The sequence below is a fragment of the Micromonospora sp. NPDC049645 genome (assembly GCF_040675155.1).
Lineage (GTDB): Bacteria > Actinomycetota > Actinomycetes > Mycobacteriales > Micromonosporaceae > Micromonospora.
This window is the reverse complement of sequence record NZ_JBFAOI010000002.1, coordinates 517,455-572,752: the sequence shown is the minus strand read 5'-3', so window position 1 is coordinate 572,752 and position 55,298 is coordinate 517,455. Positions and strand designations below refer to the sequence as shown.

At 71.0% G+C, this 55,298-nt stretch carries 58 protein-coding genes (2 of these 58 cut by a window edge); 22 read left to right on the top strand and 36 right to left on the bottom strand.

Features of this window, described 5'->3' with window-relative positions; translation table 11 throughout:
• From AB0J33_RS08040 to AB0J33_RS08015, 6 genes are all read right to left on the bottom strand, one after another.
• Positions 1-288 carry the 5' portion of a gluconokinase gene (locus AB0J33_RS08040; protein WP_363611155.1) on the bottom strand. The gene continues 267 nt to the left of window position 1, outside the view, so the window shows 288 of its 555 coding nt (coding positions 1-288); the start codon lies at positions 286-288; its stop codon lies beyond the left edge, outside the window.
• On the bottom strand, positions 278-1,507 hold the full coding sequence (gene manD, locus AB0J33_RS08035) for a D-mannonate dehydratase ManD (RefSeq protein ID WP_363611153.1): 1,230 nt from the start codon (positions 1,505-1,507) through the stop codon (positions 278-280). Before manD ends, AB0J33_RS08040 begins: the two co-directional genes overlap by 11 nt.
• A 36-nt stretch (positions 1,508-1,543) precedes the next feature.
• Positions 1,544-2,692 (bottom strand): galactonate dehydratase, encoded by a 1,149-nt coding sequence (dgoD, locus tag AB0J33_RS08030; RefSeq protein ID WP_363611151.1) that lies wholly within the window; start codon positions 2,690-2,692, stop codon positions 1,544-1,546.
• A gap of 7 nt (positions 2,693-2,699) precedes the next feature.
• Positions 2,700-3,515, bottom strand: coding sequence for a carbohydrate ABC transporter permease (locus AB0J33_RS08025; protein WP_363611149.1), 816 nt, complete (start codon positions 3,513-3,515; stop codon positions 2,700-2,702).
• Complete coding sequence (locus tag AB0J33_RS08020; RefSeq protein ID WP_363611147.1) at positions 3,512-4,465, bottom strand: sugar ABC transporter permease; 954 nt, start codon at positions 4,463-4,465, stop codon at positions 3,512-3,514. Before AB0J33_RS08020 ends, AB0J33_RS08025 begins: the two co-directional genes overlap by 4 nt.
• A 75-nt stretch (positions 4,466-4,540) precedes the next feature.
• Positions 4,541-5,827 (bottom strand): sugar ABC transporter substrate-binding protein, encoded by a 1,287-nt coding sequence (locus AB0J33_RS08015; RefSeq protein WP_363611145.1) that lies wholly within the window; start codon positions 5,825-5,827, stop codon positions 4,541-4,543.
• Between the two features lie 135 nt (positions 5,828-5,962).
• Here AB0J33_RS08015 and AB0J33_RS08010 point away from each other — a divergent pair, with 135 nt between their 5' ends.
• Both AB0J33_RS08010 and AB0J33_RS08005 read left to right on the top strand, forming a co-directional pair.
• Entirely contained in the window at positions 5,963-6,742 is a 780-nt protein-coding gene (locus tag AB0J33_RS08010) for an FCD domain-containing protein (RefSeq protein WP_363611143.1), read from the top strand.
• Positions 6,743-6,803: 61 nt separating this feature from the next.
• Complete coding sequence (locus AB0J33_RS08005) at positions 6,804-7,394, top strand: GNAT family protein (RefSeq protein WP_363611141.1); 591 nt, start codon at positions 6,804-6,806, stop codon at positions 7,392-7,394.
• A 77-nt stretch (positions 7,395-7,471) separates the two neighbouring features.
• Here the strand turns inward: AB0J33_RS08005 and AB0J33_RS08000 are convergent, their stop codons facing one another.
• Entirely contained in the window at positions 7,472-8,470 is a 999-nt protein-coding gene (locus AB0J33_RS08000) for an RNA polymerase subunit sigma-70 (protein ID WP_363611139.1), read from the bottom strand.
• A 130-nt stretch (positions 8,471-8,600) separates the two neighbouring features.
• On the opposite strand from AB0J33_RS08000, the gene AB0J33_RS07995 reads away from it, so the two are divergent.
• Entirely contained in the window at positions 8,601-8,993 is a 393-nt protein-coding gene (locus AB0J33_RS07995) for a DUF4259 domain-containing protein (RefSeq protein WP_363611137.1), read from the top strand.
• A 25-nt stretch (positions 8,994-9,018) separates the two neighbouring features.
• Here AB0J33_RS07995 and AB0J33_RS07990 read toward each other — a convergent pair whose 3' ends face one another.
• The gene (locus AB0J33_RS07990) at positions 9,019-10,380 is read right to left on the bottom strand and encodes a carbohydrate-binding domain-containing protein (protein ID WP_363611135.1); all 1,362 of its coding nucleotides are present in this window, start codon (positions 10,378-10,380) and stop codon (positions 9,019-9,021) included.
• 248 nt (positions 10,381-10,628) lie between these two features.
• Between AB0J33_RS07990 and AB0J33_RS07985 the strand changes: the two genes are divergently transcribed.
• The gene (locus AB0J33_RS07985; RefSeq protein WP_363611133.1) at positions 10,629-11,582 is read left to right on the top strand and encodes a cyclase family protein; all 954 of its coding nucleotides are present in this window, start codon (positions 10,629-10,631) and stop codon (positions 11,580-11,582) included.
• A 71-nt stretch (positions 11,583-11,653) separates the two neighbouring features.
• On the opposite strand, the gene AB0J33_RS07980 is transcribed toward AB0J33_RS07985, so the two are convergent.
• From AB0J33_RS07980 to AB0J33_RS07930, 11 genes are all read right to left on the bottom strand, one after another.
• Positions 11,654-12,565, bottom strand: coding sequence for a hypothetical protein (locus AB0J33_RS07980; protein WP_363611131.1), 912 nt, complete (start codon positions 12,563-12,565; stop codon positions 11,654-11,656).
• A gap of 12 nt (positions 12,566-12,577) precedes the next feature.
• Entirely contained in the window at positions 12,578-13,366 is a 789-nt protein-coding gene (locus tag AB0J33_RS07975) for an SDR family oxidoreductase (RefSeq protein ID WP_363611129.1), read from the bottom strand.
• Positions 13,367-13,450: 84 nt separating this feature from the next.
• On the bottom strand, positions 13,451-14,755 hold the full coding sequence (locus AB0J33_RS07970; RefSeq protein WP_363611127.1) for an enolase C-terminal domain-like protein: 1,305 nt from the start codon (positions 14,753-14,755) through the stop codon (positions 13,451-13,453).
• Complete coding sequence (locus tag AB0J33_RS07965) at positions 14,755-15,594, bottom strand: fumarylacetoacetate hydrolase family protein (protein ID WP_363611125.1); 840 nt, start codon at positions 15,592-15,594, stop codon at positions 14,755-14,757. Before AB0J33_RS07965 ends, AB0J33_RS07970 begins: the two co-directional genes overlap by 1 nt.
• Positions 15,591-16,433: an amidohydrolase family protein gene (locus AB0J33_RS07960; protein WP_363611123.1), complete on the bottom strand. Its 843-nt coding sequence runs from the start codon at positions 16,431-16,433 to the stop codon at positions 15,591-15,593. The genes AB0J33_RS07965 and AB0J33_RS07960 overlap by 4 nt, the downstream gene beginning before the upstream one ends.
• Positions 16,430-17,407, bottom strand: a complete 978-nt coding sequence (locus AB0J33_RS07955; protein WP_363611121.1) for an aldo/keto reductase — start codon at positions 17,405-17,407, stop codon at positions 16,430-16,432. Before AB0J33_RS07955 ends, AB0J33_RS07960 begins: the two co-directional genes overlap by 4 nt.
• Positions 17,404-18,936, bottom strand: a complete 1,533-nt coding sequence (locus AB0J33_RS07950; RefSeq protein ID WP_363611119.1) for a sugar ABC transporter ATP-binding protein — start codon at positions 18,934-18,936, stop codon at positions 17,404-17,406. Before AB0J33_RS07950 ends, AB0J33_RS07955 begins: the two co-directional genes overlap by 4 nt.
• A complete protein-coding gene (locus AB0J33_RS07945; RefSeq protein ID WP_363611117.1) occupies positions 18,933-19,883 on the bottom strand; it encodes an ABC transporter permease in 951 nt (316 codons plus the stop codon). Before AB0J33_RS07945 ends, AB0J33_RS07950 begins: the two co-directional genes overlap by 4 nt.
• Positions 19,880-20,953, bottom strand: a complete 1,074-nt coding sequence (locus AB0J33_RS07940) for an ABC transporter permease (protein ID WP_363611115.1) — start codon at positions 20,951-20,953, stop codon at positions 19,880-19,882. The genes AB0J33_RS07945 and AB0J33_RS07940 overlap by 4 nt, the downstream gene beginning before the upstream one ends.
• On the bottom strand, positions 20,950-22,038 hold the full coding sequence (locus AB0J33_RS07935) for a mandelate racemase/muconate lactonizing enzyme family protein (RefSeq protein WP_363611113.1): 1,089 nt from the start codon (positions 22,036-22,038) through the stop codon (positions 20,950-20,952). Before AB0J33_RS07935 ends, AB0J33_RS07940 begins: the two co-directional genes overlap by 4 nt.
• A complete protein-coding gene (locus AB0J33_RS07930) occupies positions 22,038-23,087 on the bottom strand; it encodes a sugar ABC transporter substrate-binding protein (protein WP_363611111.1) in 1,050 nt (349 codons plus the stop codon). The genes AB0J33_RS07935 and AB0J33_RS07930 overlap by 1 nt, the downstream gene beginning before the upstream one ends.
• A 123-nt stretch (positions 23,088-23,210) precedes the next feature.
• Between AB0J33_RS07930 and AB0J33_RS07925 the strand changes: the two genes are divergently transcribed.
• Genes AB0J33_RS07925 through AB0J33_RS07910 form a run of 4 tightly spaced genes read left to right on the top strand, consistent with a single transcriptional unit; the run spans position 23,211 to position 26,710 of the window.
• Positions 23,211-23,930 carry a GntR family transcriptional regulator gene (locus AB0J33_RS07925; RefSeq protein ID WP_363611109.1) on the top strand — a complete coding sequence of 240 codons (720 nt, stop codon included), beginning with the start codon at positions 23,211-23,213 and terminating at the stop codon, positions 23,928-23,930.
• A gap of 28 nt (positions 23,931-23,958) precedes the next feature.
• Complete coding sequence (locus AB0J33_RS07920) at positions 23,959-24,669, top strand: (Fe-S)-binding protein (protein WP_363611107.1); 711 nt, start codon at positions 23,959-23,961, stop codon at positions 24,667-24,669.
• Positions 24,666-26,111, top strand: coding sequence for a LutB/LldF family L-lactate oxidation iron-sulfur protein (locus AB0J33_RS07915; RefSeq protein ID WP_363611105.1), 1,446 nt, complete (start codon positions 24,666-24,668; stop codon positions 26,109-26,111). Before AB0J33_RS07920 ends, AB0J33_RS07915 begins: the two co-directional genes overlap by 4 nt.
• On the top strand, positions 26,108-26,710 hold the full coding sequence (locus AB0J33_RS07910) for an LUD domain-containing protein (protein WP_363611103.1): 603 nt from the start codon (positions 26,108-26,110) through the stop codon (positions 26,708-26,710). The genes AB0J33_RS07915 and AB0J33_RS07910 overlap by 4 nt, the downstream gene beginning before the upstream one ends.
• Here AB0J33_RS07910 and AB0J33_RS07905 read toward each other — a convergent pair.
• Both AB0J33_RS07905 and AB0J33_RS07900 read right to left on the bottom strand, forming a co-directional pair.
• Positions 26,699-27,199, bottom strand: coding sequence for a signal peptidase II (locus tag AB0J33_RS07905; RefSeq protein WP_363611101.1), 501 nt, complete (start codon positions 27,197-27,199; stop codon positions 26,699-26,701). The genes AB0J33_RS07910 and AB0J33_RS07905 overlap by 12 nt on opposite strands.
• Before the next feature lie 36 nt (positions 27,200-27,235).
• Positions 27,236-27,919 carry a hypothetical protein gene (locus tag AB0J33_RS07900; RefSeq protein ID WP_363611099.1) on the bottom strand — a complete coding sequence of 228 codons (684 nt, stop codon included), beginning with the start codon at positions 27,917-27,919 and terminating at the stop codon, positions 27,236-27,238.
• Between the two features lie 994 nt (positions 27,920-28,913).
• On the opposite strand from AB0J33_RS07900, the gene AB0J33_RS07895 reads away from it, so the two are divergent.
• Positions 28,914-29,210, top strand: coding sequence for a hypothetical protein (locus AB0J33_RS07895; protein WP_363611097.1), 297 nt, complete (start codon positions 28,914-28,916; stop codon positions 29,208-29,210).
• Here the strand turns inward: AB0J33_RS07895 and AB0J33_RS07890 are convergent.
• The 5 genes from AB0J33_RS07890 to AB0J33_RS07870 form a co-directional block, all read right to left on the bottom strand.
• Complete coding sequence (locus AB0J33_RS07890; protein WP_363611095.1) at positions 29,203-29,343, bottom strand: AtzH-like domain-containing protein; 141 nt, start codon at positions 29,341-29,343, stop codon at positions 29,203-29,205. The genes AB0J33_RS07895 and AB0J33_RS07890 overlap by 8 nt on opposite strands.
• A gap of 357 nt (positions 29,344-29,700) precedes the next feature.
• Positions 29,701-30,744: a hypothetical protein gene (locus AB0J33_RS07885; RefSeq protein ID WP_363611093.1), complete on the bottom strand. Its 1,044-nt coding sequence runs from the start codon at positions 30,742-30,744 to the stop codon at positions 29,701-29,703.
• Entirely contained in the window at positions 30,741-31,079 is a 339-nt protein-coding gene (locus tag AB0J33_RS07880; protein WP_363611091.1) for a PadR family transcriptional regulator, read from the bottom strand. Before AB0J33_RS07880 ends, AB0J33_RS07885 begins: the two co-directional genes overlap by 4 nt.
• A 324-nt stretch (positions 31,080-31,403) precedes the next feature.
• Positions 31,404-32,297, bottom strand: a complete 894-nt coding sequence (locus AB0J33_RS07875; protein WP_363611089.1) for a DUF1963 domain-containing protein — start codon at positions 32,295-32,297, stop codon at positions 31,404-31,406.
• Positions 32,298-32,501: 204 nt separating this feature from the next.
• Positions 32,502-35,480: a BTAD domain-containing putative transcriptional regulator gene (locus AB0J33_RS07870; protein ID WP_363611087.1), complete on the bottom strand. Its 2,979-nt coding sequence runs from the start codon at positions 35,478-35,480 to the stop codon at positions 32,502-32,504.
• A gap of 109 nt (positions 35,481-35,589) precedes the next feature.
• On the opposite strand from AB0J33_RS07870, the gene AB0J33_RS07865 reads away from it, so the two are divergent.
• Genes AB0J33_RS07865 through AB0J33_RS07855 form a run of 3 tightly spaced genes read left to right on the top strand, consistent with a single transcriptional unit; the run spans position 35,590 to position 37,739 of the window.
• Positions 35,590-36,228 (top strand): hypothetical protein, encoded by a 639-nt coding sequence (locus AB0J33_RS07865; RefSeq protein ID WP_363611085.1) that lies wholly within the window; start codon positions 35,590-35,592, stop codon positions 36,226-36,228.
• A gap of 6 nt (positions 36,229-36,234) precedes the next feature.
• Positions 36,235-36,753 (top strand): SdpA family antimicrobial peptide system protein, encoded by a 519-nt coding sequence (locus AB0J33_RS07860; RefSeq protein WP_363611083.1) that lies wholly within the window; start codon positions 36,235-36,237, stop codon positions 36,751-36,753.
• A complete protein-coding gene (locus AB0J33_RS07855; protein ID WP_363611081.1) occupies positions 36,687-37,739 on the top strand; it encodes a sporulation-delaying protein SdpB family protein in 1,053 nt (350 codons plus the stop codon). The genes AB0J33_RS07860 and AB0J33_RS07855 overlap by 67 nt, the downstream gene beginning before the upstream one ends.
• Before the next feature lie 28 nt (positions 37,740-37,767).
• Here the strand turns inward: AB0J33_RS07855 and AB0J33_RS07850 are convergent, their stop codons facing one another.
• Complete coding sequence (locus AB0J33_RS07850) at positions 37,768-38,754, bottom strand: zinc-dependent alcohol dehydrogenase family protein (RefSeq protein ID WP_363611079.1); 987 nt, start codon at positions 38,752-38,754, stop codon at positions 37,768-37,770.
• Between the two features lie 160 nt (positions 38,755-38,914).
• Here AB0J33_RS07850 and AB0J33_RS07845 point away from each other — a divergent pair, with 160 nt between their 5' ends.
• The 3 genes from AB0J33_RS07845 to AB0J33_RS07835 are packed head-to-tail and all read left to right on the top strand — an operon-like array spanning position 38,915 to position 41,255.
• A complete protein-coding gene (locus tag AB0J33_RS07845) occupies positions 38,915-39,505 on the top strand; it encodes a copper chaperone PCu(A)C (RefSeq protein ID WP_363611077.1) in 591 nt (196 codons plus the stop codon).
• Positions 39,502-40,719, top strand: coding sequence for a Dyp-type peroxidase (locus tag AB0J33_RS07840; RefSeq protein WP_363611075.1), 1,218 nt, complete (start codon positions 39,502-39,504; stop codon positions 40,717-40,719). The genes AB0J33_RS07845 and AB0J33_RS07840 overlap by 4 nt, the downstream gene beginning before the upstream one ends.
• Positions 40,716-41,255: a copper resistance CopC family protein gene (locus tag AB0J33_RS07835; RefSeq protein ID WP_363611073.1), complete on the top strand. Its 540-nt coding sequence runs from the start codon at positions 40,716-40,718 to the stop codon at positions 41,253-41,255. Before AB0J33_RS07840 ends, AB0J33_RS07835 begins: the two co-directional genes overlap by 4 nt.
• Positions 41,256-41,313: 58 nt before the next feature.
• On the opposite strand, the gene AB0J33_RS07830 is transcribed toward AB0J33_RS07835, so the two are convergent.
• Positions 41,314-42,447, bottom strand: coding sequence for an oxalate decarboxylase family bicupin (locus AB0J33_RS07830; RefSeq protein ID WP_363611071.1), 1,134 nt, complete (start codon positions 42,445-42,447; stop codon positions 41,314-41,316).
• A 13-nt stretch (positions 42,448-42,460) separates the two neighbouring features.
• On the bottom strand, positions 42,461-42,721 hold the full coding sequence (locus tag AB0J33_RS07825) for a hypothetical protein (protein ID WP_363611070.1): 261 nt from the start codon (positions 42,719-42,721) through the stop codon (positions 42,461-42,463).
• 198 nt (positions 42,722-42,919) lie between these two features.
• Between AB0J33_RS07825 and AB0J33_RS07820 the strand changes: the two genes are divergently transcribed.
• Entirely contained in the window at positions 42,920-44,500 is a 1,581-nt protein-coding gene (locus AB0J33_RS07820) for a helix-turn-helix transcriptional regulator (protein WP_363611068.1), read from the top strand.
• 7 nt (positions 44,501-44,507) lie between these two features.
• Positions 44,508-44,672, top strand: a complete 165-nt coding sequence (locus AB0J33_RS07815; protein WP_363611066.1) for a hypothetical protein — start codon at positions 44,508-44,510, stop codon at positions 44,670-44,672.
• Positions 44,673-44,675: 3 nt separating this feature from the next.
• Here the strand turns inward: AB0J33_RS07815 and AB0J33_RS07810 are convergent, their stop codons facing one another.
• Positions 44,676-45,686, bottom strand: coding sequence for an aldo/keto reductase (locus AB0J33_RS07810; protein WP_363611064.1), 1,011 nt, complete (start codon positions 45,684-45,686; stop codon positions 44,676-44,678).
• 116 nt (positions 45,687-45,802) lie between these two features.
• Here AB0J33_RS07810 and AB0J33_RS07805 point away from each other — a divergent pair, with 116 nt between their 5' ends.
• A complete protein-coding gene (locus tag AB0J33_RS07805) occupies positions 45,803-46,411 on the top strand; it encodes a TetR/AcrR family transcriptional regulator (RefSeq protein WP_363611062.1) in 609 nt (202 codons plus the stop codon).
• 75 nt (positions 46,412-46,486) lie between these two features.
• Here AB0J33_RS07805 and AB0J33_RS07800 read toward each other — a convergent pair whose 3' ends face one another.
• The 3 genes from AB0J33_RS07800 to AB0J33_RS07790 all read right to left on the bottom strand — a co-directional run bounded on the left by AB0J33_RS07800 (position 46,487) and on the right by AB0J33_RS07790 (position 49,000).
• Positions 46,487-47,116, bottom strand: a complete 630-nt coding sequence (locus AB0J33_RS07800) for a VOC family protein (RefSeq protein ID WP_363611060.1) — start codon at positions 47,114-47,116, stop codon at positions 46,487-46,489.
• A gap of 64 nt (positions 47,117-47,180) precedes the next feature.
• Entirely contained in the window at positions 47,181-48,371 is a 1,191-nt protein-coding gene (locus AB0J33_RS07795; protein WP_363611058.1) for an MFS transporter, read from the bottom strand.
• A 161-nt stretch (positions 48,372-48,532) separates the two neighbouring features.
• The gene (locus AB0J33_RS07790) at positions 48,533-49,000 is read right to left on the bottom strand and encodes a MarR family transcriptional regulator (protein WP_363611056.1); all 468 of its coding nucleotides are present in this window, start codon (positions 48,998-49,000) and stop codon (positions 48,533-48,535) included.
• A gap of 98 nt (positions 49,001-49,098) precedes the next feature.
• Between AB0J33_RS07790 and AB0J33_RS07785 the strand changes: the two genes are divergently transcribed.
• Positions 49,099-49,944 (top strand): NAD(P)H-binding protein, encoded by an 846-nt coding sequence (locus tag AB0J33_RS07785; RefSeq protein ID WP_363611054.1) that lies wholly within the window; start codon positions 49,099-49,101, stop codon positions 49,942-49,944.
• Positions 49,945-50,007: 63 nt separating this feature from the next.
• Here AB0J33_RS07785 and AB0J33_RS07780 read toward each other — a convergent pair whose 3' ends face one another.
• Positions 50,008-51,021, bottom strand: a complete 1,014-nt coding sequence (locus tag AB0J33_RS07780; protein ID WP_363611052.1) for a helix-turn-helix domain-containing protein — start codon at positions 51,019-51,021, stop codon at positions 50,008-50,010.
• A 129-nt stretch (positions 51,022-51,150) separates the two neighbouring features.
• On the opposite strand from AB0J33_RS07780, the gene AB0J33_RS07775 reads away from it, so the two are divergent.
• Positions 51,151-51,792: an HD domain-containing protein gene (locus AB0J33_RS07775; RefSeq protein WP_363611050.1), complete on the top strand. Its 642-nt coding sequence runs from the start codon at positions 51,151-51,153 to the stop codon at positions 51,790-51,792.
• 4 nt (positions 51,793-51,796) lie between these two features.
• On the opposite strand, the gene AB0J33_RS07770 is transcribed toward AB0J33_RS07775, so the two are convergent.
• Entirely contained in the window at positions 51,797-52,681 is an 885-nt protein-coding gene (locus AB0J33_RS07770; RefSeq protein ID WP_363611048.1) for a pyridoxal-phosphate dependent enzyme, read from the bottom strand.
• Positions 52,682-52,744: 63 nt separating this feature from the next.
• Positions 52,745-53,278, bottom strand: a complete 534-nt coding sequence (locus AB0J33_RS07765; RefSeq protein ID WP_363611046.1) for a hypothetical protein — start codon at positions 53,276-53,278, stop codon at positions 52,745-52,747.
• 252 nt (positions 53,279-53,530) lie between these two features.
• Between AB0J33_RS07765 and AB0J33_RS07760 the strand changes: the two genes are divergently transcribed.
• Both AB0J33_RS07760 and AB0J33_RS07755 read left to right on the top strand, forming a co-directional pair.
• Positions 53,531-54,241 carry a DNA alkylation repair protein gene (locus AB0J33_RS07760; RefSeq protein WP_363611044.1) on the top strand — a complete coding sequence of 237 codons (711 nt, stop codon included), beginning with the start codon at positions 53,531-53,533 and terminating at the stop codon, positions 54,239-54,241.
• Between the two features lie 220 nt (positions 54,242-54,461).
• A protein-coding gene (locus AB0J33_RS07755; protein WP_363611042.1) for a hypothetical protein crosses the window boundary here: on the top strand, positions 54,462-55,298 show its 5' portion. Its footprint extends 99 nt past the window's final position; 837 of the gene's 936 nt are visible here — the first part of the coding sequence; the start codon lies at positions 54,462-54,464; the stop codon falls past the right edge of the window.

The window sequence follows — 55,298 nt, the reverse complement described above, 5'->3', positions numbered from 1 at the left end:
CGACCGCTTCAACGCCGAGCAGGCCAGCACCGTCGAGCGGCCCTCCGCGCCGCGAGCGGCGATCCACGCGCCGACGTCGCGCAACCAGGGCCAGCGGGCGGTGTCGTCCAGCGGTACGCCGGAGCGCATCCGTGCCACGTTGTGCGGAGGATGGAACTCGTCCGCCTCGGCGAACGCCAGCCCGGTCACCGCGCTGATCCCGCGCGCCACCGTGGTCTTGCCGGCCCCGGACACGCCCATCACCACGACGTGCCGGGTGGACCGGGCGGCGCGTCGCTCACCAGTCATGGATCGTGCCGTCCTTGAGCCGGTTGAACGGCAGGTACGCCGGCTCGTACGGGAATCGGGCCGCCGCCTCCTCGTCGAGCTCCACCCCCAGGCCCGGTTGGTCGCCCGGGTGCAGGTAGCCGTCGGTGAAGGTGAACGACTGCCGGAACACCTCGTTGGCCAGCGGGGTGTGCTTCATGTACTCCTGGATGCCGAAGTTGTGGATGGCCAGGTCCAGGTGCAGCGCCGCGGCCATGCCCACCGGGGAGATGTCGGTGGGTCCGTGGATACCTGACTTGATCTGGTACTGGGCGGCGAAGTCGAGCAGCTTGCGCATGGCGGTGATGCCGCCGGTGTGGGTGACCGCGGACCGGACGTAGTCGATCAGCTGCTCCCGGATCAGCGTCTGGTAGTCCCAGACCGTGTTGAAGACCTCGCCGATGGCCAGCGGGGTGGTGGTGTGCTGGCGGACCAGTCGCAGCGCCTCCTGGTTCTCCGCCGGGGTGCAGTCCTCCAGCCAGAACAGGTCGTACGGTTCGAGGGCCTTGCCGAGCCTGGCGGCCTGGATCGGGGTCATCCGGTGGTGACCGTCGTGCAGCAGCGGCAGCTCCGGGCCGAACTCGCCGCGCACCGCCTCGAAGACCGACGGCAGGTGGCGCAGGTACGCGCGGGTGTCCCAGTCCTCCTCGACGGGCAACGGGGTGCGTTGCGCGGGTTCGTAGTCGTAGCGCTGGCCGGTGGCGCTGGGCTGCGCGGCCACACCGTAGACCGCGTTGATCCCGGGCACCGAGGTCTGCACCCGGATCGACCGGAAGCCCTCGTCGAGGTGGCGGCGGATCGAGTCGAACAGCTCGGGGATGTCCCGCCCGGACGCGTGCCCGTACGCCATGATGCCGGTGCGGGACGCGCCGCCCAGCAGTTGGTACAGCGGCATACCGGCGGCCTTGGCCTTGATGTCCCACAGGGCGACGTCCACGGCGGCGATGGCCGCCATGGTGACCGGGCCGCGCCGCCAGTACGCCGAGCGGTACAGGAACTGCCAGGTGTCCTCGATCCGGTGTGCGTCGCGTCCCATCAGCAGCGGGGCGACGTGGTCGCGCAGGTACGAGGCGACGGAGAGCTCACGACCGTTGAGCGTGGCGTCGCCCAGACCGGTGATGCCCTCATCGGTAGTGATCTTCAGGGTGACGAAGTTCCGGTCGGGGCTGGACACGATGATGTCCGCTGCGACGATCTTCACGGGGGTGCCTCTCGTTCTTCTCCGGTCGGGGTGGACTCACCACTCCGCGTACGAGCCGTCGGGGTGCCGCCAGGTCGGGCTGCGCCAGGCGTGCCCCCGCTTGTCCGCGGTCCGCACCGCGTATTCGTCGATCTCGATGCCGAGGCCGGGCGCGGTCAGCCGCCGCACGTACCCGTCGACGAAGGTCAGCGGGGTCCGGTCGAGGCAGTAGTCGAGCACCTCGGCGCCCTGGTTGTAGTGGATGCCGATGCTCTGTTCCTGGATCAGGAAGTTGGGTGTGGCGAAGCCGACCTGGAGGCAGGCGGCGAGGGCGATCGGCCCGAGCGGGCAGTGCGGGGCGAGCTGCACGTCGTACACCTCGGCCAGCGTGGCGATCTTGCGAACCTCGGTGATGCCGCCGGCGTGCGCGAGGTCCGGCTGGGCCACCGCGATGCCGGCCTGCAACACCGGCAGGAACTCCTGCCGGCTGTAGAGCCGCTCCCCGGTCGAGACCGGGGTGCTCGTGCAGCGCACCACCTCACCGATCAGGTGCGAGTTCTCCGGTACCACCGGCTCCTCCAGGAAGAACGGTCGGTACGGCTCCAGCAGCGGGGCGACCCGCCGGACGTTGGCGACTGTGAACCGACCGTGGAAGTCGACCGCGACGTCCCGGGTGTCACCGAGGACCTCGCGGGCGACGGCCACCCGCCGCACCACCGCGTCCAGGTCGGCGACCGAGGCGAGCGCGCCCATCCGCCCGGACGCGTTCATCTTCACCGCGGTCAGGCCCGCCTCGATCCGGGCGCTGATCTGGTCGCGGATCTCGGCGGGCTCGTCGCCACCGACCCAGCCGTAGACCCGGATCCGGTCCCGGACCGGGCCGCCGAGGAGCTGGTGCACGGGCGCGCCGTAGTGCTTGCCGGCGACGTCCCAGAGCGCCTGGTCCAGGCCGGCCACCGCGCTGGCCAGGATCGGGCCGCCCCGGTAGAAGGACCCCTTGGTCAGCACCTGCCAGTGGTCCTCGATGCGCAGCGCGTCCCGGCCGACCAGCAGCTCGCTGAGCTGGTGCACGGCCGTGCGGACGGTCTCGGAGCGCCCCTCGCAGGTCGCCTCGCCCCAACCGACGATGCCGGACACCGTCTCGATCCGGACGAACAGCCAGCGGGGCGCGACCAGGAAGGTCTCCACCCGCGCGATCGTCGTCATGCGCCGGTCAGCCCTTCGTGGCGCCGGCGGTGAGGCCGGAGACGACGTACTTCTGCACGAACAGGGCGATCAGCATGATCGGCAGGGTGACCACCGTCGCCGCGGCCATCAGGCCGCCCCAGTCGATGCTGGCGTAGCCGACGAAATCGAAGATCGCGACCGGGAGCGTCTTCGTGTCGGAACCGGAGAGCACCAGGGCGAACATGAAGTTGTTCCAGGAGAAGATGAAGGAGAGGATCGCGGCCGTCGCCACGCCGGGCACCGACAGCGGCAGCGTGATCCGCCGGAACGCGCCGATGTGGGTCAGCCCGTCGACGAGCGCGGCCTCTTCCAACTCGGCCGGCAGACCGTCGAAGTAGCCCATCATGATGTAGACGATCAGCGGCAGCGACACGAACATGTGGCTCAGGATCAGCACGGTGAAGCCGCCGACCATCTTCAGGTTGGAGAAGACGTAGTACCAGGGCACCAGGAGCGAGACGCCGGGGATCACCCGGGCCATCAGCACGACGAGCGCGGACTTCCTCATGCTGAAGCGGCTCATCGAGTACGCGGCGGGCACCCCGAGCAGGAGCGACAGCGTGGTCGCCGCGAACGCCACCCAGAGGCTGTTGCCGATGAACTGGAGGTAGTTCGCCTGCTGGAGGACCGTCTCGTAGTTCTTCAGGCTGGGCGAGAAGGTGAACGCCCGAGCGGTGTCGTAGATGTCCACGTTGGTCTTGAACGACGCGGTGATCATCCAGATCAGCGGCGCCATCAGCGCGAACACCACCACGACGAGTGCCGACGTGCGGAACACCCGGTACGGCCTGCTCGGCTTCATCGGCCCAGCCCCTTCTTGCGATAGGTGAGGGCCCACATCACTCCGATGATGATCAGGAAGAAGATGATGAGGACGGTCGACGAGACGCCGTAGTCGTTGTAGTCGAAGCTGAGGCCGTAGGCGTACACGTTGAGGGTCTCGACCTCGTGGAACGAGCCGCCACCGCGACCCTTGGTGGCGTAGAGGATGTCGAACGTCTTGAGCGCGTCGATGCCGCGCAGCAGGATGGCGACGATCACCGTGGGCATCAGCAGTGGCAGCGTGACGTGTCGGAACCGCTGCCAGCTGCTGGCGCCGTCGATCCGGGCCGCCTCCTGGGGCTCGTCGGAGAGCGAGGTCAACCCGGCGAGCAGGATCAGCACGACCATCGGGGTCCACTGCCAGATGTCGATGAACATCGTCGTCGGCAGGGCCGAGTGCTGCCCGGCCAGCCAGGGCTGGGGGCCGATCCCGATCCAGCCGAGCAGCTGGTTCGCCATCCCGATGTTGGGGTCGAAGATCAGCCGCCACATCATGCCGACCGCCACCGGAGTGGCCACCAGCGGCAGCAGGATCGCGACGCGCACCCACTTCTCACCCCGGAAGGGCCGCCACAGCAGCAGGGCGATCGCCATGCCGAGGACGACCTCGAAGAACAGCACGACGCCGGTGAAGAGGACCGTCCGCCAGACCGCGGGCCAGAACCGGTCGGTGTCGGTGAGCACGTCGAGGTAGTTCTGGAAGCCGATGAACTCCGACTCCGCGCGTACCGAACCCTCGGCGTCGGTCAGGCTCAGGTACCCGGTCCACGCCACCGGGAAAATGATCAGCACGGCCACGAAGGTCATGGCGGGCGCCGCGAAGAGCCACTTGCGGTGTTCGTTGGCCCAACGCGACCAGGCCGGCGTCGTGTCCAGGGGTGCCACGGGGGCCTCGGGCGAATCGGTACGGGCGGTGCGAACGGCTGACATTGAGATCTCCGGGTTGGAGGGGCCAGGTCCCGGCGAGGCGGCGGAGCCGGTCGGCCCCGCCGCCCGGCGCGTGGGTTACTTCGCCTCGTCGTCGAGGAACTTCTGGAACGCCGCGTTCGCCGTGTCCGCCGAGCTGGCGGCGTCCTTGCCGGTGATCGCGTCGACGATCGGCTGGCCGACGATCTCCCGTGCCTGGGCCACCTTCTCCACCAGCGGACGGTCGTGCCCCACACCGTTGGCGGTGCTGACCGTGTTGGCCTCGGCGAGGTCCTTCGGGTAGGAGGCGGTGCCCGCCGGGTTCGCCCAGACCGAGGTACGGGCGCCGGGGACGCCGGCCGTCTGCTGCGCCAGCGCCTGCTCCTTGCCGGCCGCCCACTGGATGAACTTCCAGGCGTTGTCCTTGTTCTCCGAGTTGTCGTTCAAGCCGAGCGCCCAGGAGGGGATGTTGTACGGCTTCGATCCGGCCGGGCCGGCGGGGAAGGCCGCGAAGCCGACCGAGTCGACGACCTTGGACTTCGTCGGGTCGGTGGCGTTCTTGTAGAGCGAGTTGGCCTCGGTGTAGAAGGCGGCCTTGCCCTGCGTGAAGATCGCCATCGCCTCCGACCAGCTCATGTCGGTGCTGACGTTTTCCGGGCCGTGGTCCCGGAGCAGCCCGCCGTAGTAGGCGTACGCCTGCTTGGCCTGCTCGGTGTTGACGGTGGCCTTTCCGCTGGAGTCCACGAAGTCGCCGCCGAAGCTGAAGAGGAAGCTGGAGAACTGGGTCACGGCGGCGGCCTTGCCGGTACGGGCCACGAAGCCCGCGACGCCCGGGTTGTCGGCCTCGATCTTCGCGGCCTGCGCCTTGAGCTCGTCGAGGGTCTTGGGCGGCGCGGTGAAGCCGGACTTCGCCAACAGGTCCTTGCGGTAGTAGAGGACCTCCTGCTCGGTGATGATCGGCAGCCCGACCACCTTGTCCTCATAGGTCGTGGCCTGCACCGGCCCGGCCTGGAAGTCGCCGAACTCGAAGGCGCTGTCGGACTTGACCCTGTCGCTCAGGTCGGCGAGGTACTTGTTCTTGCCGAACAGCTTCCCCTCCTGCAGGGGCCGGTACATCATCACGTCGAGGTCGTCGGACCCGGCGTTCAGCTTGACGTTGTACTGGTCGGAGAGCTGGTCCTCGCCGAGTTGGGTGACTTCGACGGTGAGGCCGGACTGCTTCTCGAACTCCGGCAGGGCCTTCTTGATGTTCTCGGTCCACACGTGGTTGACCAGGGTCACGCGAACCGTCTTCGAGTCTCCGCCGCCGCCATCGCCGCCGCAGGCGGTCAGGCTCACGGCGGCGACCACGGCCAGAGAAGTGCCGATTATCGATCGACGTCGCACGCTTGTCTCTCCTTCTGTCGTGGCCGCCACCCCCGAGAGAGCCGCTACCTCGGCGTTACATCCGCTTAACATCGGGATGTTAGGCCGAAAAAGCCGATTACATCAAGAGGTAGATGTAAATGATATGATCTTTGAGTGGAACCGTCCTCAGCAGAGGTTGCAGCCCTCCCCGCCGAGTCCGGGCTGCACGCCCGCGTCCTCGAACACCTCGGCACCGCCATCTGCGGCGGCGAGCTGCCGCCCGGCTCGGTCCTCAACATCGACGAGCTGGTCGACCGGTACGCCGTGTCCCGCTCGGTCGTCCGCGAGGTGCTGCGGGTGCTGGCCTCGATCGGGTTCATCGAGGCGCGCCGACGGGTGGGGGTGATGATCCGGCCGGCGAGCGCGTGGAACGTCTTCGACCCGCAGGTGATCCGCTGGCGTCTCGCCTCCGCCGGCCGGATGGCCCAGCTCCGGTCGATCACCGAACTACGCACCGCCGTCGAGCCGCACGCGGCCTTCCTGGCCGCCGGCCGCATCGGCCACGACGAGGCGAGCGATCTCGTCGGGCTGGCCGCGAAGATGTGGGCGGCCGGCGAGGCCGGCGACGAGGAGCGGTTCCTGCACCTCGACATCGAGTTTCACCGGCGGGTCCTGCTCGCCTCCGGCAACGAGATGTTCGTCCGGCTCCAGGACCTCGTCGCGGAGGTGCTCACCGGCCGGCACAAGCACCACCTCATGCCGCACCACCCACACCAGCAGGCGCTCCAGATGCACGCCGACGTGGCCCAGGCGATCCAGCGCCGCGACGGTGAACGCGCCCGGCAGGCGATGGTGCGGCTGATGGAGCAGGCTTTCGACGAGATGAAGTCGCTGTGGGAGCAGACCGGCAGGCCCGAGCGGCACGTGGGCGGCGGTCCGGCGACCACCCGATGACGGACGACGCGGCGGCCGGAAACGGGTTGCCGGCGGCCGGCGTCACGTCGAGGATCAGTCGATGTCCAACGACCAGGTGACCACCGACTTCTCGATCAAACCCACCCTCACCGGCGAACGGGTGATCCTGCGTCCCTTCGTCGACGACGACCTGCCCACCTTCCGGGCGGCGGTGGCCGACCCCGAGGTGGCCCGGCTGACCGGCAGCCCGGCCGACGACGCTCCCGACGAGGAACGGATGCGTTCCTGGTACGGCAGCCGTAACGCCCAGACCGACCGGCTGGACCTGGCGGTCGTGGACCGCGCCACCGGCGCCTGCGTCGGCGAGGTGGTCCTCAACGACTGGGACCCCGACAACCGCAGCTGCAACTTCCGCACCCTGCTCACCGCCGCCGGCCGCGACCGGGGCCTGGGCACCGAGGCGGTACGCCTGATCGTCGGCTACGGCTTCGAGAGCCTCGGCCTGCACCGCATCTCGCTGGAGGTGTTCGCCTTCAACCCCCGGGCCCGCCGGGTGTACGAGAAGGTCGGCTTCGTCGTCGAGGGTGTGCTGCGCCAGACGCTGCGCGACGGCGACGACTGGGTCGACGCCACGGTGATGTCGATCCTCGCGCCCGAGTGGGAAGCACACCGGGGGCATCCCGAGAGCTGACCGACCGGGTGGGTGGCGGGGTCGTAGCCGGCGCGACGAAAGTCAGGCGGTCCGGGTAGGCAGGCCGCGGACCGGGACTACTGCGGGCCGTCCGCCGGCAGCCGCTGCGGCAGCCCGAGCCGCGGGAACTGGTCGTCGTGGAAGATGATGATCTCGGTGATCGCGCCGCCGGTGATCCGCAGCACGTCGATCGTCAACGGCAGGTACGCGCCCTCCTGTTCGCGCCAGTGGTAGAAGGCCACGGCGGGCTGCCGGTTCACCGAGGTCGGGACCGCGCGCAGACCCGTCATGCCGTCGAACCCGTCCTCGACCCAGCTGCGCACCACCGCGTCCCGGCCGACCTGCAACCCCGGTGTGGGTGGCATCGAGCAGCGGACATCCTCCCGCAGCATCGCGGCGAGCACATCGACGTCGGTGGCCACACTGGCCTCGGTGAAGCGACGCACCAGCTCGCGCGTCCCGGCGTCCTCCTCGCCGCCGGTCCAGTCCTGCCGCTCGGCGGGGAGGTGCTCCCGCATGCCGGCGCGGGCCCGCTGGAGGGCGCTGTTCACGGAGTTGACCGAGTCCCCGAGAAGCTCCGCGACGTCCTTCGCCGGCCAGCCGAGCACGTCCCGCAGGATCAGCACGGCCCGCGGGCGCGGCGCGAGGTGTTGGACGGCGACCAGGTACGCCAGCTCGATCGTCTCCCGCGCCACCGCGACGGTCTCCGGCTCGTTCGCGCCGCCCGCGGCCAGCTCGTCGAGCAGCCGGTCCGGGTAGGGCTGCAACCACCGCACCTCACCGCCGGTCGCGGGCTCCGGGCGGCGCTTGGCGAGCAGGTCCAGGCAGGCGTTGGTGGCGATCCGGTACAGCCAGGCCCGGAAGGTCGACCGCCCCTCGAAGGTCTCCCGCCGCCGCCAGGCCCGCAGGAACGTCTCCTGTACGGCGTCCTCGGCGTCCTCGAACGACCCGAGCATCCGGTAGCAGTGCACGTGCAGCTCCCGCCGGTGCCGCTGCGCAAGCCCCGAGAACGCCGGCTCGTCCACCTCGCCCAGACCGCTCACGCCCCGCTCCTCCAGCCGCGTGTCCGCACTCATCACGTCATCCTTCCGCCTCGTCAGGTCCTGTCGTAGGTATGACGGGCGTCGGCGCGACAAGTCATCACCCGGGTCTGTCGCCGGCCTGGTTCAATCCACGGGACAAGCGGGCACGGCAGGTGGAGGATCAATGGGAAGCTGGGGCAACGGCAATTTCGACAACGACACCGCCGCCGACCACCTGGGGATCCTGACCGATCGACTCATCGCCGAAGTCGCCGAGGCGATGTCCGGCGACCCCGTCGAGATCGAGCCGGACGAGTACTGGGGCGTCGCCGTGCCCTGCAACCTCGAACTGCTCCACCTCATCGCACAACAGAACTACGTCGGGGCCAACCTGCCCGACCCGGACACCATCGCCAGCTGGAAGATCAAGTTCCTGACCGTCTGGGACGAGGCCATCGACGGACTGGGCCCCACACCCGGCCACAAGGAACAGCGGCGCTCCCACCTCGTCCGCACCTTCGACCAGCTCGCCGAACTGGCCCGGTCCGAACAGGCCGGATCCGCGACCAGGCGGTAGACGAACCCGGTCGAGCCACCATCCGTCAGCGGACCACGCCGATCCCGGTGAAGGACCTGTCGTACTCGGTGAACGACTGGTTGGTGTACGGGGCGTAGATCCAGGTCCGCAGCGAGTTGGCGGCGGTGTCGACCTCGACCAGGCGTACCGGATTGGTGGTGTTGGAGTGGAACGTCTGGAGGAACGAGTAGACCTTGTTGCCGTTGACCCCGGTGTCGACCCGGTTGGCGGCGATGCCGACGTGACCGGAGAAGACGAACCTGATGTTGGCGTACTGCTTGATCAGGTTGTCGAAGAGATACTGCGGGCTGGTCGCCCCGTACGAGGCGCTCTGCTCGATGGCGCCGCTGCCGTCGATGTAGTCGTGGGTGACCACGATGACGTTGTGCCGGGGGTTGGCCGCGACGACGCTCCTGGCCCAGTTGACCGCCTCGACCCGGGGCCAGAGTTCCAGGGTGAGCACCATCCACTGGACCCCGCCGGCCTCGAAGGTCGAGTACGAGTTGTCGACCTTGCCGGCCTCGAACTGTCCCTTGACCGCACGGTACTGGCTGACGGTGAAGTACTGGTTGAAGACACTTGTGTCGCGGACGAGTTCCCGGGTGTGCTCGGGGTCGCGTGCCGAGCCGCCGACGCCGGTGGCCTGGGTGTCGTGGTTGCCCAGAGCCAGCGCGTACGGGATGGCGGCGCCCTCGATCGGCCGCATCGCGTTGCGGGCGATGACGTACTGCGAATGGTCCGGAGTGTCCCAGTTGACCACGTCACCCGAGGAGGTCACGAAGCGCAGGTCCAGCGCGGACCGGTTCTGCACCAGCCAGTTGGTGCGGTTGAGGAACCGGGAGTCGCTGCTGTTGAGCACCTCCTGCTGCGTGTCCGGCAGCACGGCGAAGCTGAACTTCGTGTCGGTGGCGCCGGTCGTCTCCATCCGCGCGTACGCGATGTGGACGTTGCGGTCGCAGGTGCCGTCCCGGAAGTCGTTGACGAGCTGGATCCGTACGCTGTGCTGCCCCGCACCGACCGCCGCGCCGACCGGGTAGGTGCCGTAGCTGGTCGCGCTGACGATGGTGGTCTGGCCGACGTCGACGCCGTCGACCGTCACCCGGACCGTCGGCCAGCCCTGGCAGTTGTCACCGATCGCGCCGATCAGCACCCGCCCGGAGCCGCTGATGCTGGTGGTGGCGTAACTGGAGTTGCCCCAGAGCGAGGCGTGCGTGCCGGAGGGGGGTACGGGCGTGCCGGTCGCGGTACGGATCGCGCCGTCCACCACGCTGAACGGAGAGGGCTCGGCGGCGCTCGCCGGAGCGCCGGTGAGGGCTCCCCCCGACACGGCGACCAGCACCGCCGCGGCCACCGCCACGAACCTGGACCTGGATTCCCTGATCTGCACCGCTGATCCTCCCCTGCCGACGAACGCCCGAGAGCTGGGCATTCGCAGCGTAGGGACAATCGGCACGACACATGTGAATGCCTCACGGCCATTCCGGATACCGGAGTTGTACTCTCCGTTGCGCCCGACCGTGGGCAGCGCCGGCGGGGCGGCGCAGTCGTGATCGACCGGTCGTTGCGGTAGGCGGTTCGGTGCCGGATACCCTGCCTGCGGTGCCTGGAACCCGTGACCAAGGAGTCGGTGCTGAGATGACGGCAGCGCGACCGATACCAACGCAGGACGACGTGCTCGGATACTTCGACACGCTGTCGAACTGGGGGCGGTGGGGCGACGACGACCAGCTCGGGACCCTGAACCACATCACCGACGACGTCCGGCTGGCGGCGGCGCGGGCCGTGCGTCACGGCAGGAGCGTGTCCTGCGCGTGGGAGGTCGCCGTACCGGCGGAGATGGAGCGGTCGACGACGACGTGCCCGTGCGCCGCCGACATGCCGGGTGCCGAGCACATGCCGGCGCACTTCCACGCCGACCGGAGTTGGGGCTTCTCCTCCGAGCGCATCGCCCTGACGTTCCACGGCAACACCCTCACCCACCTCGACTCGCCGTGCCACCTCTTCTGGGACAGCCGGATGTACAACGGGCGGTCGCACTCGTTGGTCGATGCCACGACGGGTTCGGCGTGGGCGGCCGTCACCGCGGCGGCGAACGGGATCGTCACCCGTGGTGTCCTGCTGGACGTCGCGGCGGCCCGTGGGGTGCCGTGGTGGGAGCCGGGGCAGGGTGTGTTCCCCGACGACCTCGACGAGGCCGAGCGTCGCCAGGGTGTGCGGGTACGACCCGGCGACGCGGTGCTCCTGCGGACCGGCTACGGCCGCTTCCGGCACGAGAACGGCGCGGCCGGTGGTTTCACGCAGGCCGGCTGGCACGCGTCCTGCCTGCCGTGGCTACAGGAACGCGGTGTGGCGCTGATCGGCGCGGACACCCCCCAGGACGTTCAGCCGTCGGGGTACGACGCCGTGTTGATGCCGGTCCACGCCGTGGGTCTCGTCGCGATGGGTCTGTGGCTGCTCGACAACTGCGACCTGGAGGCGTGCGCGGCGACGGCGGCCGAACTCGGCCAGTGGGACTTCCAGCTCGCGGTCGCCCCGGTCCGCTTCGCCGGCACGTCCGGCAGCCCGGTCAACCCGATCGCCACGTTCTGAGCCGGAAGTCTGCCGCTCGGCGCACGACCCGTGAGCGGCGCGCGCTCCCCGGCGCTGCCGGGGGCGGCGCCCTACTGCGAGGTGCCGCCGCCCGAGCGACCCGCAGCGGCGGCGGAGGGCCGGTGCGCGATGCGGGGCGCCCGTACGGCGGAGGCGCTGCCGGCTCCCGGCCGGAAGTCCCGGGCGGCGGCCGCCACCATTTCGTCGGGGTCACGGGTGAGGGCCTGCCGGATGTGCGGCGGAACGACCTCGGACGTGGCCATCGCCAGTCGGACCTGCACCGCGCGGTCGTCGACCAGGCGCGCCAGGTCCGCGTCGCTCAGCTCGACGGCACGCACCAGCGCGGCCCGGACGTCGACCACCGGGTCCGCGGCGAGCGCGCTGCGCTGCTCGGCGGTGGTCCGCGGGTTGCGGGCAACCCCCTTGCGTACGCGGGCGGTGCGGTCGGCCAGCAGGGCGGTGATCACGTCGGGGTCGTGGGTGTGCGTGGCGAGTCGTTCCCGTACCTCGGGCGAGACGTCGTCGATCAGCTTGGCGGCCAGCTCCGGCTCCAGCTCGCGGCTCTCCGCGAGGAGGCCGCGAAGCTCCTTGTCCGAGGTCTCCGCCATGACCCGGCGGATCGACTCGTCACAGCCCGGGTTGCCGGCGACCGCCCAGCGGACCCACCGGTCGGCGTCCTTGACCAGACGCATGAGGTTGGCGATCGAGGTGGAGGGATTCCGCGCCACGGCCTCCCGGACCTGACGATCATGGTCGCGGGTGAGCGGTCGCAGGGCCTGTGCGGGCGCGTCGGCCCGACCGGCGACCGCCTTGCGGACCACGGCCGACGGGTCGGACGCCAGGTCGATAAGGGTCATTTGTGGCGTGCTGGGGTCCTGGGCGAGGGCGAGCCGAGCGTCAGCGCTGCCACCGATCGGACGGTGGGCGGTGGTGCCGGACCCGCTGTGACGGTCGGCCTCGCCGACGTCCTGCTGTTTCCCCATGCCGCAATCATGTCACGCGCCCGATTCGGTGACGGCGGGTGCGGGCGGGACCGGGGCGGGCAGCCGCAGGCCGGACATGCCGCCGTCCACCGGCAGCGACGAACCGGTCACCGACCCGGTCGCGGGTGACGCGAGGTAGACGACGGCGGCGGCCACCTCGTCGGCGGTCACCAGGCGCCCGGTCGGCTGCCGGGAGGCCAGCTGCCGCTTCTCCGCCGTCGGGTCGGCCGCGCCGGCGAGCAGCCGGGCCACCCAGGGCGTGTCGACGGTGCCCGGGGCGACACAGTTGACCCGGACACCGTCGGTCACCAGGTCGGCGGCCATGGCGAGGGTGAGGGCGTGCACGGCCCCCTTCGACGCCGAGTACAGGGCGCGTTTGGGCAGACCGGTGGTTGCCGCGATCGAGGAGATGTTGACGATCGCCGCCGACGACGACCGCCGCAGGTACGGCAGGGCCACGGCGCTGGTTCGGGCCACGCCGCAGACGTTGACGTCGAGCACCCTGCTCCACTGCTCGTCGTCGTTCTCCTCCACGGCGCCGACGGCGGAGATGCCGGCGTTGTTCACCAGGATGTCGATCCCGCCGAACGCCTCGGCGACCGAGGCGACGGCCGTGCCGAGGGAGGACCGGTCGGCCACGTCCGCCCGGACGCCGAGGACGCCGGGATCCTCCGGCAGGCCGGACAGGTCCAGATCCAGGACACCCACCCGGGCGCCGGCGGCGACGAACGCTCGCACGCAGGCGTGCCCGATGCCCGACCCACCTCCGGTCACCACCGCCACCAGACCGTCACACCGCATGCTGCTCTCCCCTTCCGAGTGGTCCGCTGAGGTGCCACACCGCCGTCGTCGTCGCGGCGGTGCGGTCGTGCGTGTCGCGGTTCGTCAGACCCATGCCGGCCCGTCGGGGTACGCGTACCTGGCGAGGCTCTCCGGGCGCATCGCGGCGGAGAAGCCCGGGGCGGTGGGCGTCACGTAGTGCCCGTCCCGGATCACCGCCGGATCGAGGAAGTGCTCGTGCAGGTGGTCGACGTACTCGACCACCCGGTTGCGCATCGAGCCGGACACGGCCACGAAGTCGAACATGGACAGGTGCTGCACCAGCTCGCACAGGCCGACTCCCCCGGCGTGCGGGCAGACCGGCACCCCGTACTTCCTGGCCAGCAGCAGGATGGCGACGTTCTCGTTCACACCACCGACCCGGCACGCGTCGATCTGGACGACGTCGACCGCACCGGCCTGAAGTAGCTGCTTGAACACCACCCGGTTCGCCACGTGCTCGCCGGTGGCCACCCGGATCGGCCCGCCGTCGGGTGCGCTGGTGGCGAGGGCGGACCGGATCGTGGCGTGGGCGAGCACGTCGTCCGGGCTGGTCGGCTCCTCGATCCACCACGGGTCGTACGGCGCCAACTCGCGCATCCGGTCGACCGCCTCGGCGACGTCCCAGCGTTGGTTGGCGTCGAGCGCGATCCGGATCCGCGGGCCGACCGCCTCGCGGGCGATCTTCAGGCGGCGTACGTCGTCGGACGCGTCCGCGCCCACCTTCAGCTTGATCTGGGTGAACCCGTCGGCCACGGCCTGCTTGGCCAGCCGGACCACCTTGTCGTCCGGGTAGCCGAGCCAGCCGGGTGACGTGGTGTACGCGGGGTAGCCCCGCTCGGTCAGCCGGGCGATCCGGTCGGCCCGACCCGGCTCGGCGGCGCGCAGCATCTCCAGCGCCTCGTCGGGGGTGAGGGCATCGGTCAGGTAGCGCCAGTCGACGAGGTCGACGATCTGCTCCGGGCTCAGGTCGGCCAGGTAACGCCAGACCGGCTTGCCCGCCCGCTTGGCGACCAGGTCCCACATCGCGTTGATCACCGCCGCGGCGGCCAGGTGCATCACGCCCTTCTCCGGGCCGAGCCAGCGCAGCTGCGAGTCCTGGGTGAGCGAGCGGGCGAACGCGCCGAGGTCCACGGTGTCCGGGTCGATTCCGACCACGTACGGCACCAGCGCGTCGATCGCCGCCCGGCAGACGTCGTTACCCCGCCCGATGGTGAAGGTGAAGCCGTGCCCGTCCGGGCCGTCGTCGGTGCTGAGCACCAGGTACGCGGCCGAGTAGTCGGGGTCGGGGTTCATCGCGTCGGAGCCGTCGAGGTCGCGCGAGGTCGGGAACCGGATGTCGTACGTGTCGACGGAGGTGATCACCGCCATCAGGCGTTCCGCAGCGTGTTGCGTTGCCGGCCGAGGCCGTCGATCTCGACCTCCATGACGTCGCCGGCCACCAGGTAGGGGAAGCGGCCGGAGAGCGCCACCCCCTGCGGGGTGCCGGTGTTGATGACGTCGCCCGGGTCCAGGACGGTGTACTGGGACAGGTGCCAGACCAGGTACGCCACGTCGAAAATCATGTCTTTGGTGCTGGAGTCCTGGCGGGGTTCGCCGTTGACCCGGGAGCGCAGCCGCAGCGCCTGCGGGTCGCCGACCTCGTCGGCGGTGACCAGCCACGGGCCGAGCGGTTGGAACGTCTCGCAGGACTTGCCCTTCGACCACTGGCCACCGGAGGCGGCGAGTTGGAAGTCCCGCTCGGACACGTCGTTGGACAGCACGTACCCGGCGATGTGATCGAGGGCGTCGGCCGGCGAGGCGAGGTAGCGGGCCCGCCGACCGATCACCACCGCCAACTCCACCTCCCAGTCGGTCTTCGTCGACCCGCGCGGGATGAGGACCTCGTCGTACGGGCCGACGACGGTGTTCGGCGCCTTGTAGAAGATGATCGGGTCGGTCGGTGGCGCGGCACCGGACTCGGCGGCGTGCGCGGCGTAGTTCTGCCCCACGCAGAGCACCACCCCGGGCCGGGCGATCGGTGCGCCGACCCGCTGACCGGTGACGTCGATCTCGGGCAGGTCGGTGGCCTCACGGACCCGCCGGACGCCGTCGCCGGCGAGGAACTCGCCGTCGATGTCGGCGGTGAGCGACGACAGGTCGAGGTGCCGCCCGTCGTCGAACAGGACGGGGCGTTCCCGCCCCACGGGCCCGACGCGCATGAATCTCACGAACCAACCTCCAGTGCATAGGTACGAATTGCGGTGCCGCCCAGGACGGCTGCTCGCTCGGTGGACGACAGCTCCCCCAGGCAGGCGTCGAGCGCCGACCACGCCTCGGCGTACGGGGCGACGAGTTCGCAGACGGGCCAGTCGGAGCCGGCCATCAGCCGGTGCGGGCCGAACACCTCCAGCGCGGTGTCGACGTACGGCCGGATGTCGGCCACCCGCCACCCGGGGCCGACCTCGGTGAGCAGGCCGGACAGTTTCGCGACGACGTTGTCGCAGCCGGCCAGGTCGCGCACCTTCGTGCGCCACTGCGCGAAGCCGGCGGCGGTGATCCTCGGCTTGCCCAGGTGGTCGAGGACGAAGGTGGTGCCCGGCGTGGCCCGCGCGGCCTCGGCGCAGCTGGCCCCCTGTCCGATGTGGACGACCAGGTCGAAGGTGAGGCCGGCGGCCCCGATGGCCGCGAGGGCGGCGCGCACGTCGGGGCGGGCCAGGTGCCCGGGATCGGCGACGCCCTGCACCTGGTCGCGGAGCCCGACCAGCTTCGCGGCGCCGGGCAGGTCGCGGTAGCCGGCGAGGGTCGCGGAGATGGCCGGGTCGGTGAGCGACGCCCAGCCGACCACGCCGGCGATCCGGGGCGTGGTCGCGGCGTGGGCCAGGAACTCGGCGGTCTCGTCGGTGTCGCAGCGGCCCGCCTCGACCAGCACGGTTGCCGTCACACCCACTTCGTCCAGCCGGGGCACCAGGTCGGCGACGGTGTAGTCCTGCCGGATCGCCTCCAGGCCCGGCGCGGCGAGCCAGGGGTAGTCGGCGGTCCACAGGTGCTGGTGCGCGTCGATGATCACGGCGTCGGCACCTCGCTCGGCAGCAGCCCCTCGGCCTTGAGATCCGCCCACAGCGCGCCGGGGATGTGCCACTCGAACATCGCCACGTTGTCGGCGATCTGCTCCGGGTCACGGGCGCCGACCACCACGCTGGCCACCGCCGGGTGCCCCAGAGGGAACTGGATCGCCGCGGCCCGCAGCGGCACGCCGTGCCGCTCGCACACCGACCGGATCGCGGTGGCCCGGTCGAGCAGCCCCCGGTCGGCCGGGGCGTAGTCGTAGGGGGCGCCCGGCCTCGGGTCGGCCAGCAGGCCCGAGTTGTAGACCCCGGCGGCGAGGACCGCGATCCCCCTCGCCCGGCACAGCGGCAGCAGCTCGTCGAGGCCGGACTGGTCGAGCAGGGTGTACCGGCCGGCGAGCATGAAGCAGTCGAAGTCCCCGGCGTGGGCCAGCTCGACCAGCGCCGGCGCCTGGTTCATGCCGGCGCCGACCGCGCCGATCTCGCCGGCCGCGCGCAGCTGCGCCAACGCCGGGTACGCCTCCGTGGCCGCCTCGGCGAGGTGGTCGTCCGGGTCGTGGAGGTGCGCGATGTCGATCCGGTCCAGCCCCAACCGGGCCAGGCTCTCGGCGTGGGATCGGCGTACCCCGGCGGCGGAGAAGTCGAACCGCGGCGCGAGGTCGGTCGGCTCGGCCCAGAACTCCTGCCGGTCACCACCGTTCGGGACGAGCAGCCGACCCACCTTGGTGGACAGGGTGAACGCGTCGCGCGGCTTGCCGGCGAGCACCGCCCCGGCGCGTCGCTCGGAGAGGCCGCAGCCGTAGAGCGGGGCGGTGTCGAAGTAACGCAGCCCGAGATCCCAGGCCGCCTCGACGGTGGCGTGGGCGACCTCGTCACCGACGGCGTCGAACATTCCACCGATCGGGGCGAGCCCGAGCCCCAGCCGGGTCACCACCACGTCGGTACGCCCCAGGGTCACCTGGTCGGTGGCCTTCACGCGACGACCCCCTGCCCGTCGTGGATGAACCGGATCACCGACTGACTCATCCGGTGGTAGTCGTGGTCGTTGTCCAGTTCACCAACAATGGCGAACTCCCGCATCACCGCGATCCGGTCGGCGAGGGTGACCATCTCCGGCAGGTCCGACGAGATCAGCAGGATGGCCATTCCCCGCGCGGCGAGCCCGGCGATCAGCTCGTGGAAGGCCGCCTTGGTGCGCACGTCGATGCCGACGGTCGGCTCGTCGATGATGAGCACGTCGCAGTCTGCGGCCAACCACTTGGCCAGGCTGACCTTCTGCTGGTTGCCGCCGGAGAGCTGACCGGCCTGCTGGTCGGGCGAGGCGAGTCGGATACCCAGCCGGTCGGCGTACTCGTCGACCAGCCCCCGCTCGGTCCGGTCGCGGACCAGCCCCAGCCGGGCCAGCCGACGCCACACCGTCACCGCCGTGTTGCGGGCCACGGTCTGGTCGAGGAAGAGGCCCTCCTCCTTGCGGTTCTCGGTGACGTAGCCGATCCGGTAGCGGTGCAGGGCGTCGCCGACGTCCCGGATCCGGGCCGGGCGCCCGTGCACCCGCACCTCGCCGGCGGTGATCCGGTCGAGGCCGAGCAGCGCCTTGGCCAGTTCGCTGCGGCCCGCGCCGACCAGCCCGTACAGGCCGACGATCTCACCGGGGTGGACGTCGAGGGTGACGTCGTGGTGGCCGGCGCCGGTGGCCACGTGGTCGAGTGCCAGCGCCGGTTGCACGTCCGCCGCGACGGTCCGGGCGGCGAGGTGCACCTGCTGGTACGCCCGGCCGACCATCAGGTCGACGATCTCCTCGCGGCTGTGCTCGGCGAGGGGTTCCGCCTCGGCGACGCTGCGCCCGTCGCGTAGCACGGTCACCGTGTCGGCGACCGCGAAGACCTCCTCCAGTTTGTGGCTGACCAGCACGGTGGCGTGGCCTCGCTCGGACAGCCGCCGCACGATGCCGTAGAGCCGGTCGGCCTCGTCGTTGGTCAGTGACGCGGTCGGCTCGTCGAGCAGCAGCACTGTGGAGTCCGCCGACAGCGCTTTGGCGATCTCCACCAGCTGCATCTGCGCCACCGACAGCCGCGACACCGGCAGGTCCGGGTCCAGGTCGAGGTCGAGCAGATCGAGGCAGCGGCGGGCCTCGGCCCGTAACGCCGCCCGGTCGAGCAGGCCGGCGCGGCGGGGCAGGTGTTGCAGGCAGATGTTCTCGGCGACGCTGAACGCCGGGATCAGGTTCCGCTCCTGGTGCACGACACCGATGCCGGCCCGCTGGGCGTCCTGCGGGTTGCCGAGCTGCACCGTACGCGGCTGCCCGTCCGTCCCGGGCAGCCGCAGCTGCCCACCGTCCGGTCGGTACACCCCGGTGAGGATCTTGATCAGGGTGCTCTTGCCGGCGCCGTTCTCGCCGAGCAGCGCGTGCACGCTGCCGGCGGTCAGGGTCAGTGTCGCCTCGTCCAGGGCGCGTACCCCGGGGAACGTCTTGACCAGTTTCTCGGCGGACAGCACGACGCTCATCGCCTACCTCCGGAGAGCTTCTCGCGGAACTGGCCGAGCAGCACCGCGCCGAGGACGACCGCGCCGATGATGAGGTCCACCCACCGCCGGTTGATGTCGAACTGCGACTGGCTCACGTCGACCAGCCGCACCAGGAACGCCGCGAGCACCGTGCCGGTCACGCTGATCATGCCGCCGGCCAGGGCCACCCCGCCGATGATCGGCGCGGCGAAGCTGGGCAGCAGCAGGTCGTCGCCGATCGAGGCGTTCACCGAGCCGAAGGCGGCCACCACGATCACCGCCGCGAAGCCGGCCAGCAGCCCCGACAGGGTGTGCGCCAGCACCAGCGCCCGGTCGTTGGAGATGCCCGACAGCCGGGCGGCGAACGGGTTGCCGCCGGAGGCGAGCAGGTGCCGTCCGGGCACGGTACGACGGAAGAAGAGGGCGACCGCGACCGCGATCACCACCGCCAGCAGGAAGACCACGGGCACGCCGGCCAGGGACGCCTGCCCGAACTCCCGCAGGCCGGGCGAGTAGCCCTGGTAGGTGCCGGTGCCGTTCACCCCGTAGCGCAGACCTTCGAGGATCGTCATGGTGGCGAGGGTGACGATGAAGCCGTTGATACGGGTGAAGATCACCAACAGCCCGTTGACCAGCCCGACCGCCGCGCCGAGGGCCAGTGCGGCGAGCACCGCGACGGGGGCGGGCAGCCCGGCGTCGACCATCAGCCAGCCCGAGGCCACCGCGCAGAACCCGGTGAGCACGCCCACCGAGAGGTTCATCTGCCCGACGGCGAGCACCACCATCTGCGCCAGCCCGATGACGATCGGCAGGGCGAGGAAGCGCAGGAACGCGTCCAGGGTGCCGGCGGTGAGCAGGTTGAAGTCGGTGGCTACGGCGAGCGCCGCGAACCCGAGCGCCGCGATCACCGCCAGGGTGAACTCGTTGGTCCGGATCAGGGTTCTCATGATGGCGACACCGCCCTCCGCTCGGCGATCACGGCTCGGAGCCGGTCCAGCGACAGCGCCGCGAGCAGGACGAGCCCGATGTAGAGCTTCAGCTCCTCCAGGGAGAACTGGAGCAGGTTGAGGCCCTTGTAGATGACCTGGGTGAGGGTCGCGCCGAGCGCGGTGCCGAGAACGCTGACCGCGCCACCGGCGAGCAGCGTGCCGCCGAGCACCGGGGCCAGGAACGACGGAAGCAGGAACGACTCGCCGATGTTGGCGGAGAAGGCGCCGTTGTTGGCGGCGAGCAGGAACCCGGCCAGCGCGGCGAGCAGCCCGCTCAACGCGTGCGCGGCGACGATCCGACGGTGCGTGGGGATCCCGGACAACTCGGCGGCGACCGTGTTGGAGCCGGTCATCAGGATCTCCCGGCCCAGCCGGGCGTGCCGGAACAGCAGCCCGACGCCGAGCGCCGCGACCACCGCGATCGGTACGACCAGCGGGATCCGGGGCCCGCAGGTGTCCCCCATGCAGTAGTCGGCGAAGGTGTCGAAGCGCAGGGCGGACAGCCCGTTCGGCTGCACCGCGAACGACACCCCACCGGTCGCCCAGGTGTAGAGGATGGTGACCAGGCCCAGCAGCCCGAAGTCGAGCGCGAGGGTCACCACGAAGGAGTTCACCCCGGTCTTGGCGATGAGCAGGCCGGCGAGCGCGCCGATGCCCGCCCCGACGGCGAGACCCACGAGCAGCCCGACCAGCAGTGGTACGCCGAGCCGGTCGTACGCCAGGCCCATCGCGAAGGTGGACAGCGCGGCCATCCGTCCCACGGCCATGTTCATGTGCCCGAGCGAGAGCACGGCGAGCTGGGCGAGGCCGACCACGACGTACACGCTGATGTCGGCCTGTAGCGGTGCCAGGGTGAGGCGGGGGTCGAGGAACGCGGGGGTGAGCGACGAGAAGAGGACGACCAGCACGGCGATGACGATGAGCAGACCGAGCCGGGGGTTCGCCCAGACCGGCAGCACCCGGGCGGCGGGCCTGGGGTCCGCGCCCGGCGGCACCGCGGGCGCCTGTGGCGCTGTTTCCGTCTTCACGCCACCCTCCTGTCCTCGATGGCGTCGCGGTCCCAGTCGATGCCGAGGCCCGGCTCGGCCGGGGCGAGCGCGTGGCCGTCGACGACCGCGATCTCGGCCCGAGTGATCGCGCGCAGTTGCGGGATGTGCTCGACGTAGCGGCTGTTCGGCACGGCCGCGCAGAGGCTGACGTGCAGTTCCATCAGGAAGTGCGGGCAGACCACCACGTTGCACGCCTCGGCGAGGTGCGCCACCTTGAGCCACGGGGTGATGCCACCGATGCGCGCGACGTCGACCTGGACGACACCGGCGGCCTGGCGGCGGAGGTACTCGGCGAACTGGCCGATCGAGTACATCGACTCCCCCACCGCGACCGGGATGCTGGTCGCGCGGGCCAGCAGCTCGTGCCCGGCGACGTCGTCGGCCGGCAGCGGCTCCTCGAACCAGGCGAGCTGGTGCGGTTCGAGCAGCCGTGCCCGGCGGATCGCCTCGGCGGCGGTCAGGGACTGGTTGGCGTCCACCATCACGTCGACGTCGTCGCCGAGGGCCGCCCGGACCGCGCCGATCCGGGCGGCGTCCTCGGCCGGGTTCGGCTTACCGACCTTCAGCTTGACCCCGGACCAGCCGGCCGCCTGGGACGCCTTCGCGCCGGCGACCAGCTCGTCCTCGGTGAGGTGCAGCCAGCCGCCCTCGGTGTCGTAGAGCGGGATCCGGTCCTTGGCGCCACCGGCGAGCACCCACAGCGGCAGGCCGGCGGCGCGGGCGCGCAGATCCCACAGCGCGGTGTCGACCGCGGCGAGCGCCAACGAGGTGATAGCACCGACCGTGGTGGCGCGGGTGGCGGCGTGCAGGTCCCGCCAGATCGCCTCCACCCGGGCGGCGTCGCGGCCGACCAGGTGCGGCAGCAGGTAGTCGCGCAGCAGCGCGAGCACCGCCGTGCCGCCGGTCCCGATCGTGTACGCGTACCCCGTGCCGTGCCCCCCGTCGGCCGTGCGCACCTCGACGAAGAGCGTCTCCTGCTTGAGGAACGCCTGTACCGCGTCGGTGCGGACGGTCTCGACGGGGATGTCGACGAGGTACGCGTCGACCTTCGTGATCGTCGACATCAGTTGCACTTGAGCAGTTCGCCGTCGAACTTCTTGCGCAGCTCCTCGGTGGTCGCGGAGCGGTCGGCCTCGTAGCCCTCCAGGTTGTCCTTGGTCACCACGAACGACCCCGAGTCGATCGTCACGCCGGGCTCGGACATCGTGCAGCCGCCGCTGAGCTTCATCAGGGCGTACGAGCCGACCTGGGCCTGACCGACCGGGTTCTGCAGGACGGTGGCGGCCACCGACCCGCCCCGCAGGCCGTCGAGGACCGCCGGGTCGTCGTCGATGGCGATGACCTTGATGGGCAGCTTCGACTGGCGTACGCCCTCGGCGGAGGCGACCGCCGGGTTGTAGGCGGTGTTCACGATGGCCTGGATCTGTCGACCCTTCGCGGCCAGGAGGTCGGCCACCGCCCGCTGGGCGCTCTGCAGGTCCTTGTCGATGTCGGTGACGCTCTGGATCAGCACCACCTTGCCGCCGGTCTCGGCGACCGCCTTCTCCACACCCTTGATCCGGCGCTGGGTGTTCGAGTCGACCTTGTTGCCGGTCAGGTGCACGAGGTTGCCCTGACCACCCATCGCGTCGATGGCCGCCTTGGCGCCCTTGTACGCGGCGACCTCCACGTCGGTGGAGAGACAGAAGTCGGCCTTGTTGGCGCCGGCCGGGCAGGAGGCCAGGGAGCCGACGGGGAAGCCCTGCCGCTTGAGGTCCTCGAAGGTGGAGTTGATGTTGTCCGGCGAGACGCCGAAGACTCCGAAGGCGTTGTAGCCCTGCGCGGCCAGGGACTTGAGCACGTCGTTCTGCTTGGTCTGGTCCCAGCCCGCCGTCTCGTTGAAGGTGACGTCGCCGAGCGCCAGCTCCGTCTTCGCCTTGGCTCCGGCGTCCTTCCACGGCTGGAAGTACGGGTGCGAGCCGCCGGGCACGAGCGCGACCTTGACCTGCGCCGGTTCCCGACCGGCGGCTTCGGCGTCGGTGGTGTCGCTCTTCTTCGTGCAGGCCACAGTGGTCGTGGCGAGGGCCACGACGGTCAGGCCCGAGCCGATCCGGGACAGCATTCTGCGCGACATGTTCGTCTCCTCGGAGGTGGTGGTGGCGAGACGTGGCGGGGGAACCTATTTCCTATAGGATGTTGCTTTGCTAGTGTGTACTCGCTCACACCGGCACAGTCAAGGGGTTGCTGAGGAGACGAGATGGCCCAGCAGGAAGCTCGCGAGGGTCGACTCCGTCCCGCCCGTCGACTCACCCTCGCCGAGGACGTCTACGAGTCGATAAAGACGCTGGTCATGGACCACATCCTTCCCCCCGGTGAGCGGGTCAACATCGACGCGCTCGCCCGGGAGTTGGACGTCTCCCCCACACCCGTGCGCGAGGCGCTCGCGCGGCTGGAGGCCGACGGCCTGGTCCGCAAACGCCCGCTGTCCGGCTACACCACCACGCCGCTGCTGAACCGCGCCGAGTTCGACGACCTGTTCGACGTCCGCCAACTATTGGAGGGCGCCACCGCCGGCCGGGCCGCCACCCACGCGTCCGCCGAGGCGCGGCAGCGCATCAGCGCCGAGGCGGCGGCGAGCATCGACGTGGAGGCCGGCGACGGATATCGCCGACACGCGGCCTTCACCGCGCTGGACGCGAAGTTCCACGACCTGATCGCCGAGGTCTCCGGCAGTCCGCTGCTGCGCGACACCATCACCCGGCTGCACTCGCACCTGCACCTGCACCGGCTCTACTTCCCGGTCGCCGGCGCGCCGGACACCAACACCGAACACCAGCGCATCGCCGCCGCCATCGCCGCCGGTGACGCCGCAGCCGCGACCGAGGCGATGCGGGCCCACCTCAGCGCCGCCCGGGAGCGCCACCTGCCCGCGTTCGACCGGCTCCCCACCCCCGGAGCGCCGCGCGACCCGGCGTGACCCACCCCGACCCATCCGAGGAGCCGCCGTGCGGATCGCCCTCTTCATCACCTGCGTCAACGACCTCGCGTACCCGGCCACCGGCATCGCGGTCACCCGCATCCTGCGGCGCCTCGGCCACACCGTCGACTTCCCCGCCGACCAGACCTGCTGCGGGCAGATGCACGCCAACACGGGTTACCGGGCCGAGGCCATGCCGATGGTGCGCACCTATGTCGACCTCTTCGACTCCTACGACGCAATCGTCGTGCCGTCCGGGTCGTGCACCGCGATGATCCGCGAGCAGTACCCGCGCCTGCACCCGCCCGCCACCTCGGTGGCCGCCCGCACGTACGAGCTGTCCGAGTTGCTCGTCGACGTCCTCGGGGTCACCGACGTCGGCGCCGAGTTCCCGGAGACGGTCACCTACCACCCCACCTGCCACGGCCTGCGGATGTTGCGCCTCGGCGACCGACCGCTGACCCTGCTGCGCCAGGTACGTGGGATCAACCTGGTCGAGCTGGGCGACGCCGAGGAGTGCTGTGGTTTCGGCGGCACGTTCGCCCTGAAGAACCCGGACGTCTCCACCGCGATGCTCACCGACAAGTGCGCCCGGGTCCGCGACACCGGCGCGCGGGTGCTCGCCGCCGCCGACAACTCCTGCCTGGCGCACATCGGCGGCGGGCTGGACCGCCACCGGGCGGGCGTACGGGCCGTGCACTACGCCGAGATTCTCGCCGAGACGGGAGCCAGCTCATGAGCCATCCGGTCGCACCCGCCACCGGGGGCGGGCGGATCCGCACGCCGCTGCCGTTCCCCACCGCCGCCAGGCCGGCCGTCGCCGACGCGCAACTGCGCGCCAACCTGCACCGGGCCACCCGCACCATCCGCGCCAAGCGGGGCCGGGTCGTCGACGAGGTGCCCGACTGGGAGGCGCTGCGCGACGCCGGCTCGGCGATCAAGGCGGATGTCCAACGTCGGTTGCCGGAGCTGCTGGAGCAGTTCGAGGCGTCCGCCACCGCCGCCGGCGCCACCGTGCACTGGGCCCGGGACGCGGCCGAGGCGTGCCGGATCGTGGTCGCGTTGACCCGGGCCGCCGGGGCCGACGAGGTCGTGAAGGTCAAGTCGATGGCGACGCAGGAGATCGAGCTGAACGAGGCGCTGGAGGCCGCCGGGATCGCCGCGTACGAGACCGACCTCGCGGAGTTGATCGTGCAGCTCGGCGAGGACACGCCCTCGCACATCCTGGTGCCGGCGATCCACTACAACCGGGCGCAGATCCGGGAGATCTTCCAGCGCCGGATGCCCGACGCGCCGGCCGACCTGAGCGACGAGCCGGCGGCGCTCGCCGAGGTGGCCCGCGCCCACCTGCGACGGCGTTTCCTCTCGGCCCGGGTCGCCGTCTCCGGCGCGAACTTCGCCGTCGCGGACACCGGCACGCTGGTGGTGGTGGAGTCCGAGGGCAACGGGCGGATGTGCCTCACCCTCCCGCAGACGCTGATCAGCGTCGTCGGTGTGGAGAAGCTGCTGCCGACCTTCAGCGACCTGGAGGTCTTCCTGCAACTGCTGCCGCGCTCCTCGACCGGGGAGCGGATGAACCCGTACACCTCGATGTGGACCGGCGTCACCCCCGGCGACGGCCCGCAGGACGTGCACGTCGTGCTCGTCGACAATGGCCGGTCCGCGGTGCTCGCCGACCCGGTTGGGCGCCCGGCGCTGTCCTGCATCCGCTGCTCCGCGTGCCTCAACGTCTGCCCGGTGTACGAGCGGGCCGGTGGGCACGCCTACGGCTCGGTGTATCCGGGGCCGATCGGCGCGATCCTGTCGCCGCAGTTGACCGGCGTGGCCGACAACGCCTCGCTGCCGTACGCGTCGACCCTCTGCGGCGCCTGCTACGACGTGTGCCCGGTGAAGATCAACATTCCGGAGATCCTGGTCCACCTCCGTCAGCAGGCACCGCACCCGCCGGCCGAACGGGCCGCCATGCGCGTCCTGTCCTGGGTCATGCGCAGCCCTCGGCGCTGGGCCGCCGCCCTGCGCCTGGCCCGGACCGGCGCGGGGCCGCTCGGGGCGTACCGTGAACGACGCACCGGCGCCCGCACGCTGCGGCGACTGCCCTGGCCCGCGTCGGCGTGGACCCGGTCGCGCGACCTGCCGCTGCCCGCGTCGCAGACCTTCCGGGAATGGTGGGGAAAGCAGTGACCGCACGCGACGAGATCCTGGCGCGGCTCCGGACGGCCCTGGCCGACGACCCGCCGCCGGTGCAGGTGCCCCGCCGGTACCGCCGGGTCGACGAGCGTCCCGACCTGATCGGCACCCTCGTCGACCGCCTGGTGGACTACCGGGCGATCGTCCACCGTGGCATCGACGCCCTACCCCGGCTGCTGGGCGGGATCGACCGGCTCGCCGTGCCCACCGACATTCCCGCCGACTGGCTGGCCGGCTACGCCGGGCAGCTGCACCGCGACGCGCCCCCGCTGTCAGCTGCCACACTCGACGAGCTGGACGCGGTCCTGACCGGCTGCGCCGTGGCGGTCGCCGACACCGGCACCATCATCCTCGACGCCGGTCCGACGCAGGGGCGGCGCGCGCTCACCCTGGTACCCGACCGGCACATCTGCGTGGTCCGCACCGACCAGGTCGTCGGCCTGCTGCCGGAGGCGGTGAGCCGACTGGACCCGCGCGCGCCGCAGACCTGGATCTCCGGCCCGTCCGCCACCAGCGACATCGAGCTGAACCGCGTCGAGGGCGTGCACGGCCCGCGCCGGCTGGAGGTCGTCCTGGTCGGCTCAGGATCCTGACGACACCTGCTCGTGGGTCTCGCCCGCCGGCTCCCGCAGCGGAACGCCGCGCACGTTGAGCAGCATGACGATGCCCACCCCGACCACAAGCGCGATGTCGGCGACGTTGCCGACGAAGAACCCGGCGTAGTCGATGAAGTCCACCACGTGCCCCCGGGCGAACCCCGGCTCACGGAACAGACGGTCCAAAAGATGCGTCGTCGCGCCGCCGAGCACCAGCCCCAACGCCACCGCCCAGGCGCGCGAGCCGACCCGCCGCGCCACGACCGTCACCGCGACCACCGCCGCCGCCGCGAACACCGCGAAGATCCAGGTGTACGCGGCGCCGATCGAGAAGGCGGCACCCGGGTTGTACACGAGTCGAAGTTGCAGCAGGTCCCCGAGGATGGCGACGGTCTGCCCGTCGGACAGCGCGGCCTCGGCCCAGTATTTGGTGAGCTGATCCGCGGCGAGCACCACAGCAGCGATCAACAGGACGACGCGGAACATCCCGGAACCCTAGCCGGCCGCCGCTGACGTTCGCGCTCAGGCCACGACCCGCCGTCGCCGGGCGGCCAGCAGCAGCGCCACGGCGGCGACAAGTAGTGCGCCGCCGGTGAGGGAGACGACCGGGACAATGGCACCGCGGCCAGGTTTGGCACCGGGGCCGGGCTCGGCGCTGCGGCCCGGGTCGGTGCTGCTCGGGGCCGGCGCGCCGACCAGGGTCCAGTCGTGGGAGTCCTCGCCCGAGCCGTACACCGCGTGTTGGCCGCCAGGACCGGTGGCCGTCGCGCGGTACGCCGGGTTGAGATCGGTCAGCATCCGTACCGCGACGGTGACCCTCTCGACCGGCTGCGGGCAGGTGTAGTCGACGGTCACCCCGGCCCGCGCCAGGGCTTTCGACTCGGTCACCGCGCCGACGCAGCGACGCGCCCCGTCGGCCACCGTGATCTGCCGGAGCACGTACGCCGAGAAGGTCTCGGACGACGCGAGCAGCGCGGGGTCCGTGCTGCGGTAGTCGACCGCGCCGTCGAGCAGGACACGGTCGGGCGGCAGCAGGCCCAGTGAGACACCGAGCAGTGTCAGGTCGTCAGGTCCGCCGACGCGCCACCGGACCCGGACGACCTCGGGCCGCTGCTCGTCGCGTGCGATCGACACGGTCTGCGGATCACCGGACGGATGCGCCGCCGCCGAGGCCGGCGCGGCGATGACGGATGCGGCAACGGCCAACGCCGCCAGCGCAAGGACGGTCGCCGCGCTTCGTCGACAACGTGTGAGCAGGGACAAGAAGCGCTCCGGAATCATGGCCGAGGAATTCCCGCACACCCTGCCGAGCGCGCGCTAACGGGCAGGTCCGCTGGGGTGTTCAGCACCGGACCGTGGCATGAACAGCTCGTTGATCACCTCGCCTGCCCTGCGGTCACCCGTCAATCCGCCCGGTAGCTCGTGTTGGTCATCCTGGTCGGCACGCCTACTCCAACGGAATCTTCGCGCGATGCTGGCATCGAGGTCAGGCAGCCTGCTGGCACGCCTCCCGGCTCGGTTCGGCTGGCACCGTTGCTGTACTTCGCTGCTGCACTTCTGAACCCCTCAGGGCATCGGCGCTCAAACCAGGCCGAGGCCAATGGCGAAGTCGGTGATCGTCGTAGGGGCGTCTCGCCGTTGGGCAACCTCGGTGACGACTCGCCGCGCCGCAGGTCGATGCCGTATTTTGGCCGAAGCCGGCGACGGACCCAGCGGACTGGCACACGCCCGACGAGCATGGGTTGCACTACCGACCAACCGCCGCTCGCAGACCCTCAACCTCGTCCTTCGTGAAGTCGAGAGAGCCGCGGGGCAGCGACGCTGAACAAACGAACACATGCCCCCTTGCTTGTAAGTTCTGGGGCGCTCCGTCCGGCGATGTTCATCCGCGTGTGCGGCCCTAGGGGAAGTGTCTGATTGCGACCTCCATGGCCGCGCACCTCCGGGCTGGTAGCTGTCGACCCGGTCGGCCGTTCGCGCTGTTCCTCCGAAGACACCGGGTCAGCCCGCTTACCCACCGAAGCGCGCCCGGATGTCGCTCGGGCCCCTGGACGCCGGAACGTCAGGAGATCCGCCCCGGCGGTAATGAGTGCTCGTACAACCTCGGACAAGCGCGAACACCCCGACCGTGGCGATTGCCGAATTGGCGCCCATACGCTCAGTGCCGACCACAGCCCAACGGAGAAAGCGAGGCAAGGTCTTGAGGAGATCACTGCTGGCGCTGGCAACAGCCGCCATGCTCCCGCTCGGCGTGCTGGCCGTGCCGAGTCCGGCGCTCGCCGCCGGTTGCACGACCACCTCGACCATCCTGATGCGGTTCGCGGACGGGTCACCGTTCCGCTCCGGCTACAGCAGCACATCCCCGCTAGTTGGGTACGCCTACTCGGACTACACCTATGCGATGAACGGTCGCTGCACCAGTGCGGCCGGCCTCCTGTGGTACCGGGCTGCTGGCTCACCACCGACGTACATCTACAGCGCCCACCGAATCAACTAACTCCCCGAGCCGCGCAGTCCGGAACGGAGACGTGGGCGGTGACGATCCGCCAGCCGACGGGTGGGCGTACCCAGGTCTGGGTCTGCCGCCCGGTGGGCGCGCCGCCGGCGTACCCGAAGCGGGTCGTCACCACCGCGAGGTCCTGCCGAACGTGGTGACCACCGGGTCGACCAGCCGGCGACCGGCCAGCAGGGGCGGCTGCGCGGCCCGCCACTCGCGTTGCTCGTCCACCCGTACAGATGGTCGGCGAGGCCGAACCGTACGGTCCGCTCGGAATCTCAGAAGTACGCGCAGATTCGTTTCGTGTCACCGTCGACCAACGTCCGCTCGTAGTCCCATCCGGTACGTCCCTCCGATCCGTAGGTCGGGCACCGGCCGGCCCGAGATCGCTCTCCCGGCCGACGGGGATCCCCGCCCGTGTGGACTGTTGCGATGGTCCGAGGACGGGTGGTGCAGCGGCGTCGGGACAGCCCGAGGCAGCTACGTTTTGTCATGCCGTGGCCGTGCCTGCTGAACCGGGGTCGGTGGCGGGTGCAGGCCGGGGCGGGCAGAGCACGGCCACGGCGATGGTTGCTGTTATCGCCGCCCCGGCGGGGTAGGCCATGCCGCCAAACTCGTCCGTGGGCACCAGGCCACGCCAGAACGGCGAGTCGGGCACGGCCGTACCGGACAGTGTGCCCAGGTATTGCAGACTGCCGAGCAGCCAGGCGGGGATCAGCAAGACGAGACCAACGATGGCGGTGGTGGCAGCGAGAGGGGCTGCCAACGGACGGTGCTCGAGACGGCGGCTGGCCCAGCCGGCTAGCAGCCATCCAGCCAGCATGCCGAGCAGGCCGACGGCGAGCGTCGAACCGGTGAGCCAGGGTGGTTCCGCCCGGTAGATCGAGACCCTGAGCCCGCCTTCGGCGTACGCTGCGTCGAAGTAGTCCTCGAACGACAGCACGAGTGCGTCGTTGCGTGCGGTCAACGCCTGCGAGTTGTTTTGCCGGGCGCCAGTTTCGATGTTGGTCGGGCTGGTCGAGTAGGTGTCGGTGACGGTCCAGCCGGCCGCCTCCAGGCGTTGCCGCAGGCCGGCTAGATAGGCGTCGACGTCCTCGGTCGCAGGCGTTCGATCGGTGCTGTAGCTGACCGACGCCGCATCGGTCTCACCACCGTTGTTGCGGAAGGGGACGTCCGACCTTTCGTACCCTCGTGCCGATAAGCCTGGGGTGAGCATCTCGGCGAGCTGAGTCCACGCGGCGCCGCTTGGTAGCGCCGGCGCCGCCTCCCAACCAATACGGTTCGCCAGCGACGCGCTCAGAAAGCCGGAGAAGATTGAGGCGAAGATAGCCAGCACGACCACGCCCCTGCTGAGTGGGCGACCGAGTCGGGCCCGCATGCCTTGCCGAAGCAGGTTGAGCGTCTCGATAGGGCCGGGCCGGACGTGTCCGGCCTCGGCAGCCATGAGCAGCGTGTCTGCCAGTTCTCCGCGACGTGAGCCCTTCGGGTAGACGCGCAGCAGCAGGCGATATGGGGTGGCGAGGCGGCGGCTCATGCGAACGCCGGGCCAGGCCGCGAGGCGTTCAATAGTCGCGATGCGGTGCTGGCGTTGCGGGCCAATCGCGCTGTCTCCTCAGCGAGTGCCGCCGCGCCGCCGTCAGTGAGGCGGTAGTAGCGCCGAGGACGCCCTTCAACGATCTCCTCTCTGTCGATCGCGACCAGCCCTTGGGCGGCTAACCGGTCCAGCGCCGCGTAGAGGGTGCCGGCCTGCAACCTGACCTGGCCTTCGGAGAGCAACTCGGCCGCCTGGATCACGCCGTACCCGTGCCGTGGTTGATCGACCAGCGCGGTCAGGATCCAGAACGTCGGCTCTCGCATGGCCTTCGACATGACCGCCAATATAAAGATGATCTGACTATGGTGCAATGGCACTGGTGCCGCACCGGCGGGGCGCTTACATCGCCCGCTTGCAGTCCCGAGCCACGCCCCCGCGACCGGCAGAGCCGAACAAGCCACACGAGCGCCCTCCGGAGGCCGGAGGGAGCACGAACGGCCACTGCATCGCGGGGCATCCCCGCTATCGCAACGTCCGAACAGCACACTCACTTCGACAACAGCGATGCCCAGCATCTGACGTCGGCATCGTCGGCATCGTCGGCGTCGCCGGCATCGCCGGCAACGCGGATCGTGACCGTACCCGACGCCGCCGGTGTTCTATGGGATCAGCTCAGCCACGGGAAGTGCTTCGTCCAGCCGACCAGCGGCCAGGTCGTCGTGACGGATCACGAAACTCCCGTCACTCCGGTAATAGAGCTCGTTGTCTACGGGAAAGTGGGCGAGCGACACCCACTCACTCGTCAGCCGGTGCGCCTCATTTTCCACATGGGAATACCATTTCGCGACCGGGATGACGATCTCGCCGGTCTTCTCGCGCCACGCGAGGGTCTGCTCAGCAATACTCTTGATTACCTCCTCGTCGGCATACCCGCCGATACAGGCGCTGGCGTACCCGTTGTCAGGCGGCCAGAGTTCGTTGGCCAGAGCACAGAGTTCGTCCAGGTGCGGAAGGTCACGCTCGAGGTCACGGGCCAACTGCTGCTGGAAGGGCGACAGGTCGTCCTCGTCGTCCTGGTCCTCCTTGTCCTCCTCGCCCGCCCCGAACCAATCGGGGAACTCAGCGCGCAGCGTGGCGCCGACGTCGTACTGCTCGCCGACGAACGCGTCGTCAGTGGATCCTGTCCCCACCTCGGTATCGGTGCCGGCCGGCACATACACGACTCGCCCGTACCTTCGCTCCCCGGTGGCAGCGGCCTGCTCGTGGTTCAGGAAGAACAGCAGCGAGCCGTCTGCCGGCAGGCCGAAGCCGTCGACTCTTGGCAGCGCCGCACAGTCGACCGAGAAGATGAACGGCAACGGACTGACCCCGTCGGACGGCCAGTCCATGCCCACCGGCAGCCGGGGCAACCCACCGAACTGCCCGACCGGAACAACGCTTGATGCTCCGCTCAACCGGATCGACAAACGGAGGTGCTGGATAAACCGGCTGACCTCGTTGTCCGGGATGCCCAGCGTGAGCGCTGCACGACGAAACCGCCCCTGATGATCCATAGCGCAACATGGTGCCACGAGGAACAGCGACCAGAGGGCGAGCCTGGCGACCGGATGCCCCACGGCCCGCAGACGCTGTCGTCGGCATCGCTGCTGCCGTGATCAGGCGCGCGCGCAACTCGGCACGTCCAGATGCAGGCATACGCAGTCCGGAACGGGGTCAACAGCCAGACGACCGGCGCAGACAACGCGTCCTGGCCAGCCTCACCCAGTCGTCACCGTCCGGATCTTCTCCAGGATGCGGTCGGCGTCCTGGCCCAACTCCACAATGATGTCCAGCGCCTCGCGCCACACCCCACGCGCCGTCGACCGTTCGCCCACAGCGAGATGGGTGTCGCCGAGGTGGGTAAGCGTCATCGACTCGTAGTAGCGTTCGCCCGCCTCGCGCCAGAGCGACAGGGCCTGTCGGTAGCACTCGGTGGCCTCCGGATACTGGCCCAGGTGGTGGTGCACGCACCCGAGGCTGTCCCAGGTGTGCGCCTGCCAGTAGCGGTCACCGGCCTCCTGTTGCAGCAGCAGCGCCCGCTGGCAGTGCTGCAGCGCAAGCTCGTGGTCACCGAGCTGGCTGTGGTACCAGCCCGCGTTGTTCAGGGCATTCGCCTGCCCGGATCGGTGCCCGGCCGCCCGAAACAGCCGCAGCGCCTGTTCGGCGTAGCGCAGGGCGAGCCGGGGCTGGCCCCGATGCTCGGCGACCGTACCCAGGTTGAGCAGGGTGCGGGCCTGCCCCACCTGATCACCGAGCCCGCGGTAAAGCCGCACCGCGTGCCACAGGTGGTCGCGGGCCTCGCCGTGTAGACCCCGACGCAGGAGGGCGATGGAGATGTTGCGGTGCGCGCGAGCCTCCCCGTCCCGGTCCGAAACCCGGCGGGCCGCCTCCAGCGCGAGCTGTTGGACGATCGCCTGGTCATGCCAACGGCCACACCGGTCCAGGAAGGTGGTCATGGCCCAGCCGAGCTGCCACGCGTGGACGTCGTACCCGTCGCCACCGGCCCGTCGCAGAAGATCGAGCAGCACCGGATACTCCTGGCTGAACCAGGTCCAGGCGGCCTCGCGGTCATCGATCACCGCTACGGTCACGCCCACGACCGTCGCTGGTAACCGGATCGGATCACGGTGTGGGTGCAGCCGCAGGTCGGCAAGATGGGCGCTGGCCAGGTAGTGGTCGAACATTCGGTGCGTCACCGCCAGCCGCTCGGCGCGGTCCTCCTCGATGTCCGTCCGTTCCATGGCGTAGGCGCGGAGTAGGTCGTGCATGGCGTACCTGCCCGGCGTGTGTTCGGTGACCATGTGCGCGTGCGCCAGCTCTGCCAACAGCGGGCGTACCCGCGGGGGTGGAACACCGGTGAGGCTGGCCGCAGCAACCACACCCACATCCGGGCCGGGATGCATGCTGAGCAGTCGGAACAGGCGCGCGGCCCGACTGCTCAGGGCGCGGTATGACCAGGAGAAGACCGAGCGGACGTCAGTTTCAGCGTCCATGCCCGTGAAAGCCTCCAGACCTCCGTGGGCCAGGTCCAGCTCCTCGGCGATGGCTCGCAGGGAGAAGTGTGGGTGATCGACCAGCCGGGACGCCACGATGGCGAGCGCCAAGGGTAGCCCCGCCGACCGGGCCGTGATCGTTGTGACGGCCGCCGGCTCGGCGGTGAGCCGGGCCGCGCCGAGGCGGCGGACCAACATACTGTGCGCGTCGCCGAGCGGCAGCGGGTCCAGGGTGATCGGATGTGCTCCTTCGGTCATCACCAGGCCGGTCAACCTGCTGCGGCTGGTGATCAGGGTGAGGCAGCCGGGTCCACCCGGCAGCAGCGGGCGGACGTGCTTGCTATCGCGGGCGTTGTCCAGCAACAGCAGGACCCGACGCCCGGCCAGCAGCGTGCGCAGCAACGCCGACTGGGCGGCGAGACCCTCGGGCAGGTGCTGTGCTGGCACCTCGAACGCGTCCAAGAAACCACGAACCGCCTCACCGGGGTCAAGCGGCGGACCGGTCGGATGGAAACCGCGCAGATCGACGTGGAGGTGGCCGTCCGGAAACCGGTCGGCCACGAGGCGGGCGAAGTGGACCGCCAGGGCCGTTTTTCCCACGCCCGCGATGCCGGATAGGACTGCCACCATGGCCGTGCCGGCCCGAGTGGCCGCGTCTAGCAGCCCGCACAACTCGTCAAGCTCAGCAGTGCGTCCGGTGAAGGCGTACGGCGACGCGGGTAGCTGCGCCGGAACCGGCTTGGTCGTGGTCGGTGCCGCCGGCCGGCTGGGCCCCGGCCGGGAGATGGCCGCGGGCGCCGTTACCGGCGCCAGTCGCGGGTCGGCGTTGAGGATTGCCCGGTGCAGCTCGGTCAGTTCCGGTCCTGGCTCGATCCCTAGTTCACCCACCAGCAGTCGGCGTACCTGGTGATACGTCCGGAGCGCCTCGGTCCGGCGGCCTGCCCGGTACAGGGCGAGCATGAGCTGCCCGTGGGCCCGTTCGCGCAGTGGCTCCGCCGCGACCAGGTCGGCGATCTCGTCCACGAGTTCGACTCCGCCGCCCAGCGTGAGTTCGAGTGACAGGCATTCTTCCTGGAGGCTGCGGCGTTGGTCGTTGAGCTGGGCCGCCGCCGCCTCGACCAGCCGGCCAGGCACTCCGGTGAAGGCGGGCCCGCGCCATAGCGCCAGCGCCTCCCGCAGGTGGACGACCGCGCTCGTCAACTCTCCGACGGCTGCGAGCCGGCGGCCCTGCCGTGCCCGGTCGACGAAGACCCGCAGGTCGATCTCGTCGTCCGGGACGCGCAGGGAGTACCCGCCGGAGTCGGTGACGATCTCGCCCGCCGTCGCCAGCTGTTTACGCAGCATCGACACGCAGTTGCGGACCACCTTGACCGAGCTGGTGGGCGGATGCTCGTCCCAGATCGCCTCGACCAGCCGGGACACCGGCACCACCCGGTTCGCGTCGAGCAACAGGGCGGCCAGGATACGTTGCTCCCGTGATGCGCCCAGAGAAATTCGGCCACGGTCGAGTTGCACTCTGAGCGGACCCAGTACCTCGAACCTCACGTACCTCCCGCCCTCGTCCGTGCCAGCCGAGCCGTCCCATTGGCCCCTGCGCGGCCGACGGCTCGGCCGCCAGCCGAACGAGCCGTGGTGCTTTGGATTGTCACACCGCCACGAACGTCTGCATAGGCGGTTGTCGATGACTTGCGGAACCGGTCCCATGGTGTCTCGGTGCCGGGCCAGACGTCGCCGGGGACGAACTGGGGATCGATCGGGGACGGTCAGGCGCAGGGTGCTCCTGAAAAGTCGCTTTGATTTGCGGGAGGTAGTCATGAAACACCGCAAGGTCTGGCTCGGCCTGCTCGTGCTGGCCCTGGCAACGGTGTCCCTCGGCTTCGGGGCGCGCGGCCAGGCCGACTCCGGCTGGCCGGCCCCGCCGCCGCGGTACCGGGCCACGGAACTCTCCGATGCGATCCTGTTCAACGACGGGCCGGCCGCCTACCGGCTGGTCTACCTGGAGCGCCCGCCGACACGGTGGACGCCTGCGCTGCGGCAGGCCCAGGGCGCGCTCAGTTCGGAGCTGACCCGTCGGGGCACCTGGTCCGACGCGATGATCGTGCAGCGGATACAGAGCGGTAACCCGGTCGCGGTGCGCGAAGGGCTGGTCACCCTCGTCGCGCTGGCCCGCGAGGTGTTCAACCGGACATTCGGCAAGGAGACCGTGGACTCCGCCGTACTCCTGGTCAACGATGCCCTGCTGGCGAACGCGTATGAGGTCGTCCGCGCCGACTCCTACATCGACATGGACAACAACAACCGGACCCCGCTGGAGGTCGGTACCATCCGGGCCATCTTCGCCGGCGGTTTCGCCGACTGGTCCTGGGACATGGCCGGCAACCCGGCGCCACGGGCCAAACTGGTGCAGGATCAGCTCATCGCGGTCATCGCCCGTGACCTGCGAGCAGGGTAGTTCACAGTGGACGACACGCGCTTGGGACGGTGGATCGTCGCGATCGCGGCGGTCGCCATGCTCCTCGTGGGCTACCTCACCCGGGCGGTGCTGCCGGTAGCCGCGATGCCGGCCCCACCCGGCCGGACGGTGGCCCGCGCACTGGTACCGGAGGGCTGGGCGTTCTTCACCCGCGACCCCCGCCAGCCCAGCCCGGTGGCCTACACCACGGACCGGGACGGCCGGTGGCGGCTCGCCTCGGGCAGCAGCCGTGGCCCGGCTGGCCTGGACAAGCGGGACCGTGCCCGCAGCGCGGAGATCTCGCTGCTCACCCGCCGGCTGGACGGGCCCGCGTGGACCAAGTGTGACGGCGAACCCTCCACCTGCCTGGCCGCCGCCCCGGCCACCGCGGTAGCCAACACCGCCAACGTACGCACGCTTTGCGGCGACATCGGGATCGTCCTTCAGGAGGTACTGCCATGGGCCTGGAACGACCTGCCGACCGTGCTCCCGTCCCGGGCGGCCCGGCTCACGGTGACCTGCTAGACCGGTGGCTGGCCCGGATCGGCCGGCGCTGCCGACCCGCCTTGGCCGTCGCGCCCTGGTCGAGCGGATTCGGGCTGGCCCGTACGCTGCTGGCCACCGGTACCTGCGCCACCCTACTGGTCAACCCGCCGGCGATCCTACTGTCGATGGACAGCGCCGAGGACTGCACCGGGCCGGCCGCCGCCGGCATCTGGTGCGTCCTACCCGCCAGGCAGGGGCAGCTCGCCGGGTGGATAGGGATCGCCGTGCTGGTCGTGGTGGCCAGTGGCTGGCGCCCCCGGTGGACCGCTTTGCCGCACTGGTACATCTCCTGGAGCGTGATCGCAAACCTGTCCGCGTTGGACGGCGGTGACCACATCACCGCCACCCTCAGCCTGTTGCTGCTCCCGATGGCCCTCACCGACCCCCGGCGGTGGCATTGGCAACCACCACCGGCCGGCACCGCGATCGGCGCCGGCCGGGTGGTCGCGCACGCCGCTCTGGTCCTCGTCTGGCTCCAGGTCGCCATCGTGTACCTGCACGCCGGCATCGCGAAGCTTGGCGTCACCGAGTGGGCCGACGGTACGGCGATGTTCTACTGGCTCCGCACACCCGGGTACGAGCCGCCTGATTTCCTGCGTCCGCTGGCCGAGGCGGCTACCAGTTCCGCAGTGGGGGTGACGCTATTCACCTGGTCGGTGCTGGTGTTGGAGTTCGCTCTGACCGTGGCCCGGCTGTTGCCTCCCGGGCTGCGCCGCGTACTACTGGTCGCCGGGCTGGCGTTCCATATCGGTATCGCGATCGTCCTGGAACTGGTCACCTTCGGTCTCGCGATGAGTGGGGCGCTGCTGCTCTATCTGTTGCCCGTGGGACACCAGGTCAGGTTGCCGGCGATCCGGAAGGCTCACCCGCACCGCTCCACATCGACCCGCAGCGCTCACAGACATGGCGTTAGGCGAACCGAGACGCCAGGGAATGCCAGCTATCCCGGGAGTATCAACGACTGACCACTTCGACCCTTACGAACCGCTCCGCTCAGTCGGCGATGTCCACGACGACCTTGCCCTCGGCGGTGCCGCCGGCGACCAGGCGGTGGGCGTCCATGACCGTGTCCAGGGTGAACGTGCGCCGGTCCAGTCGGGGGCGCAGCGCGCCGGCGTCGGCCAGCGAGGCGATCTCGCGCAGGATCTCGCCCTGGTGTTCGCGGCCCCGCCCGGTGAGCATCGGCAGCAGGGTGAACACCCCGGAGTAGGTAGCGCCGCGGAACGACAGCGGGGCGAGCGAGTGTGTGCCCCAGCCCAGCGCGCTGACCACGTGCCCGGAATAGGTGCGCACCGCCGCGAACGACGCGTCGAGCGTCGCGCCACCGACGTTGTCGACGACGATGTCGAACCCTTCGCCGCCGGTGTACCTCTCGACGTACTCCTCGACGTCGGTCGCGGTGTAGTCGATCGGCACGGCACCCAGACTCTCGATCACCCGCAGGCTCGCCGGCCCGCCCGTGGCGTACGCCTCGGCGCCGCGCGCCTGGGCGAGTTGCACACCCACGTAGCCGACACCGCCGGCGCCGCCGTGCACCAGCACCTTCTGCCCGGCGTGGACCCCGGCCCGGTCGACCAACCCCTCCCAGGAGGTGATCGCCGCCAGTGGCAACGCGGCGGCCTCCCGCATCGAGAGGCTCCTCGGCTTAACGGCCAACAATCGGGCGTCCACGGCGGCGTACCCGGCCAGCGAGCCCTGCAGGTCACCGACGCCCCCGCACAGCCCGTACACCTCGTCGCCGGGCGCGAAGCCGGTCACCTCCGCACCGACCGCCGCGACGACTCCGGCCAGGTCCAGACCGAGCACCGTGGGCGGCTTGACCCGCGCGTGCGCAGCCTTTCCTGCCTGAATCTTCGTGTCGAGCGGGTTGACCCCGCTGGCGACGACGCGCACCAGCACCTCCCCCGCACCGGGAGTGGGTTGGTCGATCTCCTCGACCGTCAGCGGGACGTCGAACTCCCGCAGCACCGCAGCCCGCATGACAATCCACACTCTCCGTGATCGAGTCGTCACGAGAACGCTATCGGACCGGGCTGTCCGCCGGGCGGCTTCGGTGGCGTCGTGCATCGGCCTCGCCGGAACTTTTCGGCTGACGTGGCCGACCACCCGGACGCCACACCCGTGATCGAAGGGACCGTTCATGCTCAGCACCACCCTCGTCGGCCGGTACCGCCGCTCGGCCGCCGTCGTCGCCACCGCCACGCTGTTGGCTGCCGTCGTCACGGCCTGCGGGTCGTCGGACGACTCGCCACCGGCGACCCCGAGCCCGTCGGCGGTGGCATCGGCAGGCGCGACCGCGGGAGTGGTCGGCATCCGCGATCCGTGGGTGAAGGCCGCCGACGATGGCATGACGGCCGCGTTCGCCACCCTGGTCAACGACGCGGACACCGACGTGACGATCACCGGCGTTGCCAGCGAGCTGTCCCCGATGGAGCTGCACGAGATGGCGATGGAGAACGGCAAGATGGTCATGCGGGCCAAGCCGGGCGGTGTGGTCGTCAAGGCGAAGAGCACCCACGTGCTGGAGCCCGGTGGTGACCACCTGATGCTGATGAACGTGAAGCAGCCGGTACGGGCCGGTGACGAGTTGACCTTCACGCTCACGTTCGCCGACGGTCGGACCCAGACCTTCTCGGCGGTGGCCAAGCCGTTCACCGGTGCTCAGGAGAGCTACGCGCCCGGTCACGGGGCCAGCCCGACGCCGGGGATGAGCATGAGCCCGGCCGCATGACCTCGGCACCGACACCTCGCCCGGTGCGCCGCCGTGGCCTGCTCACCGGCGGGGTCCTCGCCGCCGGGGGTGTGCTCGCCGGCGTGGCCGTGACCCGTGACCGGGACGGCGGGCTGACCGAGGCCGCGCTGGCCACCGAGGTCGGCACCATGGTCGAGCCGTTCCACGGTGCAAGGCAGGCCGGGGTGGCCACCGAACCGCAGGCGCACGGGTCGTTCGTGGCGCTCACCCTGCGGGCCGGCACCGACCGGGCCGCGCTGGGTCGGATGCTGCGGCTGCTCACCGACGACGCGGCCCGGCTCACCCAGGGTCAGCCGGCCCTGGCCGACACCGAGGCCGAACTCGGTCTGCTGCCGGCCCGGCTGACCGTGACCTTCGGTTTCGGCCCCGGCCTCTACCGTGCCGCCGGGGTCGACGACCGGCGGCCGGCGTCGGTCACCGAGCTACCCGCGTTCCGCATCGACCGGCTCCAGCCGGCCTGGTCCGGCGGCGACCTGCTGCTCCAGGTCTGCGCCGACGACGCGATCACCGTGGCGCACGCCCAACGGGTCCTGATCAAGGACAGCCGGCCCTTCGCCACCGTTCGGTGGGTCCAGCGGGGCTTCCGGCGCAGTCCCGGCGTCGAGCCGGGCGGTCGCACCCAACGCAACCTGTTCGGTCAGCTCGACGGCACCGCCAACCCCCGGCCCGGCACACCGCTGGACACCGCCGTCTGGGTGCCGGACGGGCCGGCGTGGCTGCGCGACAGCACGACCCTGGTGCTGCGGCGGATCAGCATGAACCTGGAGACCTGGGATCTGCTCGGCCGCGCCGACCGCGAGGTCGCCGTCGGCCGTCGCCTCGACACCGGCGCCCCGCTCACCGGCGCCGCCGAGCACGACGAGCCCGACTTCGCCGCCACCGACGCCGACGGCCTCACCGTCATCCCGGACTTCTCCCACCTGACCCGCGCCCACGTCGGCGACGACCGGCAGAGGATCCTGCGCCGGCCCTACAACTACGACGGTGCGCCGACCGCGGAGGGTCACGCCGACAGCGGCCTGATCTTCGCCTCGTACCAGGCGGACATCGCCCGGCAGTTCCTGCCGATCCAGCGCCGCCTCGCCGACCGGGACCTGCTCAACGAATGGACCACCCCGATCGGGTCCGCCGTCTTCGCCATCCCGCCCGGCTGTCAACCGGACGGGTGGATCGGCGAGCAGGTGCTCGGATGAGCCGCGTGGCACGACTCGGTGTCGCGGCGTTCGCCGCCCTGCTGGCGCTGCTCGCGCCGGCCGGCCCGGCGTGGGCGCACAACACGCTCCGGTCCTCGTCGCCGGCCCGGGACGCGGCCCTGCCCGCCGCGCCGACCGAGGTTTCGCTCGAATTCTCGGCGCGGCTGGACCCGGCGTTCGCCACGGTCGTGGTCACCGACGCCGCCAAGCGTCGGGTTCCCACGGGCGTCCCGGTCGTGGTCGACACGACGAGCACGATCTCGGTGACCGGCAGGCTGCCGAACGGGACGTACACCGTCGCGTATCGGGTGGTCTCCACCGACGGGCATCCGCTCCAGGGGTCGTACCCCTTCTCGGTGGCCGACCCGATGGGGAGCGCCGCGCCGGTCGGCGACGCCGGCACCTCGGCGGACGCCGTCGGCGCGACGGCGGACGGCGGCCTTCGCGCGGGCCTCCTCGCCGCGGGTGCCGTGCTGGCCGCCCTGCTCGCGGCGGCGGTCGGCCTGTCGCTCCGTCGACGGGCGGCCCGGCGCTGACCGGCTGACCCACCACCGCACGGTGACCGGCCTGGCGGGTCGAGGCCGGTCACCGTGTTCAGAGCACGACCTGTTTGGTGTTCGGCAGGCTGTCGACGATCGACGTCTGCACGTTGAGCGTGTCCGCGATGACCTCGTGGGGCGTGTTGGCCATCCACTGCATCACCGAGATGTCCTCGAACCGGGGATGGCGGAACATCTCCAGGAACACCAGCGGCTGGTCACCGGTGTTCTCGATGTAGTGGCCGTACGCGAACGGGACGTAACCCACGTCGCCGGCCTGGAAGTCGAACGTGCGGGCGGCGGCCTGCGACGCGAAGACACCCATCCGTCCGGTGCCGGAGATGTAGTACTGCCACTCGTCGGTGGTGGGGTGCCAGTGCAACTCGCGCATCCCACCCGGCTCGACCTCGACCAGGGCTGCGGCGATGGTCGTGGAGGCGGCGAAGTTTGTCGAGTCGGTGATCCGGACCGTTCCGCCACGGAAACGTTGCGGGGTCTGCGCGAGCATCCGGTGCTTGAAGCTTCGGGGGATGTCGCCGGTGGGGCTGACCACCCGGTCCTGTTGCAGGGGTGGTGGGACGTCGCCCTGGAAGATGTACTTCTCCCGTTCGGGCAGGTTCTCCATCTGTTCCGGCGTCCAGCCGAAGTTCTTGGCCAGGACGTGCCGAGGTGTGTGCGCGAAGAAGTCGCTGAGCAGGAACGTGTTGTTCTCCGAGAACGCTCCGTCGTCGAAGACCAGCAGGAACTGTGCGCCGTCCTCCAGCGCCTGGATGTTGTGCGGCACGCCCTGCGGAAAGAACCACAGATCGCCGGCCTTGACGTCCTCGATGAAGTTGCGTCCCTCGTGGTCGACGGCGGCGATCCGGCAGCTGCCGCTGAGCATGTACGCCCACTCCGACTGCTGGTGCCAGTGGATCTCTCGATACGCGCCGGGTTCGAGACCGAACTGGACGCCGGACAGCTGGCTGGCGATCGGCAGGTCGCGGCTGGTGACCTCGCGGGTCCAGCCGCCCTTCTCCACCCGGGTGTGCGCCTGGGAGAAGGAGAACTTGAGATTGGGCACCAGCCGGCTGTCGGTCGTCGGCGGCACCAGAAGGTCCGGGTTCTGCCGTTCCAGCTCGACGTTACGCCCCGCCAGGGGCGCGGCGCCCTGGTCGCCGCGCCGCGGCTGGGGATCGCTGTTCGCCATGATCGCTGTCTCCTCACTCGGGTTGGATCGGATTGGGCGCGGGAACGGACCCGTCCCGCAGCCGCAGCCAGGACGAGAGCCCCAGCAGGGCACTCACCCCGGGCCAGCCGTGCTGGATCGCGATCGCGACCGGCATCGCCGTCGCGGTCGCCACCAGCACCAGGCGGGTCCACGTGGGTGCGTGGCCACCCGCCCCGGTGCCGGCGAAGAGGACGAACATCAGCAGGACGACCCGGAGCCGACGCAGGCCGGGAAGTGCGGTGAGCTGGGCCATGATTCGATGATCGACGGCGAGCACCGGCCGTCGCATCACGTGATCGCGCCATTACCAGCAGTCAGATGCCGGACGCCGTGGACCAATCCGCGCAATCCCGCCGGTTCATCGAACCGGTCGCCCCCACCTGCCGCCGTGGCTAGGCTCGGTCGCAGGACGGCAATTCGACGCGCCGGGTAACGACCGGGGAGAACGCCATTGTCCGAGTCATCCCTCAACGCCGGAGCACTCCCGGCCGACGACATCGCCGCCGACAGCGAGCAACGGCGGCACCGACTGTTCGCCACCGCGGATCAGCTCCGGCTCGCCGGGCGCGGCATGGAAGCGATGCACATCCTGGCGGCGGAGATCGCCACCAGTCGCAGCGGCGAGCGCCACCGCGCCCAGCTACTCGGTCGCCTGGCGCAGATCGTGGCACTGGAGCAACCGACCATCGCCCTCGCCGGTCTGCGGGAGGCAGCGCACCTCCGACTCGACGCCCGCAGTCGCAGCACCCTGCTGGCCCTGGTCGCCACGATCGCGGCCCGCACGGGACACCCGGACACCGACGCCCTGCTCCGAGACGCGGGCAGCGCGCACGCCGCAGCGGGTGACCAGTCGTCGGCTCGCCACCTCGCCCTCGGTCGGGCCGCCCGCTCGCTCGCGCACGGCGACCTACCGGGCGCCCAGGCCCTGCTGGCGGCCCTGGATCCGGACTCGTGGGCGGCGCGGGCCGACGCCCCGTCCATCCGCGCCGAACGGATCCTCGTGCAGCTCGGCCTGGGCCGGCATCAGGACGCGCGGACCTCGGCCCGGCAGGTGCCCGACGAGATCGGCGTGTCACTCACCGGGCTGACCGCGCTGGACTGCCTGCGGATGGTGGCGGTGGGAGAGCTGCCCGAGGCGGCCGCGCTGGCGGTCACGACGCTCAGCTCGGGCTCGGCGGAGATCAGTCGGGAGGTACGCGCCCTGCTGGTCGCGGTGATCGGCGAGGTCCGCTACCGCCGGGGCGAACACGACGACGCACGTGCCGTCCTCCGCGCGTGCCTCAACGAGGATCGGTGGCCCGACCGTACGATGTGGACGCCCGCGTGCTGCGTCGCGGTTCGCGACCCCGCCCTCAGCGTGCCGGCGGGCCTGCTCACCAGAGTCGTCACCGACCTGCACCGGTCGGTCCGACCCCTCCTGCCGGTGCCGCACTTCGGTCCCCGACTGGTACGCGCGGCGGTGGCCGCCGGCGACACCCGGGCCGCCGGCCGGGTCACCGAACTGGTCGAGCTGGTCGCCACCCGTACGCCGGTGCCGCTGTGGCAGGCGCTGGCCGACCAGAGCAGGGGCCTGCGCGATGGCGACCCGGACGCGCTCCGGTCGGCGGTCGGCCGGCTGCGCACCACCGCCGCCCGACCCGCATTGGCCGACGCGTTGCTCGACCTGGCGAACAACCCCCGGCTGCGAACCGGGGAAGCCCAGGACGCCGCGCACGAGGCGGCGGCCCTCTACGCCCGGATCGGCGCTCCTGGCGACCAGGCGACAGCCGACCGGCGCTGCGCCGACCTCGCCACCACGCCGCGCCACCGGCCGTCGATCGACGAGCCGCCGGGCCGGGGTATCGAGACACTCACCCCGGCCGAGGAGCGGGTGGCCGAGATGCTCGCCGCCGGCGCCACGAAGAAGGAGGCGGCCACCAGCCTCTTCGTCTCCTTCCACACCGTCGACACCCAACTCCGCTCCATCTACCACAAGCTGGGAATCCACAACCGGATGCAGTTGGTACGGGCCTGGGAGCGGACCAGGCGATGACCGGCCGATGATCGCCCCGACCGACCTGACCCCGCTCGCCGAAGCCGTGGAGTGCGAGTTCGTGCACTCCGACGAGTCCCAGGTGCCCGAGCCCACGTACGCCGATCTCGGGATCGCGACCGCGCGCATCGGCGGCGGGGCGCAGTCGGCGCTGATCGCGGCGGCTTCCTGAGGTTTACCTCTCGCTGTCCAGCAGGGCCATCATCGGGCTCGCGTACCGCTGGCCGGAGGCGGACCCGGCCGGCACGGCCTGCTCGATCTCGTCCAACGCGGCCTGGTCGAGCACCACGTCGACAGCGGCCAGCGACTCGGTCAGCCGATCCCGCCGCCGCGCCCCGACCAGCGGCACGATGTGTTCGCCCTGCGCCGCCACCCAGGCGATCGCCACCTGGCTGGTGGTCGCCCCCAGGCGCTGCGCGACCCGGCCGAGCGCGTCCACGAGGCGCAGGTTGGCGGCCAGGTTCTCGCCCTGGAACCGTGGGCTGTTCGCCCGGAAGTCCGTGCCGGTCAGCTCGCGCTCCGCCGACCAGTGGCCGCTGAGCAGACCTCGGGACAGCACCCCGTAGGCGGTCAGCCCGATGCCCAGCTCACGCAGCGTCGGCAGGATGGTGGCCTCCGGGCCGCGCGACAGCAGCGAGTATTCGATCTGGACGTCGCTGATCGGCGCCACCGCCGCGGCCCGACGGATGCTGTCCGCGCCCACCTCGGAGAGCCCGATGTGCCGGATGTAGCCGGCCTGCTGCATGTCGAGCAGCGCGCCCACGGTCTCCTCGATCGGCACCTGCGGGTTCAGCCGGGACGGCCGGTAGATGTCGATGTGGTCGGTGCCCAACCGGCGCAGCGAGTACGCCAGCCGGTCCTTCACCGCCGCCGCCGACACGTCGTACGGTGCCGCCTGGAAGGAGCCGTCCGGTGCCCTGCGCGCGCCGAACTTCACGCTGAGCACCACGTCGTCGCGGCGACGCTCCCGCAGCACCCGGCCGATCAGCATCTCGTTGTGACCCGACCCGTAGAAGTCCCCGGTGTCGATCAGGTTGACGCCGGCATCGATCGCGGCGTGCAGCGTCGCGATGCTCTCCGCCTCGTCGGCCGGCCCGTACAGGTCCGACATGCCCATCGCGCCGAGCCCGATGATCGACACCTCTGGCCCGGAGGCACCCAACCGTCGCCGTCGTAGACCCGTCATGTCCTCGTCCCCTTCGGTCGTCGTCGCGGTGCGTCATGGTGTCCGGGGCACCGCTGTGTACGCTGTGTCCATATAACCATCGAGTAGACAGCCTGTCCATATAACCGGGAGGACCAGTGGTCGAACTCACGCCGGATCCCCGCACGCCGGCGCGGCGTGGTCGCGGCCGTCGCCCCGCCGAGCAGGTACGGGCGGAGATCCTCACGGCCGCCGGTGATCTGCTGCTGGCCGAGGGCATGGCCGGCTTCACCATCGAGAAGGTCGCCGCCCGCGCCGGGGCCAGCCGGATGACCATCTACAAGTGGTGGCCCTCCAAGGGAGCGCTCGCCCTGGACGGCTACTTCACCGTCGTCGCGCCCACCCTGGCCTTCGCCGACACCGCCGACATCGTCGCGGACCTGACCAACCAACTCGTGGCCTTCGTCCACCTGGTGCGGGACACCACCGCCGGGCGGGTCATCAGCCAACTCATCGGGCAGGCGCAGACCGACCCGGAGCTGGCCGCCGCCTACCGGGAGCGCTACTCCGCCCCCCGCCGGGCCCTCGCCGTCGAGACCCTCACCCGGGCCATGGCCCGTGGGCAGCTACGCGCCGACGTCGACCCCGAATCCGTCGTCGACCAGCTCTGGGGCGCCTGCTACCACCGGCTTCTCATCGGCGACCTGCCGCTCACCGAGGATTTCGCCCGCACCCTGGTCGACAACCTCGTCCGCGGGCTGCGCTGACCAGCCGGCGGTCCGCCAGCGGTCCGCCTCGCGGGCGTGCCAGGATCGCCTGCGGGCGCCCACGCACAGGTCGGTTCACTGCGGCGGCGTCGCGCCCGACTGCTCACTCACCAGGTACGCCGCGTACCAGTCGGGCCAGTTGTCGTCCCGCTCCCCGGTGCGCTTCTCGTGCTCACCGTGCGCGGCGGCCGCCCGGCGCAGCGCGCTCGCCAGATCGCTCGCCGAGCCGAACGAGGTCAGGCCCCCCTCGATGCGTCCGGGGAGCCTGGTGGTGATCTCCTGCATCAGCCAGGTGTTGCCGTCCGGGTCGCGCAGCGTGGCGCGCGAGACGTAGCTGCGCCGCTCGGGGTTCGGTCCGTCGACCGGGCCGTCCGGGCTGAGGTGGAAGACGTCGCCGACCTCGACACCGGCGGCGACCAGGGTGTCGCGGGCCGCCTCGACGTCGGACACGATCAGGTACGCCATGGCCGAGCCGGGTGCCGCGGGCGTGAGCCCGGGGCCGAACTGCACGGAGCACGCGGAGCCGTGCGGGGTCAACTGGACGATGCCCGGTGGGGTCTGGTCGAGCCGCCACCCGAGTCGTTGGTAGAACGCCTTCGCCCGATCGACATCCGAGACCGGGATGACGATCACCTCGAGCTTGACGTCGAGGCTCTCGATGCGCGACGTCGCACTCGCGTCGCCCTGGGCAGCCTTCGGGCTCATCGGCGCTCCCTTCCTGATCATCACGCTATCGCCCGCCTCCCCGCCCGGCGCGGGCTTTGCGGCATCATCCCGGCGCCATCCTGGTGGCCCTGCGCACCCCGAGAAGGGCGATCAGGGCGAGCAGGATGACGGCGACGGAGTACTCGTCGGCGGTCCGCGGCAGGCCGCCCGCGTAGACCACGAGGAAGCCGGCGATCACCGTGGGAAGGCCGAACCCGACGTAGCAGACGACGTAGAGCACGGACAGCACGCCGGCGCGTTGGTGCGCCTCGACCAGCGGCAGGACCGTCTTGAGGCTGCCCTGGAAGCCGCTGCCGAAGCCGACGCCGCCGAGCGCGAGGCCGACGAAGAAGCCGGGGATGGACTGCGCCATGACCGCCACCAACGTGACGAGCATGCCCAGGATGAGCGCGACGATCCCGGTCAAAATCACCGTCCGCGCGGCGGTGTTGCGCTGCACCAGAACGGCGATCGACCCGAAGACGGCGAAGACGAAGAGGACCAGGCCGCCGAGCACGATCGACGTGTTCATGAGACTGCGGACGAGCGCCGGGCCGAGCGCGCCGAAGAACCCGGCCAACGCCCAGACCGCGAAGAGCACGGGGGCGACGACGAGGACCGGCTGGCGTACCGGGCGGGGCAGCGTGATGTCCGGCCGCAGGCTGCGGCGCGCTCCGGCCCTTGGCGTGACCGTTTCCGGCATCGACGCGACCCCGATGGCCTGGATCAGCAGGATCACGAGGAGGACGACGTAGACCAGTCGCGTCGGTGCGGGCAGGAACTGGATGAGTAGCGCCGAGAGCAGCGCGCCGCTTCCGGTGCCGATTCCGGGGGCGATCGAGTTCGCGAGCGTGCCCCGGGCACGGTTGATGTCGAGCATGGCGGCGCCCACGGCGCCGGTGGCGGCACCGGCGGCGAGCCCCTGCACGAGGCGGGCGATCAGCAGCGTGGGGACGCCGTTGGCGAAGATGAAGACGACCAGCGCGAGCATCTGGACCGCGATCGCGACGGCCAGCACCGGCCGTCGACCGAGGTGGTCGGAGAGCCTGCCGACGGTGAGCAGCGACGCCAACACCGCGAGCGCGTAGACCGCGAACACCACAGTGGTGGTGACCGGCGAGAAGTGCCAGCGTTCCTGGTAGATGCCGTAGAGCGGGGTCGGGGCCGCCGACGCGGCCAGGAACGACACCAGGATCGACGCCAGCAGCACCAGGGAGACCCCCGGCGAGAGTCGGGCCCGCCCTGAGATCGGCATGTCGGTACTCCTCGGCTGCGCGGAAGGCGGCCCGACCTGGGCGTCCCGCCGGCCCCGGGCCACGGCGGCGTACCCGCCAAGCGCCGTCGCATGCCCGTTCGACCGGGTCGGCGCGGTCCGCAGCCGAGCGCGCCCGCCCACGAGCACCCGGGTACGGCGGCTCAGCCCTCGGTGTCCTGGCCGGTGGCCGGGAGGCTGGACACGGCGTGACCCAACGCGTCCCTGAAGTCGCGGTACCGGTCGGGGCCGAGGGTGTCGGCGAGTTTCTGCTCGATCAGGTGCACGAAGCCGTCGGTGGCCGCCATGAAGCTGAGGCCCCGATCCGTCGGCACGATCAACTTTGCCCGGCGGTCGGCCGGGTCGGGCGTACGCCGGACGTAGCCCAGTCGCTCCAGCTCGTCGAGGATCGCGCCCATCGTCTGCTTGTTGCGCCCGGCCAGCCGGGCCAGTTCACCGGGGCGGGTGCCCTCGGCGTCCAGGTAGGCGAGGACCGCGCCGTGGCGGGGCCGGACGTCGTCGAATCCCCGCTCCGCCGAGCGTCGGAAGATCTCCCGCTGGACGCGCGCGGAGAGCTGCACGGCCAGGATCCCGAGGTCGGGGTCGCGCTCCTTCAGTGTGCTGCGCTTCATATTTTGGTCCAATCATTGGACTGTACAAGTTATGGACTATATCGTCGCTGGCGGCGACCGGCGCTTCGACCCCGGTCGGCCCGACCGAGAGGATGACCATGACCATTCTGATAACCGGCACCAACGGCACCGTGTCCAGGGAGGTGCTGCGGGAACTCGCCGGCCAGCAGCCGGTACGCGCGCTCGTGCGGGACGCCTCGCGCACACCCGGCCTCGACGGAGTCGAGTACGTCATCGGCGACCTGGACCGTCCCTCCACGCTGACCTCGGCGTTCGAGGGCGTGACGACGCTGTGGCTGCTGATGCCGATGGGCCCGCTCGCGCCGAGCCAGAGCATGAACGCGGTGTGGGCGGCCCGGCAGGCCGGGGTGCGGCACATCGTCCGGCTCTCCGCGATCGGGGCCGCGCACGACGCGCCCACCCGCAACGGCCGACTGCACGCGCTCTCCGACGCGGAGCTTCAGGAGTCGGGCATCCCCTGGACGATCCTGCGGCCGAGTTACTTCATGCAGAACCTGCTCGGCGCCAAGGCCGGTGAGCACCTCTACGGGCTCTTCGGTGCCGCGCGGGTCGGCCTGATCGACGCCCGGGACATCGCCGCCGCAGGGGCGGCGATCCTCGCCGCGCCGGACCGGCACGAGGGCATGATCTACACGCCCACCGGTCCGGAGAGCATCACCCTCGAGCAGGCGGCCGACGAGATCGCCCGTACGCTCGGTCAGCCGGTGCGCTACGTACCGCAGAGTCCGGAACAGGCGCGCGACGGCCTGCTCCAGGCCGGTCTCGACCAGTGGTCGGCCGAGGTTCTCGCCGAGTACCGGGTCGCCTACGGCTCCGGGTGGGGCGACTTCACCAACGACCATGTCGAGCGGATCGTCGGCCGGAAGCCACGGACCTTCGCCGAGTTCGCCCACGACCACCGCGAGCACTTCGCCGGCGTCTGATCGGTGCGCAGCTCGGCGCGGCGCCCTCCGGCGTGCTGGCGGCGGAGGGCACCGCCGGGCGCCTCACCGGTGCGGCGGACCCTCGTCGTCCGGCAACGCCGTCGAGTCCCGCTCGGTCGTTCGGAAACGCTGCTGGTAGGCGCGGGGCGACACCCCCACCCGGGCGAGAAACATCCGGCGCAGGGTCTCCGGGCTGCCGATGCCGACCTGTTGGGCGCAGGCGGTGACCGACGTGCCCGCGTGCAACAGCCGGATGGCCGCGTCGACCCGCACACCCTCCACGTACTTGCCGGGGCTGCTGCCAAGCTCCTGCCGGAACATCCGGGAGAGGTGACGGGGGCTGACATGCGCCCGCGCGGCGAGGGCCGCCACCGAGTGGTCGTCGGCCGGATCGGCGGCCACCGCGTCGATCAACTGCCGCAGCACCGGGGTGCGGGGGCGCGGCAGGGCAAGCGACGGCGAGAACTGCGACTGGCCGCCCGGCCGCTGGAGGAAGACGACCAGCGACTGGGCCACCGACCGGGCGATCTCCGGACCGTGGTCGCGCTCGACGAGGGCCAGCGCGAGGTCGATGCCCGCCGACACGCCAGCGGAGGTGAAGAACGTCCCGTCCCGTACGAAGATCGCGTCGCTCTCGACGCTGACCTGCGGAAAGGCCGCGGAGAGCAGCCGCGCGTGCTGCCAGTGCGTCGTCGCGCGCCGACCGTCCAGCAGACCTGCGGCGGCCAGGACGAACGCTCCGGTGCAGACCGCGGCGGTGCGCACGGCGCGGCGGGACAGCGCTGCCGCGGCGGCGGTGAGGTCGGCACCGATCGGGCGCACCGCCAGGACATCGCCGCCGACCACGAGGGCGGTCCCGACATCGGTCGCCGCGCCGACCGCGCCATCGACGTGAACGAGCAGACCAGTCGACGCGCGGACGGAGGCACCATCGCTGGAGCGCACCTCCAGCTCGTACCGGGCGCCGAACTTGGCGGCCTCGGCGAACACCTCGAACGGTCCGGCGAGGTCCAGCAACGTCATCCCGTCGAAGACGAGGGCCGTGACCCGGTGCCCTCCCACCACCCGGCCGCCCACCGCGCCACCCCTCCCACGTTGTCCTGATCTGAGGGAAGCATGGCAGACAGGACAGGGCGGCCGGCGGTTCGGACGGGTGACGCTTGACGCATCGGAGCCCGGCCGGGCTCCCGGACCGACAGGAACGTGATGGGCACGACAACGATCGCCGGCATCGAGATCCCCGATTCGCGGCTCGCCACCGACGCCACCGAGCTGGTCCGCCAGGCCACCGACGACCTGCTGTTCCACCACTCGCGGCGGGTCTTCCTCTTCGGCGCGTTGCAGGGTCGGCGGCTCGGCCTGACGGCCGACCCCGAGCTGCTCTACGTGGGAGCGATGTTCCACGACCTGGGACTGACCGAGCGCTACCGCCGCGACGACCAACGCTTCGAACTCGACGGCGCCGACGAGGCGCGCCGCTTCCTCCGATCGAACGGCATCGGCCAACACGAGGCCCGGCTGGTGTGGGAGGCGATCGCCCTGCACACCACGCCCGAGGTTCCGTACCGTCTGGAACCCGAGGTCGCCCTCGTCACCGCGGGTGTCGAGACGGACGTGCTCGGGATCGGCTACCGCGAACTGTCGCCGGCCGACGTCGCGGCGGTCACCACGGCCCACCCGCGCCCGAACTTCAAGCGGGCCATCGTCGACGCCTTCGCGGCTGGCTTCCGGCACCGGCCGGACACCACCTTCGGGACCGTCAACGGCGACGTGCTGGAGCACCGGGTGCCCGGCTACCGCCACATCGACTTCGTCCGGGTCATCGAGGACTCCGCCTGGCCCGAGTGAGCCCCTACAGCTCGGGGTGACCGAACAGTCCCGGCAGTCCCCCGCTGTGCAGGAAGACGACCCGGTCGCCGCGCGGGAAGCCGCCGGCCAGCAGCGCCGCCATCGCCCGCCCGGTGTACGTCGGGTCCAGGAAGATCCCCTCCGTACGCGCGGTGATCTCCAGCGCCGCCCGCGCGCCGTCGGTCAGCGTGCGGTACCCGGCACCGACCTGGGTGCCGTCGATGCGCAGCTCTCCCGGCCCGACCTCGCCGACGAGCAGCCCGGCGACGGTCGCCCGGGGGTCCGGCAGGGCACCGACATCGACGCCGATCACCCGCTGCGCGCCCAGCTCCCGCACCAGACCGGCCATCGTCCCACCGGAGCCGAGTGCCACCACGACCTCGAACCCGTCGAGGTTCGGCAGCTGGGCCCGCAGCTCCCGACCGCAGTCCACATAGCCCTGGATCGACGCGGGTGAGGTGCCGCCGAACGGGATGACGTACGCCGACCGTCGCTCCGCCTCGGCCACCACCACCTCGGCGAGCGGACGGTCACCGGCCCAGACGATCTCCGCGCCGGCAAGCCCGTCGAGCAGCAGGTTGCCTCGCCGGCTCGACGGGGCCGGGCCGGCGAGCACCAGCACACAGGCAAGGCCGAGCCGCGCGGCCGCAGCCGCGGTGAGTCGGGCGTGGTTGCTCTGCGGCGCACCCGAGGTGATCACCGTGCGGGCGCCAACGGTGATCGCCTGCGCACAGGTGTACCGGAGCTTACGGATCTTGTTGCCGCCGCCGCCGAGGCCGGTGAGATCGTCACGCTTGAACCAGAGCTCGGCCAACCCCAGCCGGGCGGCGAGCCGGGGCGCGGCCTCCACCGGCGTGGGCCAGGTGCCGAGGGGAACGGGTGTGATCATCTGTGCAGCTAAGCACCCCGCGGCCCGGCCCGCAGCCTCCCGGCTGTGGCAGTTTCTGCACGGCTAGGCCCGACGCGCTGCCACCCGGGGCAGCGGACCGACATCTGTGTGGCGACCGGGGCGCATCGCCGCGTGCCGCTGCCCGGGGCCCGCGCCGTCACGGGCGGCGAGCGCGTCGGCCACCGCTCCGGTGGCGAACGCGTAGATGGACTTGTGCACCACGTCGATGGCGAATTCGGAGCGGGGCCAGGTGAGCGGCGGCGCCCCGACGCCGGTGGCGTTCTCCAGGATCTGGTCGTTGGTCAGGCGCAGCGCGGTGAACATCGTCGAAGCCCAGGCGCCGCGCAGCCCGGCCTGCGCCATGACGCTGCGCAGCACGCCGACCAGCGCGCCCTGCCCGTAGTGCATGGTCAGGTTCTGCCACCGGGGCTGCTGCCCGGAGGTTTCCGGCAGACCGGTGAGCCGGGCCAGAACCCGGGCCGGCACGTAGGAGTCGGGGCGGCCGGTCACCCGCTGTTCGACCTTCTCCGCGGCCGTCATCACCACCGCTCCGGCCAGACCCGCCACCAGTCCCTGCCACACCGCTCGCTTCAGCACGGTGCTGCCCTACCCGCCGGGCCGGCGCCCACACCCGGATCTGCTCATCGGACCTCGGCCGGCGATCGCTTGGTTTGGCACCGTCGAGGGCGGGTAGGGTGGCCGCCCTCGACGATCGCGTCCGCCGGAACGAACTGGCGGGCGGCGTTTGCGCAGATCAGCTCGATCGGGGCCGTCTGCTGTCGCACTCGTCATGGGGAATGCTCGGACGCCTACTCCGCGCCGGCTGACCCCCCGGTAGCGTCGATGGTCGTGGTCACCAGCGTCGACGTGTGTCGGGAACTCGCCAGCCTCGCCGATCCCGATCGGGCCGAGGCGTCGAGCCGGTTTCTCCAGATGACCGCCGGCGGGTACGGCGAGGGCGACCGGGCCCTGGGTGTCTCCGTGCCCGACCAGCGCAAGGTGGCCGCCCGGTACTGGCGCGACCTTTCGCTGGCCGAGACGACGAAACTGCTCACCGACGGCGCGCACGAGGAGAGGCTGACCTCGCTGCTCATCCTGGTCCGGAAGTTCACCAGGGGCGACGAGCGGGAACGGGGCCGGGTCTTCGACACCATCCTGGCCAACACCGACCGCATCAACAACTGGGACCTGGTGGACTCGTCCGCGCCGTACATCGTCGGTCCCTGGCTGATCGACAGAAACCGGAGCGTGCTGGAACGGCTGGCCGATTCCAGCCTCGTGTGGGACCGGCGCATCGCCATCATGGCGACCTTCGCCTTCATCAGGGCCGGCGACTTCGACTGGACCTTCCGACTCGGCGACCGGCTCCTGCACGACCCGCACGACCTCGTCCGCAAGGCGGTGGGCTGGATGCTGCGCGAGGTGGGAAACCGGGACCGAGCGGCGGAGGAGGAGTTCCTCGCCCGCCGCTACCAGGTCATGCCCCGGGTGATGCTGCGGTACGCGATCGAGAAGTTCGAACCGCAGCGTCGCCGCGAGTACCTGTCCGGCGCCCGGTAGCTCGGCCCGCACACCCTGCCGGTGGCGAGCCGCGCGACACCGCGTCAGCGCTCGCGGCCCACCCCGGCGAAGGCGTCGATGTCGGCAGGCGTGTCGACAGCGTCGTCCGGTCGCCCCTGCGGGCACGGTACGACGCACGCCACACCGTCCCTCCCGGGAGGGAGTCAGGTCCCCTGTCAGCGGGGCACGCCAGCCGCGGGCCGCCGGGAGGATCGAACGCATGGCGACAGCGACACCGACCGCTGGTCGGTCCGGTCACGACCTGACGTACGCAGTGCTCGGCTGGGCCGTGGCATACGGGGGTGTGCGTCTGGCGTGGACGGTCGGCGAGACTCCGGAGTTCGGGCGGCTCGGGTTCGACCTGCTCGGTTTCACCGGCTGGCGGTCGGTGGCGTTGTGCGCGGCCGCGGGCGTGCTGGCGATCGCCCTGGACCGGGTGCCGACGTGGCGTCCGGCGCTCGCGGGGCTCGCCTGGACGGTCGCCGGGGCGCTCGTCGCGGCGGCCGCGATCCTGCTGCCGGAGCTGGTGGGCTTCCTACTGTTCACCGTCGGCCCGTTCTTCGACCCGGTGGCGTTCGCCAGTCGGCTCGGCTGTGTCACCGGAGCGGTCCTGCTCGGTCTGGCCGCGGCGCGCTATCAGCGGCGCACCCGGGGCGACTGTCCGGACTGCTGCCGCACCGGCCGACCGGGTGCGCGACGCCCGGCACCCGCGCGTTGGGCGCGCTGGGCCGCGTACGCCGCGGTGGCCGGCCTGGTGACCCGCTTCGCGGCCCAGTTCGTGGTGGGATTCGACCTCCTCGACCAGAGCGCCGCCCTCTTCGGGTTGGAGATCGGCCTGGTGCTGGCGGGAGTGCTGCTGCCGCTGGCGCTGGTGCACCACTGGGGTGAGGTCTGGCCGGGATGGGTGCCGCTGCTCGCCGGCCGCACGATTCCTCGTCTGCTGCTGCTGGCGCCCGGCTTCAGTCTCGGGACCGGCATCGTGGCCTACTTCGGCATGGGGATCGTGCAGATGATCTCGGGATCGGTCAGCGAGCTGTCCGACGCGTTCCTGTGGGTG

Excerpts from the sequence above, each read along its gene's own strand:
- AB0J33_RS08005 (WP_363611141.1), top strand. The coding sequence starts at position 6,804 with ATGTCCAACGACCAGGTGACCACCGACTTCTCGATCAAACCCACCCTC.
- AB0J33_RS07905 (WP_363611101.1), bottom strand. The coding sequence starts at position 27,199 with ATGTTCCGCGTCGTCCTGTTGATCGCTGCTGTGGTGCTCGCCGCGGAT.
- AB0J33_RS07865 (WP_363611085.1), top strand. The coding sequence starts at position 35,590 with ATGAAACACCGCAAGGTCTGGCTCGGCCTGCTCGTGCTGGCCCTGGCA.
- AB0J33_RS07770 (WP_363611048.1), bottom strand. The coding sequence starts at position 52,681 with ATGATCACACCCGTTCCCCTCGGCACCTGGCCCACGCCGGTGGAGGCC.
- AB0J33_RS07795 (WP_363611058.1), bottom strand. The coding sequence starts at position 48,371 with ATGCCGATCTCAGGGCGGGCCCGACTCTCGCCGGGGGTCTCCCTGGTG.
- AB0J33_RS07950 (WP_363611119.1), bottom strand. The coding sequence starts at position 18,936 with ATGAGCGTCGTGCTGTCCGCCGAGAAACTGGTCAAGACGTTCCCCGGG.
- AB0J33_RS07850 (WP_363611079.1), bottom strand. The coding sequence starts at position 38,754 with ATGCGGGCTGCGGTGCTGCGGGAGTTCGACGTCCCGCTGACGGTCGAG.
- AB0J33_RS07835 (WP_363611073.1), top strand. The coding sequence starts at position 40,716 with ATGAGCCGCGTGGCACGACTCGGTGTCGCGGCGTTCGCCGCCCTGCTG.
- AB0J33_RS07995 (WP_363611137.1), top strand. The coding sequence starts at position 8,601 with ATGGGAAGCTGGGGCAACGGCAATTTCGACAACGACACCGCCGCCGAC.
- AB0J33_RS07915 (WP_363611105.1), top strand. The coding sequence starts at position 24,666 with ATGAGCCATCCGGTCGCACCCGCCACCGGGGGCGGGCGGATCCGCACG.
- dgoD (WP_363611151.1), bottom strand. The coding sequence starts at position 2,692 with ATGACGACGATCGCGCGGGTGGAGACCTTCCTGGTCGCGCCCCGCTGG.
- AB0J33_RS07930 (WP_363611111.1), bottom strand. The coding sequence starts at position 23,087 with ATGTCGCGCAGAATGCTGTCCCGGATCGGCTCGGGCCTGACCGTCGTG.
- AB0J33_RS07840 (WP_363611075.1), top strand. The coding sequence starts at position 39,502 with ATGACCTCGGCACCGACACCTCGCCCGGTGCGCCGCCGTGGCCTGCTC.
- AB0J33_RS07870 (WP_363611087.1), bottom strand. The coding sequence starts at position 35,480 with ATGGGACCGGTTCCGCAAGTCATCGACAACCGCCTATGCAGACGTTCG.
- AB0J33_RS08000 (WP_363611139.1), bottom strand. The coding sequence starts at position 8,470 with ATGAGTGCGGACACGCGGCTGGAGGAGCGGGGCGTGAGCGGTCTGGGC.
- AB0J33_RS07935 (WP_363611113.1), bottom strand. The coding sequence starts at position 22,038 with ATGTCGACGATCACGAAGGTCGACGCGTACCTCGTCGACATCCCCGTC.
- AB0J33_RS07985 (WP_363611133.1), top strand. The coding sequence starts at position 10,629 with ATGACGGCAGCGCGACCGATACCAACGCAGGACGACGTGCTCGGATAC.
- AB0J33_RS07925 (WP_363611109.1), top strand. The coding sequence starts at position 23,211 with ATGGCCCAGCAGGAAGCTCGCGAGGGTCGACTCCGTCCCGCCCGTCGA.
- AB0J33_RS08025 (WP_363611149.1), bottom strand. The coding sequence starts at position 3,515 with ATGAAGCCGAGCAGGCCGTACCGGGTGTTCCGCACGTCGGCACTCGTC.
- AB0J33_RS07790 (WP_363611056.1), bottom strand. The coding sequence starts at position 49,000 with ATGAAGCGCAGCACACTGAAGGAGCGCGACCCCGACCTCGGGATCCTG.
- AB0J33_RS07855 (WP_363611081.1), top strand. The coding sequence starts at position 36,687 with ATGGGCCTGGAACGACCTGCCGACCGTGCTCCCGTCCCGGGCGGCCCG.
- AB0J33_RS07800 (WP_363611060.1), bottom strand. The coding sequence starts at position 47,116 with ATGAGCCCGAAGGCTGCCCAGGGCGACGCGAGTGCGACGTCGCGCATC.
- AB0J33_RS08020 (WP_363611147.1), bottom strand. The coding sequence starts at position 4,465 with ATGTCAGCCGTTCGCACCGCCCGTACCGATTCGCCCGAGGCCCCCGTG.
- AB0J33_RS07845 (WP_363611077.1), top strand. The coding sequence starts at position 38,915 with ATGCTCAGCACCACCCTCGTCGGCCGGTACCGCCGCTCGGCCGCCGTC.
- AB0J33_RS07880 (WP_363611091.1), bottom strand. The coding sequence starts at position 31,079 with ATGTCGAAGGCCATGCGAGAGCCGACGTTCTGGATCCTGACCGCGCTG.
- AB0J33_RS07815 (WP_363611066.1), top strand. The coding sequence starts at position 44,508 with ATGATCGCCCCGACCGACCTGACCCCGCTCGCCGAAGCCGTGGAGTGC.
- AB0J33_RS07825 (WP_363611070.1), bottom strand. The coding sequence starts at position 42,721 with ATGGCCCAGCTCACCGCACTTCCCGGCCTGCGTCGGCTCCGGGTCGTC.
- AB0J33_RS07975 (WP_363611129.1), bottom strand. The coding sequence starts at position 13,366 with ATGCGGTGTGACGGTCTGGTGGCGGTGGTGACCGGAGGTGGGTCGGGC.
- AB0J33_RS07810 (WP_363611064.1), bottom strand. The coding sequence starts at position 45,686 with ATGACGGGTCTACGACGGCGACGGTTGGGTGCCTCCGGGCCAGAGGTG.
- AB0J33_RS07775 (WP_363611050.1), top strand. The coding sequence starts at position 51,151 with ATGGGCACGACAACGATCGCCGGCATCGAGATCCCCGATTCGCGGCTC.
- AB0J33_RS07785 (WP_363611054.1), top strand. The coding sequence starts at position 49,099 with ATGACCATTCTGATAACCGGCACCAACGGCACCGTGTCCAGGGAGGTG.
- AB0J33_RS07970 (WP_363611127.1), bottom strand. The coding sequence starts at position 14,755 with ATGGCGGTGATCACCTCCGTCGACACGTACGACATCCGGTTCCCGACC.
- AB0J33_RS07830 (WP_363611071.1), bottom strand. The coding sequence starts at position 42,447 with ATGGCGAACAGCGATCCCCAGCCGCGGCGCGGCGACCAGGGCGCCGCG.
- AB0J33_RS07980 (WP_363611131.1), bottom strand. The coding sequence starts at position 12,565 with ATGGGGAAACAGCAGGACGTCGGCGAGGCCGACCGTCACAGCGGGTCC.
- AB0J33_RS07945 (WP_363611117.1), bottom strand. The coding sequence starts at position 19,883 with ATGAGAACCCTGATCCGGACCAACGAGTTCACCCTGGCGGTGATCGCG.
- AB0J33_RS07885 (WP_363611093.1), bottom strand. The coding sequence starts at position 30,744 with ATGAGCCGCCGCCTCGCCACCCCATATCGCCTGCTGCTGCGCGTCTAC.
- AB0J33_RS07875 (WP_363611089.1), bottom strand. The coding sequence starts at position 32,297 with ATGGATCATCAGGGGCGGTTTCGTCGTGCAGCGCTCACGCTGGGCATC.